Source organism: Acinetobacter sp. ANC_7682 (genome assembly GCF_056779795.1).
Genome location: NZ_JBWYIQ010000029.1, coordinates 1 through 41,653, shown reverse-complemented (window position 1 = coordinate 41,653; position 41,653 = coordinate 1). Strand labels below are relative to the sequence as shown.

At 38.3% G+C, this 41,653-nt stretch carries 45 protein-coding genes and 1 pseudogene; 30 read left to right on the top strand and 16 right to left on the bottom strand.

All coding sequences use genetic code 11. From position 1 onward, the window contains the following. Positions 1-77: 77 nt before the first annotated feature. From AC1M9D_RS11290 to AC1M9D_RS11245, 10 genes are all read left to right on the top strand, one after another. On the top strand, positions 78-536 hold the full coding sequence (locus AC1M9D_RS11290; protein ID WP_481612205.1) for a hypothetical protein: 459 nt from the start codon (positions 78-80) through the stop codon (positions 534-536). 9 nt (positions 537-545) lie between these two features. Next, entirely contained in the window at positions 546-773 is a 228-nt protein-coding gene (locus AC1M9D_RS11285) for a zinc ribbon-containing protein (protein ID WP_481612204.1), read from the top strand. Between the two features lie 118 nt (positions 774-891). Beyond that, positions 892-1,473, top strand: a complete 582-nt coding sequence (locus tag AC1M9D_RS11280) for a DUF4126 domain-containing protein (protein WP_481612203.1) — start codon at positions 892-894, stop codon at positions 1,471-1,473. 109 nt (positions 1,474-1,582) lie between these two features. Further along, on the top strand, positions 1,583-2,314 hold the full coding sequence (locus AC1M9D_RS11275) for a hypothetical protein (protein WP_481612202.1): 732 nt from the start codon (positions 1,583-1,585) through the stop codon (positions 2,312-2,314). A gap of 71 nt (positions 2,315-2,385) precedes the next feature. Then, complete coding sequence (locus tag AC1M9D_RS11270; protein ID WP_481612201.1) at positions 2,386-2,646, top strand: hypothetical protein; 261 nt, start codon at positions 2,386-2,388, stop codon at positions 2,644-2,646. Positions 2,647-3,164: 518 nt separating this feature from the next. After that, positions 3,165-3,830 carry an RluA family pseudouridine synthase gene (locus AC1M9D_RS11265; RefSeq protein ID WP_481612200.1) on the top strand — a complete coding sequence of 222 codons (666 nt, stop codon included), beginning with the start codon at positions 3,165-3,167 and terminating at the stop codon, positions 3,828-3,830. Between the two features lie 166 nt (positions 3,831-3,996). Further along, positions 3,997-4,377, top strand: coding sequence for a ribonuclease E inhibitor RraB (locus tag AC1M9D_RS11260; RefSeq protein ID WP_035269856.1), 381 nt, complete (start codon positions 3,997-3,999; stop codon positions 4,375-4,377). Positions 4,378-4,518: 141 nt separating this feature from the next. Further along, positions 4,519-4,857: a zinc ribbon domain-containing protein YjdM gene (locus tag AC1M9D_RS11255; protein WP_035269853.1), complete on the top strand. Its 339-nt coding sequence runs from the start codon at positions 4,519-4,521 to the stop codon at positions 4,855-4,857. A 237-nt stretch (positions 4,858-5,094) separates the two neighbouring features. After that, the gene (locus tag AC1M9D_RS11250) at positions 5,095-5,559 is read left to right on the top strand and encodes a YybH family protein (protein ID WP_481612199.1); all 465 of its coding nucleotides are present in this window, start codon (positions 5,095-5,097) and stop codon (positions 5,557-5,559) included. A 72-nt stretch (positions 5,560-5,631) separates the two neighbouring features. Continuing rightward, positions 5,632-6,036 carry an NUDIX hydrolase gene (locus tag AC1M9D_RS11245; RefSeq protein WP_481612198.1) on the top strand — a complete coding sequence of 135 codons (405 nt, stop codon included), beginning with the start codon at positions 5,632-5,634 and terminating at the stop codon, positions 6,034-6,036. A gap of 10 nt (positions 6,037-6,046) precedes the next feature. Here the strand turns inward: AC1M9D_RS11245 and AC1M9D_RS11240 are convergent, their stop codons facing one another. The 7 genes from AC1M9D_RS11240 to AC1M9D_RS11210 all read right to left on the bottom strand — a co-directional run bounded on the left by AC1M9D_RS11240 (position 6,047) and on the right by AC1M9D_RS11210 (position 13,096). Continuing rightward, positions 6,047-6,997, bottom strand: a complete 951-nt coding sequence (locus AC1M9D_RS11240; RefSeq protein WP_481612197.1) for a tRNA-dihydrouridine synthase — start codon at positions 6,995-6,997, stop codon at positions 6,047-6,049. Between the two features lie 114 nt (positions 6,998-7,111). Then, on the bottom strand, positions 7,112-9,859 hold the full coding sequence (locus AC1M9D_RS11235; protein ID WP_481612196.1) for a bactofilin family protein: 2,748 nt from the start codon (positions 9,857-9,859) through the stop codon (positions 7,112-7,114). A gap of 41 nt (positions 9,860-9,900) precedes the next feature. Beyond that, complete coding sequence (locus AC1M9D_RS11230) at positions 9,901-10,563, bottom strand: PilW family protein (protein WP_092767483.1); 663 nt, start codon at positions 10,561-10,563, stop codon at positions 9,901-9,903. Positions 10,564-10,566: 3 nt separating this feature from the next. Beyond that, positions 10,567-11,013 carry a PulJ/GspJ family protein gene (locus AC1M9D_RS11225; protein ID WP_092767481.1) on the bottom strand — a complete coding sequence of 149 codons (447 nt, stop codon included), beginning with the start codon at positions 11,011-11,013 and terminating at the stop codon, positions 10,567-10,569. Further along, entirely contained in the window at positions 10,985-11,512 is a 528-nt protein-coding gene (locus AC1M9D_RS11220) for a pilus assembly FimT family protein (RefSeq protein WP_481590529.1), read from the bottom strand. The genes AC1M9D_RS11225 and AC1M9D_RS11220 overlap by 29 nt, the downstream gene beginning before the upstream one ends. 1 nt (position 11,513) lies before the next feature. Next, complete coding sequence (locus AC1M9D_RS11215) at positions 11,514-11,927, bottom strand: type IV pilin protein (RefSeq protein WP_481587214.1); 414 nt, start codon at positions 11,925-11,927, stop codon at positions 11,514-11,516. Positions 11,928-12,286: 359 nt separating this feature from the next. Then, positions 12,287-13,096, bottom strand: coding sequence for a cytochrome C assembly family protein (locus AC1M9D_RS11210; RefSeq protein ID WP_092767475.1), 810 nt, complete (start codon positions 13,094-13,096; stop codon positions 12,287-12,289). Between the two features lie 143 nt (positions 13,097-13,239). On the opposite strand from AC1M9D_RS11210, the gene ffh reads away from it, so the two are divergent. After that, complete coding sequence (ffh, locus tag AC1M9D_RS11205; protein WP_035269264.1) at positions 13,240-14,646, top strand: signal recognition particle protein; 1,407 nt, start codon at positions 13,240-13,242, stop codon at positions 14,644-14,646. A gap of 123 nt (positions 14,647-14,769) precedes the next feature. Then, complete coding sequence (locus tag AC1M9D_RS11200) at positions 14,770-15,324, top strand: RBBP9/YdeN family alpha/beta hydrolase (protein WP_179999002.1); 555 nt, start codon at positions 14,770-14,772, stop codon at positions 15,322-15,324. Positions 15,325-15,354: 30 nt separating this feature from the next. Here the strand turns inward: AC1M9D_RS11200 and AC1M9D_RS11195 are convergent, their stop codons facing one another. The 3 genes from AC1M9D_RS11195 to AC1M9D_RS11185 form a co-directional block, all read right to left on the bottom strand. After that, entirely contained in the window at positions 15,355-15,822 is a 468-nt protein-coding gene (locus AC1M9D_RS11195; protein WP_481612195.1) for a hotdog fold domain-containing protein, read from the bottom strand. 101 nt (positions 15,823-15,923) lie between these two features. Further along, a complete protein-coding gene (locus AC1M9D_RS11190; RefSeq protein WP_481612206.1) occupies positions 15,924-16,664 on the bottom strand; it encodes a type III pantothenate kinase in 741 nt (246 codons plus the stop codon). Positions 16,665-16,690: 26 nt separating this feature from the next. Next, positions 16,691-17,443 (bottom strand): biotin--[acetyl-CoA-carboxylase] ligase, encoded by a 753-nt coding sequence (locus AC1M9D_RS11185; protein ID WP_481587217.1) that lies wholly within the window; start codon positions 17,441-17,443, stop codon positions 16,691-16,693. 27 nt (positions 17,444-17,470) lie between these two features. Between AC1M9D_RS11185 and AC1M9D_RS11180 the strand changes: the two genes are divergently transcribed. The 5 genes from AC1M9D_RS11180 (at position 17,471) to ligA (ending at position 25,838) form a co-directional block, all read left to right on the top strand. Then, positions 17,471-18,271 carry a sulfite exporter TauE/SafE family protein gene (locus AC1M9D_RS11180; RefSeq protein WP_481612194.1) on the top strand — a complete coding sequence of 267 codons (801 nt, stop codon included), beginning with the start codon at positions 17,471-17,473 and terminating at the stop codon, positions 18,269-18,271. 162 nt (positions 18,272-18,433) lie between these two features. After that, entirely contained in the window at positions 18,434-19,129 is a 696-nt protein-coding gene (locus AC1M9D_RS11175; RefSeq protein ID WP_481612193.1) for a GntR family transcriptional regulator, read from the top strand. A 10-nt stretch (positions 19,130-19,139) separates the two neighbouring features. Beyond that, a complete protein-coding gene (smc, locus tag AC1M9D_RS11170; RefSeq protein ID WP_481612192.1) occupies positions 19,140-22,592 on the top strand; it encodes a chromosome segregation protein SMC in 3,453 nt (1,150 codons plus the stop codon). A 1-nt stretch (position 22,593) separates the two neighbouring features. Beyond that, positions 22,594-23,697: a cell division protein ZipA C-terminal FtsZ-binding domain-containing protein gene (locus AC1M9D_RS11165; RefSeq protein ID WP_481589214.1), complete on the top strand. Its 1,104-nt coding sequence runs from the start codon at positions 22,594-22,596 to the stop codon at positions 23,695-23,697. Between the two features lie 95 nt (positions 23,698-23,792). Continuing rightward, positions 23,793-25,838 (top strand): NAD-dependent DNA ligase LigA, encoded by a 2,046-nt coding sequence (gene ligA / locus AC1M9D_RS11160; protein ID WP_481612191.1) that lies wholly within the window; start codon positions 23,793-23,795, stop codon positions 25,836-25,838. A 61-nt stretch (positions 25,839-25,899) separates the two neighbouring features. Here the strand turns inward: ligA and AC1M9D_RS11155 are convergent, their stop codons facing one another. Continuing rightward, positions 25,900-26,964, bottom strand: a complete 1,065-nt coding sequence (locus AC1M9D_RS11155; RefSeq protein WP_481587240.1) for an SDR family oxidoreductase — start codon at positions 26,962-26,964, stop codon at positions 25,900-25,902. 321 nt (positions 26,965-27,285) lie between these two features. On the opposite strand from AC1M9D_RS11155, the gene ftn reads away from it, so the two are divergent. The 6 genes from ftn to bioD all read left to right on the top strand — a co-directional run bounded on the left by ftn (position 27,286) and on the right by bioD (position 32,588). Beyond that, on the top strand, positions 27,286-27,750 hold the full coding sequence (gene ftn / locus AC1M9D_RS11150) for a heteropolymeric bacterioferritin subunit Ftn (RefSeq protein WP_481587223.1): 465 nt from the start codon (positions 27,286-27,288) through the stop codon (positions 27,748-27,750). 166 nt (positions 27,751-27,916) lie between these two features. Beyond that, positions 27,917-28,639 (top strand): alpha/beta hydrolase family protein, encoded by a 723-nt coding sequence (locus AC1M9D_RS11145; RefSeq protein ID WP_481612190.1) that lies wholly within the window; start codon positions 27,917-27,919, stop codon positions 28,637-28,639. An 82-nt stretch (positions 28,640-28,721) separates the two neighbouring features. Beyond that, a complete protein-coding gene (gene bioA, locus AC1M9D_RS11140) occupies positions 28,722-30,005 on the top strand; it encodes an adenosylmethionine--8-amino-7-oxononanoate transaminase (protein WP_481612189.1) in 1,284 nt (427 codons plus the stop codon). Then, entirely contained in the window at positions 30,002-31,159 is a 1,158-nt protein-coding gene (locus AC1M9D_RS11135; RefSeq protein WP_481612188.1) for an 8-amino-7-oxononanoate synthase, read from the top strand. Before bioA ends, AC1M9D_RS11135 begins: the two co-directional genes overlap by 4 nt. An 8-nt stretch (positions 31,160-31,167) precedes the next feature. Further along, a complete protein-coding gene (gene bioC, locus AC1M9D_RS11130) occupies positions 31,168-31,947 on the top strand; it encodes a malonyl-ACP O-methyltransferase BioC (protein ID WP_481612187.1) in 780 nt (259 codons plus the stop codon). Then, the gene (bioD, locus tag AC1M9D_RS11125) at positions 31,944-32,588 is read left to right on the top strand and encodes a dethiobiotin synthase (RefSeq protein ID WP_481612186.1); all 645 of its coding nucleotides are present in this window, start codon (positions 31,944-31,946) and stop codon (positions 32,586-32,588) included. Before bioC ends, bioD begins: the two co-directional genes overlap by 4 nt. Before the next feature lie 366 nt (positions 32,589-32,954). On the opposite strand, the pseudogene rluB reads toward bioD, so the two are convergent. The 3 genes and pseudogenes from rluB to AC1M9D_RS11110 form a co-directional block, all read right to left on the bottom strand. Then, positions 32,955-33,803 (bottom strand): annotated as a pseudogene (gene rluB / locus AC1M9D_RS11120) (23S rRNA pseudouridine(2605) synthase RluB); the annotation flags it as partial. A 41-nt stretch (positions 33,804-33,844) separates the two neighbouring features. Then, positions 33,845-34,435, bottom strand: coding sequence for an SMC-Scp complex subunit ScpB (gene scpB, locus AC1M9D_RS11115; RefSeq protein ID WP_481612185.1), 591 nt, complete (start codon positions 34,433-34,435; stop codon positions 33,845-33,847). After that, on the bottom strand, positions 34,432-35,223 hold the full coding sequence (locus AC1M9D_RS11110) for a segregation and condensation protein A (RefSeq protein ID WP_481612184.1): 792 nt from the start codon (positions 35,221-35,223) through the stop codon (positions 34,432-34,434). The genes scpB and AC1M9D_RS11110 overlap by 4 nt, the downstream gene beginning before the upstream one ends. Before the next feature lie 281 nt (positions 35,224-35,504). Between AC1M9D_RS11110 and AC1M9D_RS11105 the strand changes: the two genes are divergently transcribed. Then, entirely contained in the window at positions 35,505-36,236 is a 732-nt protein-coding gene (locus AC1M9D_RS11105; protein WP_481612183.1) for a GNAT family N-acetyltransferase, read from the top strand. A gap of 31 nt (positions 36,237-36,267) precedes the next feature. Here AC1M9D_RS11105 and AC1M9D_RS11100 read toward each other — a convergent pair whose 3' ends face one another. Next, the gene (locus tag AC1M9D_RS11100) at positions 36,268-36,885 is read right to left on the bottom strand and encodes an L-threonylcarbamoyladenylate synthase (protein ID WP_035269212.1); all 618 of its coding nucleotides are present in this window, start codon (positions 36,883-36,885) and stop codon (positions 36,268-36,270) included. Between the two features lie 81 nt (positions 36,886-36,966). Beyond that, positions 36,967-37,629 (bottom strand): elongation factor P hydroxylase, encoded by a 663-nt coding sequence (locus AC1M9D_RS11095; RefSeq protein WP_481612182.1) that lies wholly within the window; start codon positions 37,627-37,629, stop codon positions 36,967-36,969. A 97-nt stretch (positions 37,630-37,726) separates the two neighbouring features. On the opposite strand from AC1M9D_RS11095, the gene AC1M9D_RS11090 reads away from it, so the two are divergent. The 6 genes from AC1M9D_RS11090 to lysM all read left to right on the top strand — a co-directional run bounded on the left by AC1M9D_RS11090 (position 37,727) and on the right by lysM (position 41,470). Then, positions 37,727-38,284 carry a YceD family protein gene (locus tag AC1M9D_RS11090; protein WP_179999015.1) on the top strand — a complete coding sequence of 186 codons (558 nt, stop codon included), beginning with the start codon at positions 37,727-37,729 and terminating at the stop codon, positions 38,282-38,284. Positions 38,285-38,361: 77 nt separating this feature from the next. Further along, positions 38,362-38,547, top strand: a complete 186-nt coding sequence (rpmF, locus tag AC1M9D_RS11085) for a 50S ribosomal protein L32 (protein ID WP_035269206.1) — start codon at positions 38,362-38,364, stop codon at positions 38,545-38,547. 214 nt (positions 38,548-38,761) lie between these two features. Beyond that, complete coding sequence (fabD, locus tag AC1M9D_RS11080) at positions 38,762-39,748, top strand: ACP S-malonyltransferase (protein ID WP_481612181.1); 987 nt, start codon at positions 38,762-38,764, stop codon at positions 39,746-39,748. Continuing rightward, positions 39,745-40,479: a 3-oxoacyl-ACP reductase FabG gene (gene fabG, locus AC1M9D_RS11075; protein ID WP_179999017.1), complete on the top strand. Its 735-nt coding sequence runs from the start codon at positions 39,745-39,747 to the stop codon at positions 40,477-40,479. Before fabD ends, fabG begins: the two co-directional genes overlap by 4 nt. A gap of 84 nt (positions 40,480-40,563) precedes the next feature. Next, on the top strand, positions 40,564-40,800 hold the full coding sequence (gene acpP, locus AC1M9D_RS11070; RefSeq protein WP_035269198.1) for an acyl carrier protein: 237 nt from the start codon (positions 40,564-40,566) through the stop codon (positions 40,798-40,800). Between the two features lie 196 nt (positions 40,801-40,996). Further along, positions 40,997-41,470, top strand: coding sequence for a peptidoglycan-binding protein LysM (gene lysM / locus AC1M9D_RS11065; protein WP_481612180.1), 474 nt, complete (start codon positions 40,997-40,999; stop codon positions 41,468-41,470). Positions 41,471-41,653 lie beyond the last annotated feature (183 nt).

Sequence of the window (41,653 nt, the reverse complement as noted above, 5' to 3'; positions counted from 1 at the left end):
CAGAATTAGGTCGCCCTCATACCCAAGTTGTCTCTTAAATTTGAGTAGCTTAAGGGAACTCAGCCTTTCAAACCTTTATGCAACAAAGCCCTTCTGCATTAGTTGGAATAATAGATACTATAAAAACTAAAATTTTAAATTTTGTATTAGAGATTGAAATGTTAGATAAAGATGCTGGAGATTTAGAAATTAATTCAAATTCAATTCCTCAGGATAAAGTTGCTCAAGTTTTTAATATTCACATTGCAGGTAATGTTCAAAATTTAGCTTCGGGTAATCATCAAAGTACGATCAATCAAAATATTTCTAACAAAATCCCTCAAGAATTTTTAGAGCTTTTGACAAAGGTTAAAAGTTCTAATCTGGATGATCAAATTGTCACAGAGCTTGAAAAGCGAATTGAATCTTTAGGTAATTCTGTAGGGAAAGAAAAATATAATGATAATTATAAGGAGCTAATGTCTTTTGCATCTAATCATGTCACAGTATTAGCTTTTTTAGCAACTTACATACCTATGCTTTCAGGATATTTATAACTTGAAAAAATGCCATCATCATCTGTCGAAATGGACAATAAAAAGTCATTCATACTCAGTTATAGTGACTTCACCATTTCTAAAAATATACGGAGAACAAAAATGGTTACAGCTGGCTCTAAACCGGGAACAGGTTTCTATTTTTGCGTTCAATGTGGGCATCGTGCTTACTTAGAAATTGGTACTGATCGTTTACCACCGTGTACCAAATGCTTAAGCAATCAATTTAAAAAATAATTCGCTCAAGCAAACACACTAAAACAGACACCACTGTTTTAAACAAAAGCCCTATTACACCATAGGGCTTTTTTGTTACCTTAAGAAAATTAAAAACATATTAATAAAAAGGTTCACTATGGAAACGATACTCGGTTTATGTCTTGGTATAGGATTAAGTGCTGCATGTGGCTTCCGCGTATTTGTTCCATTATTGGTGATGAGTATTGCTGCCATTATGGGCATTTTTGAACCCATCAAAGGTTTTGAATGGTTGGCGATGCCATCAGTCTGTATTGCACTTGGTTTTGCCACACTGTGTGAAATAGGTGCTTATTACATCCCATGGGTAGATAACTTACTTGATACCATCGCAACACCTGCCGCGATGGTGGCTGGAACATTGACGACCATGGCTGTAAGCTCTGGTGAAATGTCGCAATTTGCAAGTTGGGCTGCTGCAATCATTGTTGGTGGTGGAACAGCAGGAGCAGTGCAACTTGGGACAGTGGCAGCACGGGGTGTATCGACCGCAACCACGGGTGGCGTGGCAAATCCTGTGGTTTCTACAGGTGAGTGGGTCAGCGCATTTGTGATTTCCGTATTGTCATTTTTTATACCCGTATTGGTAGTGATCGTTTTACTAATTGGTGTGGTTTGGGCAGTACGCTGGATTCGTCAGAAAAGACGCATGGTAAAGAATGCCGAAACTCCCCTTTAAAATCTCAATGGAACATCATAAAAATATGTTGAATCACGATTACCATTCCAATTCATGTAAAAATTATACTGGCTAAAAACATTATAAAAATCATAAAGGAGCTCAGCTGATGCCTGTGCTAAAAATATTAAAGCGTCATGGTATATCAGTCGCAATACTTATGGCATGTTCTATTGCTTCAGTACCATTATGGGCGAACACTCCACAGCAGAAACCACTAAGTCCGGAAGAAATCAGACTTCAACAGCAAGCCAAAAAATTTAAGGACTTTATTCCAGACCAATATTTTCTGTTCGATGCCGTAGAAGGTGATTTGAATCAGGATGGCCAAAAGGATGCCGTACTGATTGTAAAAAAAATTGATCCCAAAGGGTGGGTGAACCATCCTGATCAGGGCAAGCTGGATCGTAACCGACGTGGCATTCTGGTGCTATTACAGAATCAATTCAAATATCAAAAACTGATGCAGAATCTGACTGCATTTTCATCGGAAAATGAAGAGGGTGGAGTTTATTTTCCGCCAGAACTCAGTGTAGATATCCGCAAGAATATTCTGGGGATCCATTATGGACACGGTCGTTATGGCTATTGGAGTTATAAGTTTCGTTTAGAGCAGCAGGATATGCGTTTGATTGGTTATGATCTTTCTAGTAATCATGGCCCATATACTGATTATAGAGTAAGTATTAATTTTCTCAGTCATCAAAAAAAGCATTCACAAAATATCAATTTGGCAGATCGGGATCTTCAGGAAAAATTTAAGCATACCTGGTCCAAAGTGAATTATTCACCAATCTATCTGTCCAAAATCAAGGACTTTGATGAGCTGAATTTTGAATAGTTTTTTAATGAGGTTGGTGCGAACTTTGCATGATCATTTGCAGTAAAAATGATTGCAAGAGGAAGAATCACATGGAAATGAGCAGCATAGCTAAAAATGAAAAAACGTCTTTAGGTGTTAAAGTTCATTTGATGGCAGGCTGGCCAATTTTACTATTACTCATTGGTGGCGCAGTAGGAGCGGTATTGGGCATCGTTGCGTATGTGATTAACCTCAAAATTTACAAATCTGAATTATCTCAACTACAGAAAGTACTCGCTAATCTTATGTGTGGCATGTTTGCCATGATGTTGTGGTGGAGCATTGCATCTTGGATTCAAGCAACTCTCTAAAATGGAAGGTCAGCTTGAATTTTAATTGCAATATTTAGCTCAAAAACGCTAAAAAAAGTGTATCAATGAGCCTATTTGGGAAAAAATATTATATTTATAAGGTGACATGAAATATTTTTTTATTTGATGCTGAAATTCGTTAATCTTAGGAAATTAATCCCGACACTGTCTCGCTATTATATATCTCAAGGGTGTGACGGGATCGAAAAGAGTAGATTGCTACCAGTTGCGTACAACGTGCGTGTAGTACTTACCCAAAAGGTCTTGATTCGGCTTAGGACGCTATAAATCAGAAGTTTATAGGCAATAGGGTTATAACTAACAAAGTTATAATAGTTGAAGTAAACAACATGTTTTCCCTGACACCCTCAAAATTCTCTTAAAAAAATTATAATTCTCAATTCTCAATTCTCAATTCTCAATTCTCAATTCTCAATTCTCAAATCGTTCATCTTATAAATTGACACTGTGTTGATCAGTTGCTATTTTTCCGCATCCCAAAGAAATGCTCTGTTCACATGCCTTTAGACGATAATTTTGTATATATGCCACCTCAAGGTCCGCTTAACATCGTCTATGAAGATGATGATTTGGTGGTCATTGATAAACCAGCAGGATTATTGTCTGTGCCAGGACGCTTGCCTGAGCATCATGACAGTGCGTATTTAAGAGTGATTGCTCAATATCCAAATGCAAAAATTACCCATCGTTTAGATATGGCAACCTCTGGAATTTTGATGTTTGCAAAACATCGTGATGCTGAAGTGGCTGTGAGCAAAATGTTCCAAGCACGCACCGTGAAAAAAAATTATGTGGCACTGGTGCAAGGTAAAATTGCACAACAGGGACAAGTAGACTTGCCTTTAATTACGGACTGGGAAAATAGACCGAAACAAATCGTTCATTTTGAATTTGGAAAACCAGCCTTAACACTGTTTGAATTGGTCGCTTATGATGCGCATTTAGATATTAGTCGTGTCTTGTTGACGCCAATAACGGGGCGTTCTCATCAATTACGCGTACATATGCAAGCCATAGGTCATCCGATCACAGGTGATAAACTCTATCATCCAAACCCTAAACTCAGTAATTTAGGGCGAATGGCTTTGCATGCAAGTTATTTAGAGTTTCAACAACCGTTGAGTGGTTTTGAAATTAAAATTGTGAGTGAAGTTCCATTCTGAATGAAATGCTTCAAGCAAAATACGTATTGTGAGTGCACAACTAAAATTTAACAATTACGATCATATAAAGTTAAGAACAATTTCTAATGAATTCTTCTCCAAAATGAAATAAATATAGGCTACTCTAGGATATTGTATACGCAATAACCACAATAAGGATGAACGTATGAGCCGTGATTTAGAACAATTTCCAAATGATGATAATGGCGATGTACTGTGGCAAATGTTCCAGGATGGAGATGATTTAAGCGAGCCGCATGAGATTGAGTACTCAATTGCTTTTAGCTCTAAAGACAAAGCTGAAAAATGTGCCTTGTTCTTGCTTCAGGAAGAACAAAAGATCAGTTTATTTATTGATGAAGAGTCTGAATCCGCAGAATGGATTATCACGATTTATGTGTATATGGAGCCAGAATACTCAGATATTGTGGATTTAGAAGAATGGTTTACCAAAATAGCCAATGATTATGATGGTGAGTACGATGGATGGGGATGTATGGCATATGTATATGATGATGAAGATATAGAAGATGAGTTTCAAAGCTAAACAAGGCTAGAGCCAATAAAAGAACCTAAGTGATTGAACTTAGGTTTTTTATTTAAACCTTATAAAATGTAAGGTTTTTTTTCTATTCGCTAGATGAAAGTGGTATATTGAGCAAAATTTTTTTAATTTTTTGGATTTTTTATGTCTTTGCCAAATTGCCCAAAATGTTCCTCTGAATATACTTATGAAGATGGGGACCTCTTGATCTGCCCAGAATGTTCACATGAATGGAAAGAAGGAGAGACACTCGAAGAAGTGGTTCAGATCAAAGATGCAAATGGCAATCTTCTTGCAGATGGTGATACCGTAACGGTTATCAAAGATTTAAAAATTAAAGGTTCATCATCCGTAATCAAAGTCGGTACTAAAGCAAAAAGTATTCGTTTGTTGCCAGATGCAACGGATGGTCATGATATTGATTGTAAAGTAGATGGTTTTGGCGCAATGAAACTTAAGTCCGAATATGTAAAGAAAGCATAAGCTTTTATAATGGCTTCAGTGAAACTGGGGCCAATTTTTTTATGTGATAATAACTCGTCGTTGGTTTTAATTTGATTATAATGATAAGTTTTAATAAATAATGGTTGTTTTTTATCAATTTAAATTGAATTTTAGATACAAATTAGAATAAAAATTTCTTTGCTTGACACAAAATAACATTACACTTTTTCTTTAAAAGTGTTAACTTCATCACACTAATAACAATAAGGTCACATCATGTCTATTCAGATTGAGGGTAATGGTGTTGCTGCTCATGAAGTATTAGCGCAATTAAAAGAATGGGATTCAGCATTAGTGGGTAATAATGTTGATGCGTTAATCGAAAAATGTGCGCAAAATGTAAGTATGTTTGATGTCAGCACCCAACTTGAGGGAGCTGAAGCTTATCGAAAAGAATGGCAAAAATTTAGTCCCTATTTCTTCGATGGAATGCAAATCACTCGCCGTGATGTAAAAGTGCATGCGAGTGATCATTTGGTTGTATTACACTGTCACTCTAAAGTGGAACATAAAGCCTTAAAAGGTCAGCTGCAAATGCCTTGGTGTCGTACAACACTATGTCTACAAAAAACCAATGAACAGTGGGTGATGGTACACCAACATATTTCTATGCCTGTAGACTTAGCAACGGGAAAGGCTATCATCTTGAAGGATAAATCTAAATTAAGGCTTGTGGTTTAGCGAATCTTGAGCATTTAGATGGGCTTAAACAGTGTTATCTTTCATGAATGAGTTAAATTCTGGAGACGTGTCATGGGATTTTATGATTTTTATCGTTTGAGTTCTCATGCGGTGATCACCAACCCAGAGGGACAAGTCTTATTACTGAAAGCAAACTATGCCAATTACAGTTGGGGGTTGCCTGGTGGTGGTTTAGATCAAGGTGAAACCATACATCAAGTTTTGCTCAGAGAGTGTAAAGAAGAAATAGGTTGTGATGTAAGCATCCAGTATTTGTCTGGGGTTTACTATCACGCACAGGTAAACTCACACACCTTTATCTTTAGATGCATGATTGAAAATAATGCCCAAATTCAACTCTCTGAGGAACATACGGAATATGCATGGTTTAGTCCAGAGCAACTGTCTGAGGTTCAACGCACTCGTGTTCAAGACTGTCTGAATTTTCAAGGTGAAGTTCGGAGTTATTCATTCTAGAATTTAGAAATTAGACAGTTGGCATAATGTTTTGAAAATGATTGAGCTTAGCAATGATTTCATCTACTTGTTTCAGACGTTTCACTTCATCCCATAACAGTTTTGCTTCAGGATAATGTTTAGACATCATACCTAGCCATTGCTTATAACGTCCGACCATATTCATTTCTTTTTTATAAGAACCATTTAAGAAGCGAATTTGGAGTGTAATTAAATCGCTCCATTGTAATATCGCTTCGTCTTTATTTTGTCGGATGCATTGTGTGACATCGGGTGTTGTCACTGCTGCACGACCAATCATTAGATCTTCACAACCTGACTCTATTAAACACTGGCGCGCATCTTGGTTATTCCAGATTTCACCATTGGCTATCACATTAATGCTAAGCGCATGACGAATGGGTTGAAGTTGATCCCAAAAGGCGGGTGGGGTATAGCCATCTGCTTTTGTTCGTGCATGAACGGTCACCCAAGCGGCACCAGCATCTTCTATAGCATGTGCATTTTCCAGGGTGAAATTACGATCCATATAACCTAAACGCATTTTTGCTGAAACTGGTATTTCAGCAGGCACTGCATCACGTACAGCTTTAACCAGTTGATACACTGTTTCAGGTTCATCCAATAATACAGAACCACCTCGATGCCTGTTTACTGTTTTAGCTGGACATCCAAAATTCATATCAATTGCAGGTGCACCTAACTCCACCGCTCGAACGGCATTTGCAGCCAACATGGTTGGATTATTCCCTAAAAATTGAACATGAACGGGTGTTCCTGCTGCTGTTTTGCCATCGTTGAATAATTCGGGACAGTAAGAATGATAGATGTGATCTGGAAGGACAGAATCAGTGACACGGATAAACTCAGTTACACACCAGTCGAAGCTGCCGACATGTGTGAGAACATCACGCATGATGGGATCAGTTAAACCTTCCATGGGTGCTAAAACGAGTTTCACATGGTCACCTGAATATGGGAAAAACGGTGTTATACGGTGTTTTGTATAGCTTGTCTAGTCAGAAATTTCACACAAAAAAAAGCCCAAACTTATGTTTGGGCTATTCGCTTCCAATTATTGATATTTAGCCCATTGTAGGTCTGCATTTTTAATGGCGATGAAATCATTTGCATTCACATCATCAACTTTATTTAAATTTTTATATTCATTTTTGGGAATATAAATATTTGTACCAGCACCCATTGTATTGTGTTGTTGAACACTAGTATACGGTGGGACACCTTGAGAGCTGATATTACCAAAGATTCCATTTTTTTCACCGATACCACATGCTGCACTACCTTCAACATTACTTCTTGCTAATACGTCACCATAAATTTGTGCACATGCACCAATACGCACAACTTGATTAGACATCAAGGCAACTAAACCAAGTTCTAACTTTGTTATTTCTTTATTATCAATAGTCACTGTATCAAGTGTACCGTTAGGTAATCTATTGGTGTTTTTATACATCGTATTCGCATCTTGGCACAAATTCACTGGCGTCAAGAATTTGTTCGATAAAGTTGCAGGTGTTGTTGCAGGTGGACTAACACTAAACTTAGTATTAGACGTAGTGCCTAAGTTACGTGAACAAATTAAGGCATCTGTTGCATTTGGATTTCGCGTAATATTACGAGGCGAATAAATGCGAGGAGACATCGCAATCGCATCAATATCACCTTCAGCAAGGAATGTATTGGTGAATACAGAATCAGTACTATCCGCCGCAAGATTCGCTTTACCAGAAATAATTAATTTACCTTCGAAATACAGAATACCTGGAGCAAAACTTGCGTTATCGAATGTAGATGTATCCATTGAACGAATATACCAAGTGTCTGGTAATGTATAATCGTAATCTTTAGGCCAACCAAATATAGTTCGGTCTTTACCATCAAGACCATTAAAATCTAAACTGACACGTGGAAGATATCCAATAATTTGACTTGTACAATAACCGCTTTTATGGTCAGTACGTAGACCTAAACTATTGGTCATGATCTGTTCTTCATGAATAGTTTCACAAATAGCACCCACATAATCTTTGCTATTCAAGGTGTATTTCCCTAAATAGAAACCTCGTGAGCCTGAGTTTGAGTTCTCAGGGTCAATTTTCATGATTTGAGTTTTATTTCCTGAAGCATCTACAGCAAACTGTTTGTGAATATTATTAGTAGCGTCATACTCATACATGTAAGTGATTTTAGAGCTCTCATTGCGAAGATGATTTAAATATACGCGAGCAGCGCCATATTCACGTACGAAAATATAGTTTGCATCATTTCGATATTGACGAACATCGACTCTGGTTTCAAACGTCATATTTTGAATTGCTTCTTGAATACTGGCTATGGTTTCAGAAACATCGTATTTAGGAATATCTGGAAAAGTACTGAGCTGAGGGATGCTTGTGAGTTTTTCATAAATTTTTCCACTAATTGCATTCTTAAATCCTTCAACTACACCATTCTGGTTTGAAGTACTAAAGTTGGCAAGATAGACATCACCTTTTACGTCTTCAGTAATAAGACCATCTAATAAGCGTAATGGACCATTAGAATACACATTTCCACCAATCCAACTTGTACTTAAGCGGACTCCAGCCTTGTACACGCCAATCCCTTGTTTCGACTGATTATGAGCATAGGCCGATTGCTCAATTTTGGAGAAGGTATCAAGGTCAATAAATTCTTTGGCTCTTACACTGCCCTTAACGTCACTACTAGAAATATTAACTTTCCCGCCTGATGTAATATCACCCGTAACAACACTAGTTCCGATCATTGTTACGTTGCCACCTGCCATGACATTTCCGTTGACTTTACTAGAAACGGAAATATTGACATTCCCTTGGTGTGTGGTAATAGAAGACACTTCGACATTCGTGCGTAGTGTTACATCTTTATTGGTATGTAAGTTTGCAGCATAGCCTCCTTCTGTAAGACTAATATTTCCGTCAGTGGAAATATTTTGAGCTTTAGAACCAAGAGAAAGTGTGACATCACCAATTGCTTTAATATTTTCTGCTTTGACATTGGTTAACAGTTTAACCCACTCACCAGATGAAATATTGCCAAAATTTCCGCCGTTAATAATGTGAACATAGCCCTCAGCATTGATGTTAATTACAGCCCCATTTCTTGTACCACAGGCATCAATTAAGCAATCAATATAGACATTTCCACCTTTACCATCTTTGTCTTTCTTAACGTTAATAGTTAAGTTTTTGATATTTTGGATTTTGAAACCAGCTTGTAAGGACAGGCTACCACCATCGACATTCAGTTCGACATATTCATCTGGTTTAGTTGGATCTTCGCCGGAAATAGTAGTGCCAGACATAAATGTTTGACCAGTGAAATTAATAACACTCTTGTACTTAATCAGGTCTGCTGCAAGATCATAGATTGCTTGTATCGTAGTAGCTGATTGAGCTGACCCACTTTTCGACAGAATATTTGCGATGACAATACATTTGGTTCCAGTAGAACCATCTGGGTTATTGGTTAAACCATTGCAACCTTTTACATCTTTTACTTCAACCGTGACATAACGTTGGTTGGTATCATCATTTAAAAGCTGAATTTCACCTGTATTTAATAAGCTTTGGCGAAAGTCATTAATATCGGTATCCTTATATTTTTTTAATAAATATTCACGAAAGGCGCTAACACCTGACCATCCCATGAGTTGTACGTTGGTTTGTGCATGCGCAGCAACATTTGCTTCTTTGTTGGAGATCAGTGATTTTGCAACAGTCGATGTTATGATCATCACTGTAAGCCCGATGAGCAAGACCAAAAGAATAGTGGCCATGCCTTGCTGCTTTCTTAAACTATTCATCTTTAATCTCGCTCTTAAAGGTTAACAATGTTATTAAGACAAACAGTATTACTCACTGTTTGACCAATATTTGAATTTTGCATTTCATCTGCGTATTGACGATTGGCAGTAATCGTCAGTTGGCGCGTACCTTTGGAGTTGTTTTTATCAATTCCAAAAGGTGTACAATTTCCCGGTGTTAATACAAAGTTAAAAACGGTGCCTGTTTCTAAGGTCTTAAAGGAAACAATATGCTGTTTTTCATCAGGTTGGCTAAAAGTTTCTATATTTAATACTGCTTCAGACCCACAGTTATTCTTTTTAAGAAAGATTAAGCGATATGTATCACCTTCTTTTTCTTGAGTTAATGCTTCACAGTTGTAATTAATCGTTGTATTTGCAGACATTAAGCTTGTTACAGGATCTGGATTCATTCGCCAGAAAACAGCAGGTAAATTTTGAGTGTCCACTCCTACAGCAATATCTGATGTTTTTCCTGAACCATAGCCTGCATTTTGAACGAGCTTCTGTGCAACTGATAATGCTGTTCGTATTTGAGCATCGTATTCCGAATCACGAGAAGAACTAATACCAATTTGAGTCGTCTGTTTAAAAAGCATGAGCATCATTAGCATGCATAACATTGCAATGACTAATCCAACCATCAACTCAACGAGCGTAAATCCTTTTTGACTCATGATTTATCTCCCGACTCGATAACAATCTAAGCCTTCCATACTGTCTTCAGCGCAGGTCTTGGCATTAGATTGATTTGTACTCGCAGCTAACACAGGCCATGTAATTTTTGTACCTGCGACACCGCTCGTTTCACTAATATTTTCAGAATTCAAATTGCAATAAATGTAGTAGGTATTACCATTTAATGTGAACGATTTACTTTCGGTAGATTGGTTATTGAATGAAGCACAAACATCAGTTGAGTCAGTAGATATAGTGATGGTTTGTAAGCGATTTTGCAGTTCATTTATCACTATATTGTCAATGTTCATATATCGTTGTGTGTTCAACATTTTGCTGATTGCTAAACCGCTACCAAAAACAATAATCGAGAATATAAGTAAACCAACAAGAGACTCCAACAATGTGAAACCACGTTGATTAGTTGATTTGAATGTTTGCTGATTCATTATTCTTCTCAACTGTAACGGTTAAATTTAAATTTGAATTGCACGTTGCTGATGCTGAACTTGCAGCAACCAACATCCCATTCGAGTTAAAAGATAGACAATAAAACTCTGTATTGTTTACTTTGAAAAATACATTCGATGCATAGGGAATTTTTTGAAGGATATAGTTTTGGTCAGGCGAGTTGCCGTCACTTGTTGAACACGCATCAGTATTGTCCTTAGCAACACGAATGACTCTAATTTCTTGATGGGTTTTATCTATACAAACAGATGCTGCTGCAAGTGAGGACTCTTGATTATTCGTGTTTCGAATTGCTGCAGAACGGGCTTGATAAGTCGCATTTTTAATACCTGCTAGCGCTCCATCAACATGACTTTGATCTACCCAAGCTCTGGTTAAAGAAGTACCTACAAATAACAAAATAGCCAGTACAACGATCGTAATCATTAGTTCGATCAGCGTGAAACCAAATTGTTTTCTATAACCAGTATTTTGCATATTATTTCACCCAGTCAGTATATGAACCACAACCGGACACGGTACGAGTTCCATCATTTTTGAGTGTTAATGTACAACCTAAAACTCTTGCTTCAGTTCCTATTGCCTGAACCGCATAATTCACACCATCTGATGAAGTGTACGTAAAATTAAATGAATCAGAACTTGGATTCCAAGTTGTAAATTTAGTTTTTACTGCGTTGGTATTTGATAAGGTTTCTTTAGGGTAGTTTAGTGTTCTTTGATATGCATTTTCAGCACCTAATGAAAGTGCGATTAAATTCGATTGAGCTTCTTTGATTTTTGCTTTGGTGACGTAGTTTTGATAACTAGGTACTGCAATTGCGGCCAAGATTGCAACAATAATAATGACGATCATTAATTCGATTAAGGTAAAACCTTTTTGCAATTTCATACACACCCCAAAATAATCATCAAAATATCCATTTACTAACTGTAACATTAGTTACTAACCTAAATAATAACAACTTATAGGAGACTAATGGGGGCTATTAAGCGATGAATAGATTATTAATATTAATTAATTAAATAATTCAAATAATATTAACTATTATTTATTAAATCATCATAAAGGCTTAATGTGGTTTTTTATTTTAAGCAATTGATTTCAATTGCTATTTTTAATATAAAAATTTTATTTATACTTAAAATTTATTTACCTATATTTTAAATGTATTTAAAATATATAAAATTTAATATGATGTGATATTTATTTAATTATTATTATTTATTGTGATTTAAATCACACAATTGTTATTTTCCTAGAATCATTTCTAATACAAATTTTGATCCAATAAAGCCTATTGCAAGTAAAATAAAACCAATAATGGTAAAGCGTCTCGCTTTTTGACCGCGCCAACCAAAACGATAATGTCCAAATAAAAGTGCACCGTAAACAAACCAAGAGACAATACTAAACGCTGTTTTATGTGCCAAATGTTGTGCAAAAAAATCATCAATCGTAAAAAAGCCGAAGATAAGTGCAGTACTTAATAAAATGAAACCTGTAACAAGCATATCGAATAACAAAGATTCCATTGCTTGATAGGAGGGTAATAGATTTACCCAAACACGATGTTTCTGTTTGTTTTTTAACTCACGATCTTGTAACCACAACAAAACTGCGTGAATTGTTGCCATTAATAGCACTGCATAAGCTGAGAGTGACAAAATAATATGGACATCAAGTCCAAACGTGTTCTGTTTAAGTGTAAGTATAGGCTGGCTCAGGGAATAGCCTAAAATTAAACCCAATGCAGCTACTGGTATTCCAATCAGATTTAGCGCAAGTACAGGTCGATAAGTGCTATAAAGCAGGCTCAATAACAGCATGAGTGCTGAAGTAAATGAAAGGAGATTAAAAACGTTATAGTTAATGCCGAAAGGCGTTTTCATATCTATCAATAAGACGACAGCATGCAAGATCAAGCCTAATCCAGCTACGAGACTGATAAACCAATGATTAGGGACACGTTTAGTCATTAAATGGGTAAATAAATACCAAAAGGCAGTGGTATAGGCGATCAATGCTAAAATTGTGTAAACCAAAGGGAGGCTAATCATGTCAAACCTTTTTATGGATGCTGAATATTCATCTAATAAGATATAAATTCCAAACGAACTACAGTATCCTATAGCATCTTATGCATAAATTTTCTATTTTAAGAAAGATTTTTTTGCAACAACCATTTTAAGCGGATTTTGCAATGTTTGATACCTTAACAGAACGACTCACGCAGAGTTTAAGAAATGTTACTGGCTCTGGGCAACTGACCGAAGACAATATTAAAGATACGTTACGTGAAGTGCGTATGGCACTTCTTGAAGCCGATGTTGCACTTCCTGTAACTCGTGAATTTATCGCGAAAGTTAAGGAAGAGGCATTAGGTCAAGAGGTGATGTCACAGTTATCTCCAGGCCAAGCATTCGTCAAAATTGTTCATGATGAACTCACCAAAATGATGGGTGAGGCAAATGAAAGTCTTGATCTTGCTGCAAAGCCTCCCGTTGTTGTTTTATTGGCTGGTTTACAAGGTGCAGGTAAAACGACGACTGCTGCAAAATTAGCTCGTTTTTTACAAGAGCGTCAAAAGAAAAAAGTCGCAATGGTTTCTGCCGACGTCTATCGTCCTGCAGCGATTAAGCAGCTCCAGACTGTAGCAGGTGAAGTCGGCGCGATTTTCTTTGAATCAAGTGCTGATGAAAAGCCAATTACGATTGCAAACCGAGCAATTGAACAAGCCAAAATTCAATTTGCGGATGTATTGATTGTCGATACTGCAGGTCGTTTACATATCGATGACGATATGATGGGCGAAATTAAAGAATTGCATGCAGCGATTAATCCTACAGAAACACTGTTCGTTGTAGATGCAATGACCGGTCAGGATGCTGCAAATACAGCAAAAGCATTCAATGATGCATTGCCTTTAACCGGTGTGATTCTTACAAAAACTGATGGTGATGCGCGTGGTGGTGCGGCACTTTCTGTTCGTGCAATTACTGGTAAGCCTATTAAATTCTTGGGGATGGGGGAGAAACTCGATGCCCTTGAACCATTCCATCCTGAGCGTGTAGCACAACGTATCTTAGGTATGGGTGATGTGCTTTCTTTGGTCGAAGAGCTTGAACGTAAAGTCGACAAAGAAAAAGCTGAAAAAATGGCGAAAAAACTGCAAAAAGGCGGCAGCTTCAACTTTGAAGATATGCTGATGCAGTTTGAACAAATGAATAAAATGGGCGGTATGATGGGCTTCTTAGACAAGTTGCCTGGCATGAGTAACTCAGGAATTCAGGATGCGATTGCTCAAGCAAATCCTGAAAAGCAAGTGAAGAAAATGGAAGCGATTATTCAATCGATGACCATCAAAGAGCGTCGCAATCCTGACTTGATGAATCCAAGCCGTAAAAAACGTATCGCAGCAGGTTGTGGTATGGATGTTGCTGAAGTCAATAAGCTGATCAAACAACATGCCCAAATGGCAAAAATGATGAAAAAATTTGCGAATCCATCGGGTATGGCGAAAATGATGAAATCATTAAGCGGTATGCAAAAGAAATTTGGTGGCGGCGGTGGCGTTGGTCCGTTATTTGGTGGAAAAGACCCAAAATAATTCCCAAAATTTAAAAAGGCGCTGTGGCGCCTTTTTTCATGCTACATAATTTTGCAAACTTACTATTTAGTTTAAAAAATAATCAATTCATGATGTTGAGAATACAGTCAAGAGTGCAAGAAAATGACACAGGTTTATGTTGTGCATGGATATACGGCAAGCCCTGAAGAAAATTGGTTTCCATGGATACAACAACAAGCTGATCAGTATGGTATTCCATTAAAAGTATTGAGATTAGATCCTTCTGAGACGCCACAATTAGGAACGTGGGAACAACAAATGAAAGAGCAAATAGCTCAAATTGATGATCAAACAATTTTTGTTGCTCACAGTCTCGGGTGTATTGCAACTTTACATTACTTAAGCCAAGTGCTTTTAAACCAAAAAATCAAAAAATTAATTCTAGTTGCTGGTTTCAATGGACGTTTAGGGCGGCTTGAGCAAGTCAATCCATTTATTGATGCTGCTGATATAGATTTTGAACTCATTCGTGACCAAGTTCATGATCGCGTGGTCATTTATTCTGAAGGTGATGAGCGCGTTCTGCCTAAATTTAGTTTCCAGCAAGCTGAAAGTATTGATGCACATGTCGTTGCTGCTGAACATCAAGGCCATTTTATTGATTCAGAAGGTTGTACGGCATTGCCTGAGGTCTGGGCTGAGATTATTCGAGATTAATTCAGAAGCTATAAGCTCTCACTGACGTGTTTAACGTGATGTCACCCACATATTGATTTCTGCTCTAAAGACAAGCGCTTGGTTTTGATCATGGACTTCGATACACGCTACAAATCTATTTGGTATGGATTGACCCGTTTGAATTGGCGTCAGAGGATAAGCAACTGCTGTTAAATCGGTCGTTGCTTTTTTAATATAGTTGACTTGCATACCATCGGGTATCCATCGATGGCTTGGTGGAAGAGTGACTTCTGTCATTAGACCACCTGTAAGCTCTGCCAAATTAGACAATGCGATCGCATGTACAGTATCGAGGTGATTTAAAACCCTTTTTTCTTTAGACATCTGGACCTGACAAAAATCTGGTCTCAATTCAATAATTTTCGTGCGAATCGATTTGAAATAAGGTGCTTTGAGTTGAATCATTTGATTGAAAAGCACTTTCCCTAAGGGAAGTTTCTTCGCAATATTCCAAGCATTTAACGTCTTGTTATTCATGTTGTTCAGCCTACTTTTTATATTTTGGAGGTGTGTACTGATACTGAGTGAATAATTTTTTGTTTTAAGAGACACTCAGTTCAGCAGACCTGATGACCAAGTTATGTTTTTTGTTGCGCAACAGCAAGATAGCGTTGTAAGCCTTTTAATAATAAATCGGTTTCAATTTTCGGGTCATAAGATTGTAAATATTGAGCAAAAAGTGCTGCATCTCCACCTGTAAGGATTAATTTTCTTGGTGATGTTATTAAAACTTTTTCGATCATACTGACCAATCCCAATAAAATACCATGATGAACAGCATCCATTGTATTTTGCCCAGGACTTAACTCATCAAATGCAGCATCAGGGATTTTGATCCCTTTGGTATTTTGAATAAGTGAATCTCGCTGTAGATAGAGATTTGGTACGATATATCCACCTAAATGTTTAAATCCATCTGCTAAATCAATCGTTAAGGCCGTTCCACAACTGATCACGCAATATTTCTCTTGAGGATCGGTGACGACCGCTAGAACTTGTAGCCAACGATCGATACCCAATTGATTCGGTTCTGTATATCCGCATTGAAGTCCTGCATATTCTTGATGAACTTTAGCAACGACAATTGGGATATCTAGCAGTTTTAAAATTTTGAGTATACGATCGTTATTTTTCTTGTCTTGAACAGATGAGATACCGACTTCTGATAGGTTTTGAGATTTAAAGTGTTGGATGAGACCCAACATTAAGTCCGCAGGAGATTGTAGATGAAGCTCCGCCACATGCTCTAAGATTTGCTCACCTTCCGTAATCCAATATTTTAAACGCGTATTGCCTATATCTAACCAAAGACGTTTCATCATGTATTCGCTGACCTATCTTTTCTTTATTTTTTTAAGCGTAAACGCCCTTGATACAAACCGATTAAACCTTGTTCAGTCAAAATATTAATTCGACCATCATCTCCAATACCTTTAAAGATACCTTGTACTGTTTTATTCACTTGCTCAAACTCTACAGTCTGATTCATAAAAGCAGCATAGTGATTGAAACGTCCTGAGAGATTATAACTTCCGTGCTCAAACCATTGTCCGGCTTGCATGATGGCGAGATAAAGTTCTGAAATAATCTTAATTCGATTTGGATGAGCTAAACCCAATTGCATAATGGAGGTGGTTTGCTGTTCGATTGCTGCATCAGAAACAGGCAATAAATTAACACCAACGCCAACAATCGCCTGATGTGGGGTTACAGGCTCTACCAAAATACCACCCCATTTACCTTGCACACTATAAAGGTCATTTGGCCATTTGATTTGTAAATGATCCAATGACTTAAATGAAGGAATTTGCAAAATATTAAGTGCAATTTCAAGGGATAGTCGACCATCTAAGGGTGTTTTGGTTTCTAGCAATGTGCTTAAATAAATATTCCCGACTGGGGAAACCCATTGTCGTTGATGTTGTCCACGTCCCTGAGTTTGAGTCTCACTGCATACAAGAATCCCCTGTACACCTTTTTTGATGAGTGCACGTACTTCATCATTGGTTGAAGTGGTGCTCTGTTTTAACAGTAAAACTTCTGGAAGTTGTTGAGCTTCAGTTAAAAGCTGACTGAGGTGGCGAGTCTCTAAATCCATGTTGAATCTGAGAAGAGTAAAAGATTTATGGAGTTAATCATATATTTAGCTATTGGTGCAATCGCTGGTTTTACTGCAGGGTTGTTTGGCGTGGGCGGTGGATTAATCATCGTACCCATTTTATTTATTGTATTTACCCAAATGGGTTATGACCCAACTGTCATTATGCACATGGCGCTTGGAACATCATTAGCTACGATTGTGGTCACATCGATTAGCTCGGTTATGGCACATCATAAAAAAGGTGCAGTGTTATGGTCAGTATTTAAAAATTTAGCGCCAGGTTTGGTACTGGGTTCATTTTTTGGTGCTGGATTGGCCAGTATTATCTCTGGACCAGTGCTGCAATTGATTATCGGTTGTTTCGCAATTTGGGTTGCATACCGTATGTTCCGTGGAGCTAATGTGGTGGTCGATCAATCTAAGCAACTACCTTCTGTACCTGCTCAATTGGCTGCGGGAAGTGGAATTGGGGTGGCTTCAGCAATTTTTGGGATCGGTGGAGGAAGTTTAACCGTACCTTATTTGAATCATCATGGGGTGGTGATGCAAAAAGCTGTTGCAACATCTGCTGCATGTGGACTGCCGATTGCTTTAGCAGGTGCATTTGGATTTATGTTCTACGGACAAAAAGCACCTGCTGAAATCGAAAATGCCATTGGATATGTTCATGTTTATGCATTCATTGGCATTAGTGTAATGAGTTTTATCACCGCAAAAGTAGGAGCAAAAGTTGCACATAAACTGTCAGCAGCGATGTTGAAAAAATGTTTTGCAGCTTTGCTTACAACTGTAGGTATCTATTTTATTTATCAAGGCGTATTTTGAGAAAAATATGCCAAATAACTCTCAAAAATAGTGATGTGTATTGACTTAAAAATTTGATAAATTGTCAGACAAAGACATAGTCAGTATGATGCTATTGGTATAAAAACAATAAAATAGCATCATGCTTGATGAAGTGTGAGTAAAAAAATAAATAGGAATATTATGCAATTGGAAGAAGTGGACAGCCTTTCAGAGCAAATAGCCAGACATATAAGTGAACAGATTATTAGTGGCGAATTGGTCGAAGGTGAACGTATACAAGAATTGCGTATCGCTAAAGAATTAGACGTGAGTCGAGGTTCGGTACGTGAAGCTTTATTATTACTTGAACGCACGCATTTAATTGAAATTTATCCAAGACGCGGCGCAATTGTGTCAGAAATGTCTGCCCAACAAGTGCGAGCTTTATTTGATACGAGTGCTCTTATGTTAGGGCAGATCGTCCAGCGTATGAGTGAAACTTGGCGTAATCATGAAGCTGAGGCGCTTCAGCAACTTTTGCAATATTTAATTGAACAAGTTAAACAAAGTAATACTGAAAAATTTTACGATGGTGTATTTCAATTTTTAGCTAAGCAACAAGATATGGTAGCCAACCCATACTTAATGAAGTTTTATCGCGAACTGTTGCCATCTATACGTCGTAGTTATTTTTTAACCTTAAATACTTCGCGTAGAGAGCTCCAAGAAGCACTTGAATTAATTAAGTTCGTGATCGATGCAATTTTGATCCGAAAATCACAACAAGCTACTTTATTTATGGAAGATTTTTGCCGACACTTGCGCAATCTAGTGTTAGAGTCACTGACACGAATGAAACAAATTGAACTAGCTTGGGCGCGGAGATCGCGCAGATAATCAGGACACTATGCGATTAAGCAGCTTAAAACTCTCTGGCTTTAAATCTTTTGCGGATAGCAGCACCTTACAATTTAAAGCCAACCGTACCGCAGTCGTGGGACCAAATGGTTGTGGTAAATCCAACGTCATCGATGCAATCCGATGGGTGATGGGAGAGTCAAGCGCACGCCAGTTACGTGGTGGAAGTATGCAGGATGTCATTTTTACTGGGACAGCAAAGCGTAAACCAGTGGGAATGGCCAGTGTAGAATTACGCTTCGAAAACACCTATGGCAAACTAGGTGGAGCATACAACGCTTATAGTGAGTTGGCGGTACGTCGCCAAGTCAATCGCGATGGTAAATCTGAATATTTTCTCAATGGCACAAAATGCCGCCGCCGTGATATTACAGATATTTTTTTAGGAACAGGCTTAGGTCCTCGTTCGTATGCGATTATTGAACAAGGCATGATTAATCGTTTGGTCGATGCAAAACCAGATGAAATGCGTGTTTATATCGAAGAAGCTGCTGGAGTATCACGTTATCAAGCACGTCGTCGTGAGACGATGCAACATTTAGAACATACTCATCAAAATTTAAGTCGTCTAAATGACATTGCTGTTGAATTAAAATCCCAATTAAAGGCACTAAAGCGTCAAGCAGAAGCTGCACTTCAATATAAAGCCTTAGAGACTGAAATTCGAACTTTGAAAGTTGAGATACTTTCATTTCAATGCCATCAAAGTGAACGAATTCAACAAGAATATACAACTGAAATGACTGAATTGGGTGAGCAATTTAAGCTTGTTCGTTCTGAACTCACCACTGTTGAGCATGATTTAACAGCAACAAATGAGTTATTTCAGCGATTAATGCAACAATCCACACCACTTCAGCAAGAATGGCAACAAGCTGAAAAAAAGCTGGCTGAATTACAAGCCAATTTGGATCAAAAACAGCAATTGTTTGCTCAAAATACTTTAACTTTAAAGCAGCTTGAAGAGCAAAAAATACAAACCAAAGAGCGGATGCAACTGATTGATATTCAGTTGGAAGATTTGATCCTCCAGCAAGAACATCAAGCAACAACATTGAGTGATACTGAATCAAATGCACAGCTTGATTTACAACAATTCAATGAGCTGAAGGCAAAGCAACTTGAAGCGCAAAAATCATTTTCTGAAATAAAAGCATTGGTTGAAAAGCAACAACAGCAACGTGCACAAATGTTGGCGCAGAGTGATCAATTGGCTAAAAATGTGCTTCGAATTGAGCAGCAAAAACAAACTTTGCTCGAACAAAAATCTCAAAATCAAGCACAGTATGAACAGGATGATATTGACAATCTCCTGCATGAAAAACATGATGTACAGATTGAAATCGTTCGTCTAGAAGAAAGAATTACGACATTAGAAACTCAATTGAAACGTGATCAAATCTCATTGACTGAGCAAAAAAGTAAATGCACAGATTTGAATTCACACATCCAGATTTTGAAATCTGAACAAAAACAATTACAACAGCTTGTGGTGAAAGTCAGTCGACATGCATCGAAGAGCAATGACCCTTTAATGCAAATTTTGAAGCTAAAAGATCAGGCGAAACCTTTTGCAGCATTGGTCGAAAAATTTCTGTCAAAGTGGCTGCATGCGAATACGTTAAAGAGTGAAGATTTATTTCAGACTGAATCTGCCCGTCAATTAAAAGTTATTCAGCAAGATGTATCTGGGACTGTACTTGGTTTACCCACATTAGCGAGCTGGATTGATTTCCCCCAAAACTCATTATGGTTAAACGTTGCGATAGCTCAAGATTTTGAGCAGGCGCTTCAATTACAGCCTCAATTAAAACAAGGTGAGTCTATTTTAAGTTTGGATGGCTATCATATTGGTCCTGACTGGATGATTGGTCTGTACTTTGATGAGTCGAGTCAAGATGCTCAAGGAGCACTTAGCCACCGAATTCGATTAGATGAAATTGATTCAGAGTTGACACGAATGGTGAAAGCGCATGAGTCAATGACGCTCGAACTCGCTGAGATGCAATTAAAGCTTGAACAAAAAAATAGTGAATGTACGGAGTTACAAAAAGCGTTAAAAAATCATCAAGCTCTTGCTCACCAATTTGAAGTGAAGATTGCAAAACAGCAAATGGCTCAGCAGGCTTTTGAATCGCAAAATCTACACATCGAGTCGCAAATCGCTCAACTTGATGCGCAGCTTGAAGAAGATGCGATGCAAAAAGATGATCTCGAAATCGATTTACATGCATTGATGCTCAAGATTGAGCACAATCTTCCACACTACAAAACTTTAGAGTTTCAAGTTGAAGAATTGAATGATCAGGTTGAGCATCTCCAGGACTTAGTCTACAAAAAACAACAAGACTTAGAAAAAAACCGCCGTACTCATACGCAAAATCAGCAACAAATTGAGCTGTTGGAAAAAGATGCAAGTTTTCTAAAAACTCAATATCAGCAGATCATCACTCAAATTACACAAGCTAAAAATTTCGTGGATCCGATTCAATTAGAATTACCCACTTTGCAAAGCCAATATGAGGTTCAAAAGCAGCAGACTGAAAAGTTACAAAAGACTTGGTCCTCATGGCAAGTCGAACTTAATGAAATACAGTCTAAGCAACAAAAATTGACGGAGCTACGGTTAAATCATCAGCAAAGTGATGAGCACTTTAGAACCCAGTTAGAAGAGAAGCGTTTAGCATGGCAAGTGGCTAAATCTGATTTACAACATTATGCTGAACAATTAAAAGAGCTTAATGCTGAATTATTAGAAAATATGCAAATCGATCTGAGTCAGCACCAACAGCAGTTAGAGCAAGCACAGCGTCAGTTTGACAAAATAGGCGCTGTGAACTTAACAGCTTCAGAAGAGTATGAAGAAGTATCAAAGCGCTATGAAGACTTGAGCCATCAAATTGAAGATCTTGAAAAAACAGTCGCACAATTAAAAGACGCGATGAAAAGTATTGATCAAGAAACTAAAAAATTATTCATGACTACCTTTGATCAAGTAAATGCGGAATTGCAAAACTTATTCCCAAAGGTGTTTAATGGTGGTGAAGCAAGTTTAAGTTTAGAAGATGATTGGCAATCTGGTGTAAAGCTAATGGCTCGACCACCAGGAAAGCGAAATAGTTCTTTAGCATTGTTATCAGGCGGTGAAAAAGCACTAACAGCACTAGCATTAGTTTTTGCTATATTTCGACTGAATCCAGCACCATTTTGTGTATTGGATGAGGTTGATGCACCGTTAGATGATGCAAATGTTGGACGTTTTTGTAATTTAGTAAAAGAGCTTTCTGAACAGGTCCAATTCATTTACATTACACACAATAAAGTTGCGATGACGATGGCTACTGACTTACTTGGTGTAACAATGCCTGAGCCAGGAACATCGAAGTTAGTCACTGTTGATCTAGAAGAAGCGAAAGAATACGGTTTAGCTGCGGAGTCTTAATATGGAAATCAGTACCATTATCGGAATTGTGATCGCAATCGTGATCTGTTGCATAGGGTTATTTATGATCCTGCGCAAGCCGAGTGATGCAGCACCGTCATTAGATGCTGAATTACATATAAATGAACAATGTAATCAACCCGTCATTCCTCGTCATGTTCGTAGTCTTTTACAGGCGCAAGCCGCACCATTGGCTTCTTCTGAGCGTGTAGAACCAAGTTTGAAAGACATTGAAGCGAGTGATGTGGCTCAATTGGATCAAACAGCTGTTCAACAAGCTACAAAGACGCCTGAAAATATTCAAGAAACTGTAGAAGTGGTAGATACAGTGCAATTGAATACTTCGGTAGACTTTGCAGAGAAAGAAAGTAAATCTCTGCTCGACTCCAGTAAAAACTCGGACTGCACTGAGACTGACCCACTAGAAAAAAATACAGAAACAGTCGAGAGTAAAGTTCAGTCGATTGATGGTGTAACAGACACTCAAAGTGCAGATCTTATTTCCAAAGATTCAATCGTAGAAACTACAATTGAAGACTCGAAAAAAGTTGAGCCAAGTTTTGTATTAAATCCGAATATTCAAACTGCTGAAATCAAAGAATTTGAAGAAGAAAGCAGCATCTTGGATGTGCATTTACATGAACAGCAACGTTTTGATGATGAAAGTGCTTTAGCAAATGCCGAATACATTATTAGTTTGAATATGTATCCGAACCCTCGAAAAGCACTTTCAGGTGATAAAGCTTTGAAAGTGTTAATGAAATATGGATTGCGCTTTGGCGAAATGAACTGTTTCCATCGTTATGAAACTCCTGATGCAGTCAGCCCATTGCTGTTTTCCGTACTCAGAATCACAGATCAGGGTCCTGCAGGTTTCGATTTAGAAACATTATCTGGTGAACAAGTTCAAGGTTTAGCATTCTTCTTAGCATTACCGCATCATAATGTTCAAAAAGGCTATGACAGTATGGTTAGTATTGCAGGGCTTATTGCACGTGAAACAGATGGTACCGTCTATGATGAAAATAATCTCGAATTTACACCGCAGTTAAAAGAACACTGGCGCCATAAAGCGATCGACTATAGATCAGGTCAAGCTGTTTAATCCCTAGGTGACTTACTGAATTTGTGTAAAGTCATTTATACTGTTTAGGTTGAAATTATTGGGCGGAATTTTCCGCCCTTTTATATGGTGAAAATATGGATCAGAACGCTGTCGTTGCGCAAATGCGCCAACTCATTCAATTACTGGCTCGGCATAACCATGCATATTATGTGATGGATCAGCCGACAATTGAAGACAGTGAATATGATCAATTGTTTCATCAACTAAAAAACTTAGAAGAACAATATCCTGATTTAGTACAGGCGGATACACCGACCAATAAAGTGGGTGATAAACCTTTATCTAAGTTTGAAAATATTACACATACTGTTCCAATGTTGTCTTTGGGTAATGTTTTTAATCAGAATGAACTTTTTGCTTTTGCACGCAGAATTGAAGAGCGTTTACCTAACCAGAAAATCCAATACGACGTCGAACTAAAATTTGATGGGCTTGCGATCTCGCTATGGTATGAACATGGTGTGTTGATTCGAGCGGTTACACGTGGGGATGGTGAAACAGGAGAAGTCATAACCCAAAATGTAAAAACAATTCGTAATTTGCCTAAAGTACTCATGATGTCTCAAGGTGTACCACCAGCGTTGTTAGAAGTTCGTGGCGAAGTACTAATGCCTAAAGCTGGATTTGTAAAGTTAAATGCTGAAAATGAGGCCAAAGGTGAGAAAACTTTTGCTAACCCAAGAAATGCAGCAGCAGGGAGTTTGCGTCAACTTGATCCGACCATAGCAGCATCACGACCACTTGCATTCTATGCTTATGGTATTGCGCAATGCATGCCACATCATGGTCTGAGCACGATGTCAGAGAGCTTAAATTGGCTTGAACAGTTGGGCTTTGCTGTTGGGGAAAAACATTTTGTTTGTGACAGTATTGAAGAGGTTCAAGCGGCTTATGAATCTGTAAATCAGGAGCGTCCAAACCTGTCAGTTGAAATTGACGGGATGGTGATCAAAGTCAATGATTTGAAGCAACAACAACAATTAGGCTTTTTAAGTCGTGAACCTCGATGGGCAACAGCATATAAGTTCCCTGCAGTGGCTGCGCTAACAACGGTTGAAAATATTGATTGGCAGGTAGGGCGTACAGGTACTTTAACGCCTGTAGCGCGATTAAATCCTGTATCGGTTGGCGGAGTCACAGTATCAAACGTGACTTTACATAATATTGGTGAAATACATCGCTTGGACGTGCGCGTTGGAGATACGGTGAGTGTCTATCGTAGCGGAGATGTTATTCCTAAAGTTGAAAAGGTTTGGCCAGAATTTCGACCTCTAGAAACCACTGAAATTCAATTGCCAGAACAATGTCCTGTATGTGCTTCTCCAGTTGTGATGCCTGAAGGCGAAGCTTTAGCACGATGTTCTGGTGGGCTTTATTGTGCGGCACAGCGTATAGAGGCGATCCGTCATTTTGTATCACGTAAAGCAATGGACATCGAAGGTTTGGGTGATCGTTGGGTTGAGTCTTTATTACATCTTGAACTCCTCAAAGATGTTGCAGGTATTTATCACTTACACGAGCATCGTGAAAAATTATTGACTATTGAAAAAATGGGTGAGAAATCTGTACAAAATCTCATCGACTCAATTGAAAGTAGTAAAAAAACAACATTAGCGGCATTTATTTACGCACTAGGCATTCGAGGAGTAGGCGAGACTACGGCTCGAATGTTAGCCAATACTTTCCAGACTTTAGATGCGCTGAAATCTGCTGATTTAGAAGCACTGAAGAAAACCCCTGATGTAGGTGATATTACTGCAGAATGGATATTAGACTTTTTCAAAGCTGAACATAATATTGAAGTATTAAATCGATTAATTGAGGCTGGAATTCATTGGGATGCACCGATAGCACCGACTCGACAACCTTTAAATGGTGAGAGCTGGGTGGTGACTGGTACTTTAAGCAGTATGGGGCGAGATGAAGCGACTCAACTCTTACAGGCATTAGGTGCACGTGTGAGTGGTAGTGTATCCAGTAAAACGAAATGCTTGGTTGCTGGTGAAAAGGCGGGTTCCAAACTTGAAAAAGCAGAAAAACTAGGTATTCCGGTGATGAATGAGGCTGAGTTTATTGCATTTATGATTCAGCATGGTCAGCTCACTGAACCTGAGTCTTAAGTGTATCTTGCACATAACGAAGGGCATCAATAGATGCCCTTTTTTCTCGAGTAATTAGATATTAACCACGTTTTTTGATAATGCCATCGTCAAGTAGCTGTTGAAAATGTTCTACGATACTTGTCTCAACGTCACGATATTGCATGCCTAATTCTTGCTTACTACGCTCAGCATTGAAGTAAATGGGGTAACCCACATTCAAGTCAACGAATTTTCGCGTATAGCCAAACAGAGGAGCGAGTAATTTGAATAAAAACTTGGGAGCAATCATTCGTGGGAAAGGATAGCGTCCACCATAATGTTGTCGTAATGTTTTACCCATTTCGAGTAGGGTCATCGTTTTAGCATTAATAATATATCGTCCATGTGCTTTAGGGTGAAGTGCTGCTTGGATATGCGCATGAGCGACATCTCGAACATCGACTAAACCATTCCACATTGGAGGAACACCAAATAATGTCATGCCATTTCCAAATTGTTGAATGACTTCAACACTTCCAGATTGTGTAGAAGGTGTGAGTGATGGTCCAACAACCAATGAGGGATTGATACACACTAAATTCCATCGAGATTGTGCCTTTTGCATATCCCATGCTTTGCGTTCTGCTGCGACTTTAGAGTAAAAATAAGGTTGGTGTTCGGCACTACTGGTGGTATTCCAATGGCTTTCTTCAAACTGGTTCTGCTCAGTTTTCAAAATATCCACTGCATCGCCATAAGTTGAAGCAATACTAGATGTGACAACGACACGTTTTACTGTATCTGTACGATTGACACTGTTCAGTACATTGGTCGTACCTTTTAGTGCAGGGTCAATCAAGTCTGTGATTGGATCTTTAAAGTTAGTCACTAAAAAAGGTGACGCCATATGGATCACAATTTCACAGTCTTTCATTGCTTCATCAAACGAACCTTCTTCTAAGAGATTTGCTTGAAATAACTTTAAAGCGCCTGAAGTTTGAGATGCGATTTGTTCTAAATGTTGAAAACTTGAACTTTTAGTTAAGTCTCGTACAGTGGCGTGAACTGTGTATCCTTGTTCTAATAATTGTTTAATTACCCAACCAGCAATATAGCCAGTTGCACCTGTCACCAAAATCGGGGCAGTAGTCGTCATCATTGTTATTGCCTGATGGTCAAATAGATTCATTCTAAAATTAAAAAAAGGATTTGTCCTTGATCATTTTCAACATCAACTCAAATGTAATGAGAGTCACTTCGATTGGTTACAAAATTAAATAGAGCTAAAATTTGTTTAAAACTGCTCTCGAATTTTTTTAACTGTATGCAAGGGGTTATTTTTTAAGTAAAAAATAAGTGATTCAAACTGAAAATGCGTATGTTTCTCATTTTAATTATATAAAAATCATAAACTTAGACATTATATTTTTTGCAAAATAAGCTCTGATTGTTCATAATGTTGCTATTAAAGAATGGAGTGATTGAAATGCGTGGCAATCCAGAAGTCGTAGATTACTTAAATATGTTGATCGGTGGTGAACTGGCTGCTCGTGATCAATATCTCATTCATTCACGTATGTATGAAGATTGGGGTCTCACTAAGATTTTTGAGCGTATCGATCACGAAATGCAAGAAGAAGCACAACATGCTGATGCTATTATTCGCCGTGTCTTATTCCTAGAAGGCACACCGAATATGAATCGTGATGATATTGAAGTAGGTGAAGACGTTGTTTCATGTTTAAAAGCAGATTTAAAGCTCGAGTACGAAGTGCGTGAAAAATTAGCGCAAGGTGTAAAGCTTTGTGAGGAAAAAGGCGATTACGTGACACGTGATATGTTGCGTCAGCAAATGTCGGATACTGAAGAAGATCATACCTATTGGTTGGAAAAACAGCTGCGCTTAATTGAGCTGATCGGGTTACAAAACTATATTCAGTCTCAAATGTAAGTTAAAACCCAGCAAGGCTGGGTTTTTTTATATCTCAATTTTGATTAAATTGACTCATTTTTAATAATTATCTAAAAATCAAAGTGAAATTGAATGATTTGCTCAATGAGTTATTGTGCTTAGCTTTATATACTGACCGAAAACGATCAGCTAAGGATTGGCAATCATGAGTAAAATCTTATTAATTACCGGTTGGGGACTTGGAACAAAACCACTTGAAAATTTAAAAACTACTTTGGATATGGCCGGATTTCAAATCGATCTGATTAATATCTTTAATGCACTCGATCCTGTTGAATTATCTAAACATGTTGAGTTAGCTAGAAAAGTCGATGTCATTATGGGGTGGTCTTTAGGCGGGCAATTAGCAACGTTGCTCACCCAAAAGGTTTTCGAGCTTTCAGGTCAGGCAAAAACGTTAATTACTTTAGCATCGAATCCTTGCTTCGTTGCCAATGAACGCTGGTGTACAGGTATGCCGGTTTCTACTTTTCAAAGTTTTAGAGAGTCTTTTGAAAATGATCCCATGACCACTTTAAAGCGATTTTGTTATCTGGTCTCACAGGGCAGCCAAACTGCTAAGCAAGATTGGCAATCTTTGCAAAATTCAATTACGAGTGAAGAGCTAGATTTAAAAAAGCAGGGCTTGGATTTACTATATCATCTTAATACTGTCGAGATATTGAAAAATTATGTCGGAAAACAATTACATGTATTTGCTGATGATGATGGATTAGTTAGTAACAAAGTTCTAGATAATATCCGAAAGATAGATGCAAAGTTTTTTAAATTCGAAATTATCCCAGGCTCTCACTGCTTTTCAATTTTTAGAGCTACACAACTAAGTGACAAAATCGTTCAATATCTAAGAAAGAATGAGAAATCCTGATGAATATTGTCTAATCAGGCAATTCATAACAAAAATAATTCGCGTTATGCTCTGGCTAGATTAATAAGGAAATTCTTCCAGGATGGTTGACGAATTCGATTTAGCACACTTATGGCACCCATATACTTCGATGTTAAACCCACTGCCGACATATAAAGTGAAAAAGGCTACAGGGGTGATGATTGAACTTGAAGATGGTCGTCAACTCATTGATGGTATGTCATCTTGGTGGTGTGCCATTCACGGGTATAACCATCCTCAACTTAATCAAGCTGTGTCGGATCAATTGCAGCATATGTCACACATTATGTTTGGTGGGCTTACTCATGATCCTGCGATTGAATTAGGGAAAACGTTATTAAAAATTACACCACCTCAATTAGATAAAATATTCTATGCGGACTCAGGTTCTGTCGCTGTTGAAGTCGCACTAAAGATGGCAGTTCAATATTGGACCGCACAAAATAAGAAAGATAAAACCAGTTTTATCACGACGCGTTCTGGTTACCATGGTGATACATGGAATGCAATGTCAGTATGTGATCCAGTTACTGGGATGCATCAGGTCTTTGGTTCTAGTTTACCTTCTCGTTATTTTGTTCCTGCACCGCAGACTCGATTTGATGAAGATTGGAATCCAGCAGATATTCTTGTATTGGCAGAAACTTTAAAAAACCATCATGCCACTATCGCTGCCATGATTATTGAGCCGATTGTGCAAGGTGCTGGAGGCATGCGTTTCTATCATCCTGAATATTTACGCGAAGCCAAGAGGCTATGCGATCAATATCAGGTGTTAATGATATTTGATGAAATTGCCACAGGGTTTGGACGGACAGGTAAATTATTTGCTTGGGAACACGCTCAAGTTGAACCAGACATCATGTGTATTGGTAAGGCGCTGACCGGTGGGTATATGACTTTATCTGCAACACTGACCACGCGACATGTCGCTGAAGTGATCAGCTCTGGTGAAGCTGGCGTATTTATGCATGGACCTACATTTATGGCGAATCCCTTGGCTTGTGCTGTCGCCTTAAAGAGTACTGAGCTTTTATTGTCACAAGATTGGCAGTCCAATATTCAAAGAATAGAGCAAATTCTAAAACATTATTTACATAGATTAGATGATCAAGCGCATATTCAAGACGTTCGTGTGCTCGGTGCTATCGGTGTTGTTGAGCTTAAACAAAATGTTGATATGAAAATGCTGCAACAGCGTTTCGTAGAACGAGGCGTGTGGATTCGTCCTTTTGGAAAATTAGTTTATGTCATGCCACCTTTTGTGATTTCAGATGTCGAACTTACTGAGTTACTAACGCAGTTGGTGAGTGTTGTGATGGAACTTGCAGAGGAAATGAGATGAATCTGTTGGACCACTACGCAGAGCAGTTAGACTCATTAAAACAAACTGGAAATTTTCGGCAGTTTAAATCCATCGTTCAGCATGGAAAATGGGTTGAGCTTCAGCAACAAAGAATGTTGAATCTATCGAGTAATGATTATTTAGGGATTGCGTCAGATCTACAAATAAGAGAAGCATTTTTTGATCACTGTTCAGCAGATTCAAAAAGAATGAGCTCTTCATCTTCAAGGTTACTCACAGGAAATTATCCTGAATATGAGCAATTTGAATATGACATGAGTCAATCATTCAATCAAAGGGCAGTTCTGTTATTCAACAGTGGCTATCACATGAATATTGGTATTCTGCCTGCGATTGCTGATAGTCAAACTTTAATTCTTTCGGATAAATTGATTCACGCCAGCATGATTGATGGGATTCGCTTAAGTAAAGCGAAGCTGATACGTTATCGACATAATGATCTGCTTCATTTAAAGCAATTGATCGAGCAATATCATGATGATCCCTTGTATCAAAGAATCATTGTGGTAACTGAATCAATTTTTAGTATGGATGGTGATGAAACTGATTTAACTGCGTTGGTGAGTCTGAAATATCAGTTCAGTAAAATCATGTTATACGTTGATGAAGCACATGCTATTGGTGTTCGGGGAGAGCAAGGGCTCGGTTGTGCTGAACAATATGCTGTCATAGATGATATCGATTTTTTAGTCGGAACATTCGGGAAAGCACTCGCATCTGTTGGTGGATACATTGTGTGTCATCCAATCTTAAAAGATTATTTAATCAACAAAATGCGCTCTTTGATTTTTAGTACCGCACAACCGCCCATCAACATGGCTTGGACGCATTTTATTTGGAATAAAATGAAAAAAATGCAGGAGCAACGTGCTCATTTAAGTGATTTGAGTCTGCAACTGCGTCAATATATTCTTGAGCAAGGTTATGAATGTCCTTCAAGCTCGCAGATTATTCCTTTAATTTTAGGTGATTCTCAGCGTGCACTTGAGCGTGCACAACAATTACAACAATCTGGTTTTTATATTTTGCCGGTTCGGCCACCAACGGTTCCACAAGGAAGTTCACGCCTGAGAATTTGTATGAATTCTCAGCTGAATCAAGATGAATTGGAGCGGTTGAAAGAACAATTATGAATGACTCTATGTTGAACAAATTTATTCAAAAAGAAATGATTGCTACTCGATTTGCAAAATCGCATTGGACTTATGCAGATCAGGCACGTATTCAACAAAATGTAGCGAAGCATTTAAGCGAGCTGATGCGTCTTTATGTTTCATCTTCTGAGCTTGCTAAAGTATTTGAAATTGGATGTGGAACTGGAAATCTAACTCAAGAGATGCTTCATCATTTTAAAATGGATCAAGTCATTTTGAATGATTTATATGCTGATGTTGAGCATACCATCAGTCATCATCAGCCTGTCGAGTGGCGTATTGGTGATGTCGAAAAAATTGAGTTACCTAAAGATCTTGATTTATGTGCCTCAAGCTCTGCATTACAGTGGATGTCTGAGTTTGAAAGATTGATACAGAAAATTCATTCGGCTTTAAAGCCCAATGGTTATTTTTGCTTTTCAACTTATGGGCCTCAGAACTTAAAAGAAATTAAATCCTTAACTGGACAAGGATTAAAATATTTTGATCAAAGCCAAATTAAAAGTTTATTAGAGCAGAACGGATTTGAAGTGATGCACTGTGAACAACAATTGGCTCAATTACACTTCGCGCACCCAAAATTGGTCCTAAAACATTTACAGGCCACAGGTGTGACGGCAACCTCACAGGGGTTTCGTTGGACGAAGGAAAGTTTGAATCAATTTTATCTGGCTTACCGACAATTTATTGCGACTGATGACCAAGAAAATCTTGTATATCCTTTAACGTATCACCCTATATTTTTTATCGCACGGAGTAAGTCATGAGTGCTCAAATCTACTTTGTGAGCGGTATTGATACTGGAATTGGAAAAACATACGTCACTGGTTATTTGGCAAAAATTTGGCGTGAACAAGGGCAGAATGTCATTACTCAGAAATTAATTCAAACGGGTAATGTGGATGTTTCTGAAGATATTGAAAAACATCGTGAAATTATGGGATGTGGTTGGTTAGAGGAAGATACTCAAAAACTCACTATGCCTGAAATTTTCAGTTATCCTGCATCGCCTCACTTAGCGACACGTATAGATGGGCGAAGTATTGATTTCGCTAAAATTGAACAAGCGACTCAACAGTTGTCCTCTTCATATGAAGTTGTTTTACTTGAAGGGGCGGGTGGCTTGATGGTCCCTCTAACAACACAATATTTAACCATTGATTATTTGGTGGATAAAAAATATCCCATAATTTTGGTGAGTTCGGGGCGTTTGGGAAGCATCAACCATACTTTGTTGAGCTTAGAGGCACTGAAGCATCGCGAGCTTGAGTTATATGCTCTAGCATATAGTTTGAATGCTGAATCTGACGATGAGCTTATTTCACGTGATACATCTGCCTACTTAAAAACGTATTTATTACAACATTTTCCATCTGCTAAATGGATTGATATTCCTTTTATTGAATAAATGAAAAAAAACCACTCTATTGAGCGGTTTTTTTAGGGATTTAAAAAATTAGAACTTCTTAAAGCTTTTGTTAATACCAAAAGGTTTGCGTTGACCAAATTTATTTTCATTACGTGGTTTGTAATCAACAGAATTGCCGTTTACTTCACCTTTGTTTTCAGGACGCTTATTGCGGAAATCCTGATTTTCAGTGCGAGGGGCACGATTGTTGAATCGATTCTCAAAGCCTTCTTGACGTGGCGCATGTGCATTGAAACGGTTTTCTGAGCCTTCTTGACGCGGTGCGCGATTGTTAAATCGATTATCGCTGCGGCTTTGATCAGCACCACCTTGACGTAAGTCACGGCGTGGTTCTTGATGCTCGCCTTCGTCACGGCGTTGTTGGCGTAAATAACCACCACGTCGTGCTGCAAGTGGTTTCTCTTGCATACGTTCATTGCGGCGTTTCGCCATACCGTAAAGACCAGTACCTTGACGTGGTTTGAGTTCAACAGACTTAGTTAAGTTATCAATGTCATTTTTATCAAGTTCAATCCAACGACCTGTACGTAATTCACGTGGCAGAATGACTGTACCATAACGTGTACGTAATAGACGGCTGACTTTTAGACCTTGTGATTCAAAGATGCGGCGTACTTCACGGTTACGTCCTTCTTTTACAACCACTTGATACCAACGGTTAATCCCTTCACCACCAATTTCAGAGAATGACTCAAATTTTGCTGGACCATCATCGAGCATGACACCATCTGTCATGTTCTTTTTCAGTTGAGGGGTCACTTCACCCATCACACGTACAGCATATTCGCGTTCAATTTCACTAGATGGATGCATTAAGCGGTTTGCAAGCTCGCCATCGTTTGTGAAAAGTAATAATCCTGTTGAGTTGATATCTAAACGACCAACCATGACCCAACGATCACCCGGAATTGATGGTAATTGATCAAATACAGTTGGGCGATTTTCAGGATCGTTACGTGAACAGATTTCACCTTCAGGTTTGTAGTAAATCAATACACGACGACGGATTTCATCTTCAATTTGGAACTGTACTTTACGACCATCGATACGAAGCTCATCGGTTGGTTCGATACGTTCACCTACTTGAGCAACTTGACCGTTGACACTAACACGACCGGCAGCAATGACTTCTTCCATATAGCGGCGAGAACCCAAACCTACACGTGCCAATACCTTTTGCAATTTTTCACTCATAACAGCATAACCTTAGAAATAATCATCAACAGTTCACCTATTTACGACTTGGGTGCGTGAGCATCCAATGCCATAAAAGCTTCCTTGGCATCCTGTAGGGGAGGCAGTTGATTTAAATCACTTAAACCAAAAGCATTTAAAAATTGTGGCGTTGTAACCAACAACGCGGGTCTTCCTGGAAGTTCCCGGAAACCGGACTCTTTAATCCAGTTCCAATCGAATAACGTTCTGAGTTGCTGACTGTTATTCGTGACTCCTCGAATTTGCTCAATATCGGCTCGGGTAACGGGCTGATGATAAGCAATCACTGCTAGAGTTTCTAACAATGATGGTGATAATTTAGTTGGACGTTCTGGCCAAGTTTGTGCAATCACTTGTCGATACTTAGCACGAACTTGAAAGCGAAAACCTTGAGCTGTTTCAGTCAGCTCAATTGAACGACCGTGTTGTAATACTGCAAGCTGTTGTAAATAGGCGTGCAGTTGTTGTTTGGAAAATTGGTTTTGAAATGCCTCTTTTAAGCGTGCAATAGAAACAGGCGCTTCACTGGCAAAAATAATAGCTTCGAGCTGCATGAGCACTTCGTGGTGTAACTCATCAACTTGAAAGGAGTTTGATTGATCAATGGTCATATCATCACCCCTTGAATTGCCAGCGGGGCTTCAATACCTGATGCAATAATTTGAACTTTTTGCTGACGTGTTAACTCTAATATTGCCATAAACGTCACCACTAACCCCATACGGCCTTGACTTGGTTTTAAAAGTTGATCAAATTTCAAAACCTCACCTGATTTTGTCATCTGTTCAATATAGGCAATACGTTCTTCAAGCAAAACAGGTTCTTGAGTAATCTGGTGTGTAACAGGCTCTGGGCGATTAAAAATACAAAACATTGCATCGCGCAGAAGAGAGGCTTCATAACCTTCATTTACTGTATTAATTTGTCCAAGACTAACGTTGGGTAGAAAAATATCACGGTCCAAAATTGGCATTTGACCGAGACGCTCAGCAGCTTGCTTGATCCTTAAATATGTCTCTAAGCGATCTATTAATTCTTGTTTTGGATCTTTTTCAATTTGGATTGAGTTAGGTTTAGGAAGCAGTAAGCGTGATTTTAAATCTGCTAATAATGCCGCCATCACCATATAATCTGCGGTTAACTCAATATTGAGTGACTTCATACTGTCAATATATGACAAATATTGCGTTGCAATCGGAGCTATATCGAGCTGAAGTAGATCGAAACCGTTTTTTTGGATGAGGTAAATTAAAAAGTCGAGTGGTCCTTCGAAATGTTCTAATAGAATTTCGAATGCTGCAGGCGGTATATATAAATCTTCAGGAATCGTATCTTGCCACTCATCTAAAACACGGATGTGTGGAAGTGCGTCCATGGGATTATGGATAGCTTGAGTCATTACAATTATTAGCCACGCGAATTTTCAAAAGCATGTTGGGCGATTCAGGAGATCACATATCGAAATCAGTAAAAGGACAGTGATTCGAATAGCATAAAAACAATATGGGTATTCTAAATTAAATCGAGTGCTGAATATATCTTTATCCGCAGTTTTACGATAAAAAAATTGAAATAAATAGGTGGTATTTTTTAAGGTTATATAGATTTATTTAGTGTTTTAATTGATAAATGTAAACTAGTATTCATTGTTAGCGTGTGTTCGACGAGAAGTAAAAGAGTATGAATAATTTTCAAAAAGTAGAACAAAATGTATATAAACAAAGTGTAGGTATAAAAGTTCACTCAAATACTCACCCTATAAACTCATTCAAAGCGTTGAGTGGAACGTATGTAAATTTATCTCCTTTAAATTTAATTAAAAATATTGAAGAGCTTGCGAGAAATTTATTCCCAATTAAGATTACAGACGAGTTTATTTCAAGCTTTACCTATTTGCCTTACGAAGCGCCAACTTCGATTGAAGACTTGTCATATAAACTCTCATCGCAATATGGTACACAAGGGAATATTTATTATGTTATTCGCATAGCGAACAAACCAGTGGGGTGGATCGCATTGATGAATATCGGGTTGGATGATGGAGTGGTTGAAATTGGGAATGTATACTTCTCAGCAGATTTAAAACGGTCTAGAGCTGCTACAGAAGTATTATTTTTACTGTTGAATGAGTGTTTTACTTTAGGATTTAGGCGTATAGAGTGGAAGTGTCATGAGTTGAACTTAGCTTCCAAAAAAGCCGCGCTACGATTCGGTTTTCAATATGAAGGGATGTTTAGACAACATAAAGTGGTCAAGGGAAGAAACCGAAACACGCTTTGGTTTTCAATGTTGGATGAAGAGTGGCTGACTTTAAAAGAAAGTTATTTAGCTTGGCTTGAACCAAGCAACTTTACGCAAGAGGGTCAACAAATAAAGACCCTCCAAGCATTTTATAACGAAAAATCAGCGTAAATTAATAAAGCGAGATGAATGGTGAGGCATTTTACTCAAAAGCACTCACATCACCCACGCCACGGCGGATAATTTCAGGTTGACTTCCTGAGAGATCAACAATACTTGTCGTAGTTAATGTACCAAGTCCACTATCAATAAAAACATCAATTCTTTTACTTAATTGTTGTTCTATTTCATATGGATCATCCAAAGGCTCAGTTTGACCTGGAAGAATCAGGGTGCTGGTGAGTAAAGGTTCCCCCAGCTCTTTAAGAAGCATTTGACAGACTGGGTTGCTCGGTACACGTAAACCAATGGTTTTCTTTTTGGGGTGCATCAAGCGACGAGGGACTTCACTTGTCGCTTGCAAAATAAAGGTGGTAATCGCAGGTGTATTATTTTTAAGCAGACGATAAGTTGCATTATCCACTTTTGCATACGTTGCAATATCTGAGAGATCCGCACATAAGATCGCATATTGATGCTTAGCACCAAGATCACGGATTTGAGCAATTCGTTCCATTGCTTGCTTATTACCAATTTGGCATCCGATGGCATAGGCCGCATCTGTTGGATAAACCACGACATCGCCTGCACGTATTCTTTCTACTGCTTGAGTAATAAGTCGAGATTGTGGATTGTCAGGATGTACTCTTAAATGAAGCATTTTATTTTCTCCTGATTATTTTTTCGTATTATTGCGTGCATGGACATTCACTTCAATGTCATGAATATATATTTACTAGACTTAATCTAGCGATGCACGAGAAAATTCATCCAAATGTAATGTTTTGCCACTTCTGAGACACTTACAGATGCACTGAATAAAGTGTTGAGCATCTCGAGGAAGCTGAGCTTCACCTGAAAAATAACGTTGTACTTGAGCATAAACATTGTCTTTAAAAGACTGTCCATCACCACCTTCACCCGTTAAATTGTCCAGAGAAACGCGGAATTTTCGACCAAAGGCTGTGGCAAACATCCATTCAATTGCTTGAGGTTTAATTTCGACTTGTTCAAATAGGGCTTGTTGTTCAGCGGTTCGACCATCTGGTGCATACCAGTAGCCAAGATCAGGAAGAGTGCGACGATGATTTCCTGCGATTGTCCAATGACTTATTTCATGTAAAGCACTATTGAAAAATCCATGTGCGAATTGGATGCGAGCGGGTTGTTGGTCTGAGGCAGGGAAGTATTCAGGTTCAAAGTCGCCTTTGACTAATGTGACATTTAAGTGGGAAAACCAATGATTAAAGTGTAAGATAAGCCAGTCTACCTGTTGAGCTTCTGTTTGCAGATTTACCCAAGGTGCGAGTTGCACGCGGTCTAAGTGATCGGTCAAATTTGAGGTCGAAGGATAGTGTAACTGTAATGAAGTTGTGACTTCAGGTTGCGGCTGCAACTGATGCATGACTTGATTAACCCAAATGATCTGTCTGAATAAGTGCAAAATTGTATCTTAATCTTTGACAGAGTACTTATGAATTTGTAGAATTGCCGCCTTAATTATGTCAGCAAATACCTTTCCGGCACAGATTGAGCCGTTTAAATGGGCTGAACAGGGCTTCACATGGTCAGGTACACTGCCATTGTCGCGCTTTGTTCGTATATCCCGTGAAGCTGTTGGGTCAATTGATAATCAATTGATCAATATAGACTGTAAGCTATCAATGGATGCGTATCATCGTATCGTTTGGCTTGATGGTAGTGTTGAAACGAAGGTTCCAATGGAATGCCAACGTTGTTTGGATACTGTTGAATTACCTCTCGAATTGGACTTTCATCTGGCTTTAGTCGATGATGAGTCACTGATAGAGCGCTTGGATGAGGATGCTGATTTCATCGTCTTAGGTGAGAGTGAAGCAACGACAAAAGGTTCATTTGATGCACCTGCAACCGCTGATTTACTTTCTCTCATAGAAGATGAATTGTTATTGTTGATTCCTTTGTCACCAAGACATGAGTCTTGTGAGCATAAGCATCAACCTGCCCAAGAAGAAGTTGTTGAAGAAAAACGAGATAATCCGTTTGGTGTTTTGGCAGCTTTGAAGGGTAAACTTAACTAATTTTTGTGTTATACTCTTAGGTATAAGACAATCGAATTTGTTCTGATCCATTTTTTCGATCTTTGTAAGGAGCCATCATGGCCGTTCAGCAAAACCGTAAAAGTCGCTCTCGCCGTGACATGCGCCGTTCACATGACGCTTTAACCGAGAATGCATTAACAGTAGACCAAACGACTGGTGAAACTCACCGTCGTCACCACGTAACTAAAGATGGTGTCTACCGTGGTCGTCAATTATTCGCTAAAGCAGCTGATGCTGAATAATTGGTGATGTATTAAGCGTCAAGCTTAGTAGAAAAAATGGGAGCGTAAGCTCCCTTTTTTTATTTCTATTTTTTGTTGTATTTGGCAATTACCAAAGCTTTTTTTTAATGATAAATTTCGCTCCATCAAATCAGTTAAGACTTGAGTTTGATGTTCAAGATGATCGAAATGAATCAAAATTGAATACTCAAAGCTCTGAATAAAGGATTTTTATATGTCTGCTAAACGCCTCGAGCAAGCCGTTCTTGCGACCAAAACTGCATTTGTTTTTCCTGGACAGGGTTCTCAAAAAGCAGGAATGTTAGCGGAGCTTGCAGAACAGTTTAGTAGTGTGCAAGAAACGTTTGCTGAAGCTTCTGAAGCACTCGGCTTTGATTTATGGCACATTGCGCAAAGTGGTGAAGGGTTAAACCAAACTGAATTTACACAACCAGTACTGCTCACAGCAAGTATTGCTTTATGGCGTGTATGGCTAGAGCTTGGTGGTGTCGTTCCTAAATATTTAGCGGGACATTCACTAGGTGAATACAGTGCGTTGGTTGCTGCAGAATCTTTAAGCTTAAAAGATGCAGTTAAAGTGGTGAACTTACGCGGTAAGTTGATGCAAGATGCTGTTCCACAGGGCCAAGGTGCTATGGCTGCGATTCTTGGTCTTGATGATGCTAAGGTTGTAGAACTGTGTGCTCAAGTCACCGCTCAAGGTGATGGTTCGGTGGAAGCTGCAAACTATAATGCACAGGGTCAAGTTGTGGTGGCAGGTGATACTGCACGAGTTGAAGCGTTAATGGCTTTGGTAAAAGAGCAAGGTGCAAAAGCAATTGCGTTACCAGTATCAGTACCATCACATTGTTCATTAATGAAGCCAGCGGCAGCAGAGTTTGCCAAAGCTTTAGCAGATGTTGATATTCAATTACCTCGCATTCCAGTGATTCAAAATGTCAATGCACAAGTGGCTGACAGTGTTGATGAATTGCGTACAGCGTTGACATCACAACTTTATGAATCTGTCCAATGGACTAAAACACTTCAAGTATTGGCTGATCAAGATGTGAGCTATGTTGTTGAATGTGGTCCTGGGAATGTATTAACAAATTTAGCAAAACGTCTAGCACATGTTGAAAAAGCATTGCCTTTAGATACTAAATCTCGTTTAGAAGATGCTTTAAATACTGTATTAGTTGCAGAAGGGAAAATTGCATGACGCAGGAACGTAAAGTCGCGTTAGTGACAGGTGCAAGCCGTGGTATTGGTGCTGCGATTGCACAACAGTTGATCGAAGATGGTTTTTTTGTCGTAGGTACGGCTACATCTGAGTCTGGTGCTGAAAAATTATCTACACAATTTGCTGAACGTGGTGCAGGAAAAGTACTCGATGTTCGTGATGGAGCTGCAATTGATGCACTCATTACAGATATTGAACAAAGCTTTGGCCCTGTACTTGTTCTTGTGAATAATGCAGGTATCACTAAAGATAATCTACTGCTTCGTATGTCTGAAGATGATTGGGATGATATCCAAAATATTCACCTTAAAGCAGTGTTCCGTCTATCTAAACGTGTATTAAAAGGTATGACGAAAGCGAGATTTGGAAGAATTATCAATATCAGTTCTGTCGTTGCGCATTTTGCAAATCCAGGTCAAGCAAATTATTCCGCTGCAAAGGCTGGGATTGAAGCTTTTAGCCGCAGTTTGGCTAAAGAAATGGGCAGTCGTCAAATTACTGTCAATAGTATCGCGCCTGGATTTATTGCAACTGAGATGACTGAACAGTTAAGTGATGAAATTCAGAAAAAAATGAGTGATCAAGTGGCATTGAACCGTTTTGGTCAGCCTCAAGATATCGCAAATGCAGTAAGTTTCCTTGCTTCTGATAAAGCAAGTTACATTACTGGTACGGTATTACACGTGAATGGCGGTTTATACATGGCGTAATGCGATGTATAAACTTTCAAATATATCAAGATTCAATTAAACTATAGGCATTATACGCCGCCACAAGCAATGAGGAGAATTCCTGTGAGCGATATCGAACAACGTATCAAACAAGCAGTAGCTGAACAACTTGGCTTAAAAGCTGAAGAGATTAAAAACGAAGCATCTTTCATGGATGACTTAGGTGCTGACTCTCTAGATCTAGTTGAGCTTGTAATGTCTTTCGAAAATGATTTCGACATTACTATTCCTGATGAAGACTCTAACGAAATTACAACTGTTCAATCTGCTATCGATTATGTAACTAAGAAATTAGCTTAATCATCAGATTCAGTTCTTTTCGAACTTAAAAGCTACCTTTATGGTGGCTTTTTTTATTAAGGATTAAATTGCAATATTACATTAAGTTACCTTAAGTTTAAGAAAGATAACGGCGTTAGGTATAGTTCTTCTGTATAAAAATTAAGGGATCTAAATTATTTGATCACCAAACTGAAATAACAATAGGAGAATAACAATGGGTCTTTTTGATTTTGTGAAAGGTATTGGGAAAAAGAATACCGCACCAGCCGAGCAACAAGCTACACCAGCAACGCCTGCAGAACCATCTGCTCAAGAAATTGCGAATAAATTATTGGGGCATATTAAATCACTCGGCTTACCAGTAACAGGACTGTCTGTGAGTTATAATGGAAGCAGTGATTTAGCGACTGTAAAAGGACAAGTACAAACTCAAGCAGATCGTGAAAAGATCATCTTGGCTGTGGGTAATATTGATCATGTTGCTCAAGTCGATGATCAACTTACTGTTTCATCACCAGAGCCTGAAAGTAAATTCTATACAGTAAAATCAGGGGATAATCTTTCAAAAATTTCTAAAGAGTTTTATGGTGATGCAAATCAGTACAACAAAATTTTTGAAGCAAACCGACCATTACTTAAAAATGCTGATGATATTTTCCCGGGACAGGTTCTGAGAATTCCAAACTAAAATATCAGTGAATCTAAAAGACCGAGATTTAAATCTCGGTTTTTTTGATCCAAAATTTATTACTAAGTTTAATTTAATTATTAAAAATGAAGCGGCTTTGTTGCACAAACCTAGCATCAAAAGCTTATTCAGCAATATAATTTCAAAATGAATAAGCCTGCCTCTAAAATCTACCGTACAACC

Excerpts from the sequence above, each read along its gene's own strand:
- AC1M9D_RS11210 (WP_092767475.1), bottom strand. The coding sequence starts at position 13,096 with ATGATTAGCCTCCCTTTGGTTTACACAATTTTAGCATTGATCGCCTAT.
- AC1M9D_RS11290 (WP_481612205.1), top strand. The coding sequence starts at position 78 with ATGCAACAAAGCCCTTCTGCATTAGTTGGAATAATAGATACTATAAAA.
- AC1M9D_RS11230 (WP_092767483.1), bottom strand. The coding sequence starts at position 10,563 with ATGAGTCAAAAAGGATTTACGCTCGTTGAGTTGATGGTTGGATTAGTC.
- AC1M9D_RS11235 (WP_481612196.1), bottom strand. The coding sequence starts at position 9,859 with ATGGCCACTATTCTTTTGGTCTTGCTCATCGGGCTTACAGTGATGATC.
- AC1M9D_RS11095 (WP_481612182.1), bottom strand. The coding sequence starts at position 37,629 with ATGCATCAGTTGCAGCCGCAACCTGAAGTCACAACTTCATTACAGTTA.
- AC1M9D_RS11195 (WP_481612195.1), bottom strand. The coding sequence starts at position 15,822 with ATGAATAACAAGACGTTAAATGCTTGGAATATTGCGAAGAAACTTCCC.
- AC1M9D_RS11245 (WP_481612198.1), top strand. The coding sequence starts at position 5,632 with ATGGGATTTTATGATTTTTATCGTTTGAGTTCTCATGCGGTGATCACC.
- lysM (WP_481612180.1), top strand. The coding sequence starts at position 40,997 with ATGGGTCTTTTTGATTTTGTGAAAGGTATTGGGAAAAAGAATACCGCA.
- fabG (WP_179999017.1), top strand. The coding sequence starts at position 39,745 with ATGACGCAGGAACGTAAAGTCGCGTTAGTGACAGGTGCAAGCCGTGGT.
- AC1M9D_RS11265 (WP_481612200.1), top strand. The coding sequence starts at position 3,165 with ATGCCTTTAGACGATAATTTTGTATATATGCCACCTCAAGGTCCGCTT.
- AC1M9D_RS11220 (WP_481590529.1), bottom strand. The coding sequence starts at position 11,512 with ATGCAAAATACTGGTTATAGAAAACAATTTGGTTTCACGCTGATCGAA.
- ligA (WP_481612191.1), top strand. The coding sequence starts at position 23,793 with ATGGATCAGAACGCTGTCGTTGCGCAAATGCGCCAACTCATTCAATTA.
- bioC (WP_481612187.1), top strand. The coding sequence starts at position 31,168 with ATGTTGAACAAATTTATTCAAAAAGAAATGATTGCTACTCGATTTGCA.
- scpB (WP_481612185.1), bottom strand. The coding sequence starts at position 34,435 with ATGACCATTGATCAATCAAACTCCTTTCAAGTTGATGAGTTACACCAC.
- fabD (WP_481612181.1), top strand. The coding sequence starts at position 38,762 with ATGTCTGCTAAACGCCTCGAGCAAGCCGTTCTTGCGACCAAAACTGCA.
- AC1M9D_RS11180 (WP_481612194.1), top strand. The coding sequence starts at position 17,471 with ATGGAGTTAATCATATATTTAGCTATTGGTGCAATCGCTGGTTTTACT.
- AC1M9D_RS11090 (WP_179999015.1), top strand. The coding sequence starts at position 37,727 with ATGTCAGCAAATACCTTTCCGGCACAGATTGAGCCGTTTAAATGGGCT.
- AC1M9D_RS11175 (WP_481612193.1), top strand. The coding sequence starts at position 18,434 with ATGCAATTGGAAGAAGTGGACAGCCTTTCAGAGCAAATAGCCAGACAT.
- AC1M9D_RS11225 (WP_092767481.1), bottom strand. The coding sequence starts at position 11,013 with ATGAATCAGCAAACATTCAAATCAACTAATCAACGTGGTTTCACATTG.
- AC1M9D_RS11215 (WP_481587214.1), bottom strand. The coding sequence starts at position 11,927 with ATGAAATTGCAAAAAGGTTTTACCTTAATCGAATTAATGATCGTCATT.
- AC1M9D_RS11200 (WP_179999002.1), top strand. The coding sequence starts at position 14,770 with ATGACACAGGTTTATGTTGTGCATGGATATACGGCAAGCCCTGAAGAA.
- AC1M9D_RS11255 (WP_035269853.1), top strand. The coding sequence starts at position 4,519 with ATGTCTTTGCCAAATTGCCCAAAATGTTCCTCTGAATATACTTATGAA.
- rpmF (WP_035269206.1), top strand. The coding sequence starts at position 38,362 with ATGGCCGTTCAGCAAAACCGTAAAAGTCGCTCTCGCCGTGACATGCGC.
- AC1M9D_RS11100 (WP_035269212.1), bottom strand. The coding sequence starts at position 36,885 with ATGCTTCATTTAAGAGTACATCCTGACAATCCACAATCTCGACTTATT.
- AC1M9D_RS11185 (WP_481587217.1), bottom strand. The coding sequence starts at position 17,443 with ATGGATTTAGAGACTCGCCACCTCAGTCAGCTTTTAACTGAAGCTCAA.
- AC1M9D_RS11105 (WP_481612183.1), top strand. The coding sequence starts at position 35,505 with ATGAATAATTTTCAAAAAGTAGAACAAAATGTATATAAACAAAGTGTA.
- AC1M9D_RS11145 (WP_481612190.1), top strand. The coding sequence starts at position 27,917 with ATGAGTAAAATCTTATTAATTACCGGTTGGGGACTTGGAACAAAACCA.
- ftn (WP_481587223.1), top strand. The coding sequence starts at position 27,286 with ATGCGTGGCAATCCAGAAGTCGTAGATTACTTAAATATGTTGATCGGT.
- AC1M9D_RS11285 (WP_481612204.1), top strand. The coding sequence starts at position 546 with ATGCCATCATCATCTGTCGAAATGGACAATAAAAAGTCATTCATACTC.
- AC1M9D_RS11260 (WP_035269856.1), top strand. The coding sequence starts at position 3,997 with ATGAGCCGTGATTTAGAACAATTTCCAAATGATGATAATGGCGATGTA.
- AC1M9D_RS11275 (WP_481612202.1), top strand. The coding sequence starts at position 1,583 with ATGCCTGTGCTAAAAATATTAAAGCGTCATGGTATATCAGTCGCAATA.
- ffh (WP_035269264.1), top strand. The coding sequence starts at position 13,240 with ATGTTTGATACCTTAACAGAACGACTCACGCAGAGTTTAAGAAATGTT.
- AC1M9D_RS11250 (WP_481612199.1), top strand. The coding sequence starts at position 5,095 with ATGTCTATTCAGATTGAGGGTAATGGTGTTGCTGCTCATGAAGTATTA.
- AC1M9D_RS11190 (WP_481612206.1), bottom strand. The coding sequence starts at position 16,664 with ATGAAACGTCTTTGGTTAGATATAGGCAATACGCGTTTAAAATATTGG.
- smc (WP_481612192.1), top strand. The coding sequence starts at position 19,140 with ATGCGATTAAGCAGCTTAAAACTCTCTGGCTTTAAATCTTTTGCGGAT.
- AC1M9D_RS11165 (WP_481589214.1), top strand. The coding sequence starts at position 22,594 with ATGGAAATCAGTACCATTATCGGAATTGTGATCGCAATCGTGATCTGT.
- AC1M9D_RS11280 (WP_481612203.1), top strand. The coding sequence starts at position 892 with ATGGAAACGATACTCGGTTTATGTCTTGGTATAGGATTAAGTGCTGCA.
- AC1M9D_RS11270 (WP_481612201.1), top strand. The coding sequence starts at position 2,386 with ATGGAAATGAGCAGCATAGCTAAAAATGAAAAAACGTCTTTAGGTGTT.
- AC1M9D_RS11110 (WP_481612184.1), bottom strand. The coding sequence starts at position 35,223 with ATGACTCAAGCTATCCATAATCCCATGGACGCACTTCCACACATCCGT.
- AC1M9D_RS11135 (WP_481612188.1), top strand. The coding sequence starts at position 30,002 with ATGAATCTGTTGGACCACTACGCAGAGCAGTTAGACTCATTAAAACAA.
- bioA (WP_481612189.1), top strand. The coding sequence starts at position 28,722 with ATGGTTGACGAATTCGATTTAGCACACTTATGGCACCCATATACTTCG.
- bioD (WP_481612186.1), top strand. The coding sequence starts at position 31,944 with ATGAGTGCTCAAATCTACTTTGTGAGCGGTATTGATACTGGAATTGGA.